Consider the following 56,215-nt stretch of genomic DNA (forward strand, 5'->3'; position numbering starts at 1 on the left):
CGCTTCTATCCATTGTGGTTTGAAGACGTGGATCTCTGTCTGCGGCTGAAGCGGGCAGGTGGAATGATTGTCTATATTCCCGACGTGGTGATCGAACACCAAGGGGGGCATTCGCTCGCATCCGTCGATTTTTCAGAAAAGCAGGTTTACTGGTACCGCAACTTGATTTATTATGTGGGAAAGAATTTGGGCTGGCGGGCTAGTTGCTTGGTTCGGGCCGCTCTGCTTTGTGGTTTGGGTTTGAGGATCGCGGCGGAGTTGACTGGGCTGGTGATTGGACCGATAATTGAGTGGATTTCATCAAGACCCCGCACGCAGTCCCGCGTCCGCAACGCGCGCGTAGCGGCCTATTGGCGAGCCGCTCGTGTGGCCTTTGCAAGCCACCCTGCAGTGCGCTTGGCTTAAGGGGCCGTGAGCAATGGAATTGAGCAGCTTACATATCCGACGACACGGCTGGCTACGCCCGGGCTGGGCTGGGCGGTGCCGCTTAGAGGGACTGAAATAACGTATGGGGGATCAATTGACTGGGGTGACGCGCGCACCGCTCGTATCCATTTCCATCGTGACCTACAATAGCGGACCTTTTCTGAAGCGCTGCCTGGATTCCGTGCTGGCGCAGGACTGGCCGCGGCTGGAAGTGATCGTCATTGACAACGCCAGCACCGACGATACGCGGAGCATCCTGGAAAGTTATCAAAAACGGATTAGCGTGATCTGGAACAAGCAGAATCGCGGTTTTTGCGGCGGGCAGAACCAGGGCATTCGTCGCGCTGAAGGCGACTGGGTCCTGGTGCTCAATCCAGATGCCGCGCTGACCCCGGCATTTGTCTCCTCACTCGTCTCGGCCGGTGCCCAGGATCCCAACGCGGGCACGCTTTGCGGCAAGCTGCTGCGCGCCGAGCCGGACCTCTCCATTTCCTGTATACCACAAGTGGACTCCGCCGGAATCTATTTCACGCCCACCTTCCGGCATTTTGATCGCGGCACACATCTTCCCGACGGGCCGGAGTACAGTCAGCCAGCCTATGTATTCGGCGCCACGGGAGCGGCGGCATTTTATCGGCGCGCGATGATCGAAGATGTTTCGGTGGAAGGTGAGTTCTTCGACGAGGACTTTTTCTTTTCCCGCGAGGATGCCGATGTGGCCTGGCGCGCCCAGTTGTTCGGCTGGAAGTGCCTCTATGTTCCCCATGCAATTGGGTATCATGTGCGGCGCGTATTCCCGGGCGTACGGCGCAACCTGCCCTCGCTGATCAATCAACATTCGGTGAAGAACCGTTTCCTGATGCGCATCAAGAACGCCACGTTTGGCCTGTATCTGGTGAATTTGTTTACCGTTACGGTGCGTGATCTGGGCATTCTGGCCTACTGCCTGGTCAGCGAACGCGGATCGCTTGCGGGGCTCGGCTTTGTCCTGCGCAACTGGAGCCGGATCATGGCCAAGCGGCGCATCATTCAGCAGCGTCGGCGCGTTTCGGATGATTACATGAAGGCCTGGTTCCGCTTTCAGCCCGTCACTTTTCCCGCGCCGTTTCTGCTCAAGCCGGAAGAGAACCTGCCGGTTGCCGCCAAGTCCGCGGCGGCGGCCATCGTCAATCTGCGTCCGGCCGGTTCGGGCCCCGAACGTTCTCGCTAACTTTTCGTCTTACCCTTCCGTATACATTTACACTGGCATTTTCAACTTCGCCCGCTATCATGATGATTGATGAAGATCGCCATCTTGGGCACGCGCGGCATTCCGGCAAATTACGGCGGCTTTGAAACCTTCGCGGAGGAGTTGTCCGCGCGATTGGTGGAACGGGGTCACGAAGTTGTCGTCTATGGCCGCACCAACAACATTCAATATCGTGGTGACACCTATCGCGGCGTGCGCCTGAAGCTGCTGCCCACCATCCCGCATAAATATCTCGATACCATTGCCCACACTTTTCTTTCCATCCTGCATGTGCTCCCACGGGATATCGAAGTGATCCTGATCTGCAACGCCGCCAATGCCGTGTTCTCCTTTCTTCCTCGCATGGTGGGAAAGAAGACTGTAAGCAACGTGGACGGCCTGGAGCGTCAACGCAAAAAGTGGAATGCGCTGGGACGCGCCTGGTATCGCATCTCCGAGCGTTTGGCCACGGTGCTGCCGAATGGCATTGTTACCGATGCCGAGGTCATTCGCGCCTACTACGCCAAGCATTACGGGCGTGATTCCTGGTGTATCCCCTATGGCGCGGATGCGGAGAAAGTCGAGACGCGGGTGGCGCTCGATCGCTTGGGGCTTGTGCCGGATGACTACTTCCTTTATGTCTCCAGGCTGGAGCCCGAGAATAATGCGCTGCTGGTGATTCAAGCCTTCGAGCGCGTAGAGACGCGAAAGAAGTTGGTGATTGTTGGCGATGCTCCCTACGCGGACGAATACATTGCGCGGTTGAAGGCAACCCCCAAAGCAAGCAATGCCTCGCGCATCCTGTTTCCTGGAGCCATTTACGGGGCTGGTTACCGGGAGCTGCAATCGCACGCCTTCGCCTACGTTCACGCCACGGAGGTGGGAGGCACGCACCCGGCGCTGATCGAGGCCATGGGCCGGGGCTGCGCCACACTCTATCTGAATACACCGGAGAACGCCGAGGTGGCCGGTGACGCCGCGATCCCCTTCACGCAGGATGCCGAAGTCTGCGCCCACCAAATGTCGCGGTTGATCGGCGATGAGGCTCTTCGCCAGCAATACAAGGTCCTTGCCCGCGCCCGCGTGTTGAGCCGTTACAATTGGGATGTGGTAACTACACAATACGAACAGATGCTCCAGCAGTTGCTCGCCGGCGGACGCAGCCCGAGTAAAGTTCCTCCTCCCCCTATACCTCATTAGGAACACAGCCGGGTGCGATCTCCAATTTTGAGCAAGATGTTTATGCAACTTGACCGATAGCCTTGATAGCATGAATTGTTAAGGTTAGGTGTCGGCGAATGTTTCAGCCGGTAGGGGAGCTTGCAGAAGTGGCTAAAAAAAACAGAGTCAAGGAAAATCCCGCCGGCCCCCCCGCGTTCAAAGCCAATCGTGGCCTCAGAGCCTGAAGTCGAATCGCGTATGGAGTCGCCGTCTCCTCGTCCCGGTGGATTTTTCAAGAAGCTCTCGGGGTTATTTGGCGGGTCGGCCAAATCGGAATCAGCCGGGGAACCAGAAGACCCAACCGGGTCTTTGATAACTCTGTTTACCGGTCGCGCGCCGGCGCGCGCGTTGCCCGCCGAGGATACCAAGCCTGCCAGCAACAAAGAGTCTTCCGCTCCCAAGAAGGCGGAGACGCCCGCAACGGATAACGATGTAACTCTGCAAAAGGTGGGAGAGTTGGACCGGCTGCGCGAAGAAAATGGTGCCCTGAAAAAAAAGCTGGACGAAGAGCGCCAGCTCGCCCGCGTGCAACTGGGACAGATGGAGGTGCAGGGCAACGAACTGCGTTCGACCGCCGACAAAGTCCGCGGGGAGCGAGGGGATATCGAGGCCCGCGCCGCGGTGCTGCGCAAGTCCGTCACCGCGCTGGAGCGCCAGGTGCAGGACGAGCGGGAAAAATTCAACAAAGAGCTGGAGCGAACAGCCACACAGCGGGACACTCTGATGCAGGAAGTAGCTGAGCTAAACGAGTGCATCGTCACGCTGGAGAAGGATCAGGAGGAGACGACTCTTTCCAACACGCGATCGACCACGATGGGACTGTCAACGGAGATCGGTGCCAGCCACGCTCACATTTCAAGGCTGGAGTCGCTGGTGCAGCGTCTTGAGGATGAAGTCGAGAATTCGCAGCGAGAATTTGCCACAGAAAAAGAAAAGTCCCGGCGCACCGCCGATGAGTGGGAAGCAAAACTCAAGCAAAGTGAACGCGCCGTCAGCCAGGCGCACGCCGAGCGCCAACGCATTGAAGGCAGCGCTAGCATGGTGCAGATGGCTGTCGAAGCCCTCGAACAGCAGGTACGTGAGCAGCGTGAGGCGATGGAGTGTCAGGCCAAGCTGATGGACTCCGAGCGCAGCCAGGCTCGCGCCCGTTCGGGTGAGCAGGAGCAGAAGATTCTGTCGCTGCAAGCCCAACTGGAAGCCGCCAGCATGGTAGGCTCCATCGATGACAATAGCGATACGACGGTCACTGCGTTGGATACCGCGCTGACCGAGACGCTCACCCACTCCGCGCTGGCCGAATCCCGCATCCTCCTATTGGATGGCGAGCTGGAGGCGACACGTAATCAGGTGTTGAAGGAGGCTGAATCCTCCGCCGAACGCATCAAGAAGTTCGAGGCGCGTTGGGAAGAAGTTCAGCAGCAGCTTTTGCCGAAGGATCAGGAACTGACCGAGTTGCGTCCGCTGGTGAATCAATTGAAGGCGCAGGTGAAGACGCTCAAAGCCGCGTTGGCCAAGGGGCAAGCTCAGGCGCAGGCTGGCGTTGCTGGCGCGGCATCCGGGACAGAGAACCAGCCGTTTGGTTTCAATGATCCCACCTTCGCGCAGACCGGAGTGCGGCTGCCCGCTGACATTGCGGAACCGTTCTATCATCAGACCATGGCGCCGATCACGGTGATGCTGGCTTGCGCGGACATCCTCAACATGAGCAAGAAAGTCGACCCCAGCCTGAAGAGCACCGTGGCGGAGTTCAAGACGCAGACGCAGACGCTCCTCGACCTGATCAAGCGCTATACTCTCCCGCCCGATTCAAAAGCCAGTTAAATGCCGAACTGTCGCGGCACGGTTCGCAACTCTGTTCACAGCATCGGCAATTAACTGGCCAGGTACATCCCACCGTTAACGTGGATCACCTGCCCGGTGATGTAGGAAGCTTCCTCGGAGGCGAGGTAGCCCACGGCGTGAGCCACGTCGGCGGGTAGGCCCAGCCGACCGAGCGGGATACGCGCGAAGAGTTTTTCCTTTTGCTCGGGAGTGATGACTTCCGTCATGGCCGTCTCGATGAAGCCCGGTGCCACGGCGTTTACCGTCACCTTGCGCGAGGCCACTTCCAGCGCCAGCGCGCGGGTCAGTCCATTGATGCCCGCCTTGGACGCGACGTAGTTGGCTTGGCCGGGATTGCCCAACTGCGAGACCACCGACGTAATGTTGATGATGCGGCCCTGCCGCCGGCGAATCATTCCCGGCAGTACCTGCTGGATGCACAGGAACATCGAAGTTAGATTGGTGTTGAGAACCGCGTCCCAGTCTGTCCGCTTCATGCGCAGCATGAGGCCGTCGCGAGTGATGCCGGCATTGTTGATCAAAATGTCGATCGGCCCGCAGCGCTCTTCAGCCTGATCGAAGCACTTCTTGATGCTCTCTTCGCTGGCCACATCCAACTCGAACGCCGCTGCGGCGTCCTCGGCATGGCGCGTCTGGCGAATCTCCGCGGCCAGGTCTTCGAGTTTTGCAAGATTGCGCGAAGCCACCGCCACCTTCGCTCCCGCTGCCGCCAACAACAGGGCGCAGGCTCGTCCGATACCTTGCGAAGCTCCCGTTACCAGCGCGATTTTTCCTTCGAGCGACATCGCTTGCCTCCGATTTTGCTTTGGTAGCCACGGTGAGCGTTGTTCTGGCCGTGGTCGTTTGGTCGCAACCATGGGTCCACGGCGAGAAAAATGCTCACCGTGGCTACCAAAGACTAGCTCACCTGGATTGCGCTGAGCGCTTTTTCCAGACTCTTCACATCTTCCACGTTGACGCACGCAGCCGCGCGGTCGATCTGGCGGAGCAAGCCGCTGAGGACGCGGCCCGGCCCGACTTCCACAAACAGTTCCACTCCCGCCGCCAGCAACTTGCGCATACTCTGCTCCCACAACACGGGCGAGGGAATCTGGTCAATCACGCCCTGCCGCGCCGCGCTGCCGCCGCGAACTTCCTCGGCGCGCACATTGTTGATTAATGGAAATTCAAGATCGCTAAACACCGTCGCGTTCAGCTCTGGCGCGAGACGTTCCTGCGCCGGGCGCATTAGGGCGCAATGGAATGGCGCGCTCACTGGCAGAGGTACGGCGCGCTTCGCTCCGGCTGCGGTTGCCAATGCCATTACGCGCTCAATGGCGGCCTTGTGTCCCGCGACGACGATCTGCTCGGCTGAATTGATATTGGCAGGACTGCAAATCTCTCCCTGCGCGGCTTCAGCGCACAGCTCGGTCACTTTGGCGATGCCGATACCCAGCAGCGCCGCCATCGCTCCGGTGCCAACGGGTACGGCCTGCTGCATGTATTCGCCGCGATGGCGCACAATGCGCAGCGCGTCAGAGAAATTCAGCGCGCCGGCCGCCACCAGCGCGGAGTACTCGCCCAGACTGTGCCCGGCGACCGAGACGGGCCGAATACCTTTTTCCTGAAGGACACGGTAGGCGGCTACGGAAGTAGCCAGAATGGCCGGCTGCGTGTTGGCGGTTAGTTGAAGCTGCTCAGCGGGACCGTCATAGCACATCTGCGAGAGCGGGAATCCCAGCGCCTGATCCGCTTCGTCAAATGCGGCGTGCGCGGCGGGAAAAGCCTCGGCCAGCTCACGGCCCATGCCGGGCGATTGCGATCCCTGACCGGGGAATAGAAATGCGATGGTCTTCATGGCGTGGAGATCATCTCCGGCGGATAGTCTTACTAGATCAAAATCGCCGGGTCGTCATCCGCCACACTGTGCGGAGGACTCCGGCGACTGGATCAGATCCGTACAAAAACTATTTCGCAGTTGCCACTTTAATGACAGGGCGGCCTTTGTAATAACCACAACTCTTGCAGGCCGAATGCGCCAGACGCTTCTCATGGCATTTGGGGCAGTCCACCGTTTGGGTGGGGACCAAAAAATCATGAGCGCGGCGCGTGCCTTGGCGGGCATGTGAGTGGCGTCGTTTTGGATTGGGCATTCTTTCCTCCGCGGAACATTTACGAACTACTGTTTCTTGAAACTTTCGAGTCCGGCCAACCGGACGTCGATTTTTTCAGTCTTGCATGAGCACACGGTAAGATTGCGGTTCTGGCCACACTGCGGGCAAAGTCCCGCGCAATCTTCCCGGCAAACATTCTTCATGGGCAGGGTGAGCAGCACCTGCTCCTTCAGCACTTCATCGAGTTCGAGGCCGTGCCCCTCGTAAAACCCGATCTCCAGTTCCGCCGGCTTTACTTCGATCTCTTCCTCGCGCGCGATGGACTTCATCGGCCGGTAAAACAGATCATACTCAATATCAATGGGCCGCCGCGTCGGTTCCAGACACCGGTCGCAAATCGTCTCGACCACCGTGCGCAGCGAGCCAGACAGATGAATCTCCTGGCCCAGCAACTCGGCCACGCCCGTCGTCGTGAGCGGCTCAAGCTGCTTGATCTCGCTGCCAAAGCCTATACGGCCCGGCTGAAGAGTCTGCTGAAACTCCAAGGCATCTTTTTCAAGTTCATGTATGTCGATGAACATGGCCCTGTGTCCTATCTACCGCAAAGCCGCATTGATCATTATACGTTAGATGTGAGGCGCGGGGGAAGCACTTCCGTCAAAAGTGAATCCAGCCAACGGCAAGCCAACCAGTTGTCATGTGGTAATTAGGTAAGTACATAAACGACTTGTGGAGGGACGTGGATAATTTTCCACAACAACCGGCAAACTATTGTTGAGATGAAATTGACTCAACTATCCGAACTTCTGTTAAGCGAACTGGCGACAAAAGTCGACGCCATCATGGCTTCAATGCCGGAAGCTGAACAACAGGAAAGAATAAAGCAGCTCAAGAAACATTCTTCTTCGCTGCGGCAAACGCCGCAAGCCAAAGTGCGTGAAACTCGGCAATCCTCGGGTCGACGCTCTGTATCCCGCAAATCCGCATAATCTTCCCAAATCTTGTGGCCTATTGGCCGTCAGCGCGTCTTTGTATGCTTTGAAGATAGCATTGCGCCGATCCATCTACTTCTCATCCCTGGCTCCAGTTGATCTACGCTTTACCATCTGAAAAGTTCCTCAATGCAATAATTTCGCGAGTAGCCGATCAGGCGCGCGGGCCTGATCCGGCGTTCACCGGGCCGAACTGTTCCAGCGCGAGGCGGAGAACGTAGGGGTCGGTCATGCCCGCGATGTAGTCGCAGACCACGCGATGCAGCGGTGCCCCCCCTGCTGATTGCCGTGCCTGCTCGGCGTACCCGCGCGGCATCTTGTCGGGGTGATCGAGATAGAGTTGGAACAATCGATCCATGGCCAGCAGGCCCGCTTCGCGTTCGGGAGCCAGCGCGGGATGCGCGTAGAGATGCTTATAGAGATACTTCTTCAGGATGTTCTTGTGCTCTGCCGCTTCCTTGCTGAACGCGATGATCCGTCGCGGGCAGGCTCGCACGTCGGCGACGGACTTGATCCCGAGCCGCGCGATCTCGGCCAACGAGTTTTCCATCAGATCGGTAGCCAGGAAGTTCAGGATCATCTTGATGACTTCATTGAACTGCATCTTGGCGGCTGCGGCGGGATAGCACGCCACTACCTGCTGGAAGTATTCATCGAAGATGGGCAGGTCGGCGCGCAGCGAGTCGATGGTTAGCAGCTTGGCCTCCATGCCGTCGTCGAGGTCCGCCGTGTTGTAGGCGACCTCGTCGGCCAGGTCGATCAACTGGGCCTCCAGCGGCGGGCGCTGGTCCAGCGCGTATTCACTTAGCTCGGGATGATGCTCGGGGGAGTAGTCGCGCGAGTGCTTGATGATTCCTTCGCGCACTTCAAATGTCAGATTCAGCCCGGCAAACTCGGCGTAGCGCTGCTCAAATGATTCGACGATGCGCAGGGCGTGCAGGTTGTGATCAAAGCGCTCGCCGAACTGCTGCATGATGCGGTCGAGAGTGTGTTCGCCGGCATGGCCAAAGGGCGGGTGGCCGATGTCATGGACCAGTGCGAGGGCCTCCACCAAATCTTCGTTCAGTCCAATCACGCCGGCGATGGTGCGCGAGATCTGGGCGACTTCAATCGTGTGCGTGAGCCGGTTGCGGAAGTGGTCGGAAAAGCGCGTGGTGAAGACCTGCGTCTTATTTTCCAGACGCCGGAAGGCGCGCGAATGCACAATGCGGTCGCGGTCGCGCTGATAATCATTGCGATAGCGGTGTGGTGGCTCCGAGTGCCGGCGTCCCCTGGTGTCAGCGGTTTTTAGAGCGTATTCGCGCATAGCTGGAGGTGGCCTGATCGAATTCCGGCTCAGACACGAGCGCTCATGCTTTACTGGGCGGGAAGTTCCAGGATGCGCGCCGAAGCCATCTCGGCCAGCGAGGACTCGGGGAATTCTTTCTCAATTTCCTGATAAATAGTCCTGGCCTGGCCGGGGTTGCTGGTGCGATAAATATCGGCGAGCGCCAACTGCGCGGTTACCTTGGGCACTGTGCGCGTGGGGTTCTGCTCCAGTTCTTTGAGAATCTTTTCAGCGTCAGCGGCCTTGGACTGCTTCTGCAATGTGCCCGCCAGCGCCATCTTGGTTACCGAGCGAAAGTCCGCATCGCCTTCACCGGATAGTTCCTGTAATTGCTTTTCCGCCTCGGCATATTTCGCCAACCCCACCTGCGAAAGCGCGACGTAGTATTTCGCCCAGCGCGCCGCGGTGGTCCCGCTATGCTCATTGGAGACGGTAGTGAAATCCTTGATGGCAGCCTCGTAGCGCTCTGGCTCGGTGGCGAACCATTTGCCTGTATTCTCCGGCGCTTTCGTTGGGGTGACGGTCGCATGGTACGTATCGAGCGCCTTGCCGAAGGCCTCGGAAGCATTTTGATTGCGGCTGCGCAGGAACAACATCACGGCCAGGGCTAACACCACAACCCCGCCGCCGATGCCAATCCACTTAAGCAGCGGTCGACGGTGGTGCATGAAGTAATTCAGCCCGACGCCAAGTTGCGCGACCAGTTCATCCTTCTTCAGTTCCTGCTTTGTAAGCCTAGCCAAGTCCGGCTCCTTCCAATTGTCCACAAGAAAATTAATTGCGGCGACTGTTTCCCTCAATAGCAAGTTAACAATTACGCCAACTGATAATTATCGCCGATTTTTGAGCGCAGGCAAGCCTGCATTTCATCTACACCTCATTTTGTACACCTCATTTTGAAGTTTCGAGAGTGGCATGGAAGGCATGGCTGGGAGCGTGGCGGGAGCACCTCTCATCCGTCCCTGGCGTCCCTGGCGGCCATGGCCAAACCGGCAAGACGGCGGTCGTGCTATTCTGAGCGAGCTGGAGTGCGCTCAGAATGGCTAAACGAAATCCAGAATCTACCAGACCCTTGGCCGTAGTCGAAGGGTTGCCAGCCAACCCGCCTGGAGTGCTCTATCTGCTGGGCACTCCGATCGGTAACCTGGAAGATATCACGCTGCGCGCCTTGCGCGTGCTACGCGAGGTCGATTGCGTCGCCTGCGAGGATACCCGGCAGACGCAGAAGCTGCTCACTCACTTTGCGATTCAGACGCGCACCGTCAGCTACCACGAGCATAACGAGATGACCCGCGCGCCGGAGCTGGTCTTGCAGCTTGAGCAAGGCGCGCGCATTGCGCTGGTAACGGATGCGGGCATGCCCTGCATCTCCGATCCGGGATACCGTTTGGTGCAGTTGTGCGCTCGTCATCGCATAACGGTGGTGCCTGTCCCGGGAGCCTCCGCGGTGCTGGCCGCGCTGTCCGCCTCGGGATTGCCGACGCACTCGTTTCACTTCGCTGGATTCCTGCCTCCACGCGACACCGCGCGCCGCAAAGCATTGTCCGGCCTGAGCGAAATTTCCGGCACGATGGTGTTGTTCGAATCTCCACACCGGGTAGTGGACTTGCTCGTTGCCGTGCGCGATACGCTTGGCGAACGGCCCGTGGTGGTGGCGCGCGAGTTGACCAAGATTCATGAAGAGCTACTGCGTGGAAGATGCTCGGAGGTGTTAAGCGTTCTGCAGGGCAGGGAGAAAGTTCTGGGCGAGATCACCGTGCTGATCGGCGCGGCCGATGAGCACTCCGTCGCAGCACCGCAGGCAGATACTGGGAACGTGCCCATCGCCGACCGTGTGTTGCAATTGATGAATGAACACGGTGTCTCACGCATGGAGGCATTGAAGCGCGCCGCCCGCGAGCGCGGCATCTCCAAGAGTCAGGCGTGGCGCGAGTTGGAATCCTCGCAGAAGCGCTGAGATCAAGTGTTTACAACTCGGTACTGACGCCCGCCAGTTTATCTGCGCTACAATTTCAATTGCATCGTCGCCGTATCGTTCTGCATGAATGGCACATGGCAAGACCGCGACAATGCAAAGCCATCCGCGTTATACTCGGGGTTTATGCCGGAAGACCAATTCTGAACTATGCGCTATCTGATCCTCAGCGACATCCACGCTAACTACGAAGCGCTGCGCGCCGTGCTGATCTCGGCCAAGGGCGACTACGAAGACATTGTGTGTTGCGGCGACCTCGTCGGCTATGGCCCCGACCCAGACTCGGTGACTGACTGGGTGCGCCAGAACGTCAAGCGCGTGGTGCGCGGCAATCACGACCGCGCCTGCTCCGGCGTCAGCGACGCTCTTGAGTTCAACGAAGCCGCGCGCCTGGCCGCCTATTGGACTCGCTCGCACATGAAGCCGGAGAACATTGAGTATCTGCAGCAATTGCCCGCGGGGCCGCTGGTGATCGACGATATCTTCAGCATCTTCCACGGCAGCCCGCGCGACGAGGACGAGTACGTAACCGTCTCCACTGAAGCCGCTGATTGCTTCGCGCTGATGACCCACCCGCTGGCCTTCTTCGGCCACACGCACTTGCAGGGAGGGTTCCTCAAGACTATCCGCGAGAACGTGCTGGTGCTGCCCAGCGGCGTGGCCCGCGAGAGCGCCTTCCGCCTGCTGGAGATCCGCGAGGGCGAGGGCTACTACATCAATCCCGGCTCGGTCGGCCAGCCCCGCGACCGCGACCCGCGCGCCGCCTTCGCCATCTATGACACCAAGGGCTACATCGAGTACCGCCGCGTCCCCTATGACATCGAGACCACCGTCCGCAAAATGGTGGATGCCGACCTGCCCGAATTCCTCTCCTACCGCCTGACCGTAGGCCGCTAGGCGTCCGCCAGGAATCGCTCCGCCACGTGTCAATAAATTCCCGGCAAACCCACTCTGATATTCGCCGGAAAGCCGCCTGTTTCGCCCACCACGCACGCCCGCCAAATTGCATAAAGAATCCACCCTGCCCAAAGTGCACACTTTCACGGAATTGCCCACTCTGACCAGATTGCCCAGTCCGTGCCAGATACTGAATGAGTGGATAGGGATTCGGGAAATCGGGGAAAGCCCCCGGGCATTTTCCCCTGCGCTCCTGCCGCCGTTCGCCGACAAATAACCAAAATTTTCCATTCTGACAAAATTCGCGGTTCTGCCGGCCTTCTCCCCGATTCCCGAGTTCCCACTCCACGACCGTGGTATATTCTCAGGCGTCGTTGCTTTGCTGAGTGCCGAGATGCTTCTTCCTAAACCTTCGTTGGTGGCGAGAGTGTTGGGCCGGTCGGCCCGGCAAATGACTCTTTCCCAGAGTGAGTCGCTGGATATTCATGCCATCAGAAAAATGATGGAGCCGTTTCGCAAGACGCTGCGCGCGGTGAAGGATGACATCTCCGCTGGTCTCACTCGGCCCCTTGCGCCTGACATGCCCGCCTTGCCCGCTAGTCCTGCCGGGGAATTTGCGTGGTACCCGTATGAATCGTTGATGAACTTTTATCCGCTGGAGCAGTTGCTCCGCGACGAGGACCGCTACTTCCTAAGCATGGCGGGGGGCGAGCCGGTGCTTGATCTTGGCTGCGGCGACGGGGACGTTTCCCTCTTTCTGGAATCGCTGGGTTCCCAGGTTCACGCGGTGGATTTTCCCCCGACAAACTTCAATAACATGCGCGGCGTCCGTGCGCTGAAGGACGCGCTGCAATCATCGCTGGAAATATTCGAGGCTGATCTGGACGACCGCTTCACGCTGCCCGCGCCGCGCTATGGGCTGGCGTTTTTCTGCGGCATCCTCTATCACCTGAAGAATCCTTACTACGCGCTGGAGACGCTGGCCCGCCACGCCCGCTACTGCGTGTTGAGCACGCGCGCTCGACCGCCGACCACGCCGTGCGCTTCCAGCATCACCCCATGGCCTATCTGCTCGACGCCGGCGAAGCCAACGGCGACTCGACCAACTATTGGATATTTTCCGAGGCGGGCCTGAAGCGGATCGTAAACCGCTGCGGCTGGGACCTGCGCGCATACACCACCACGGGTGACACACAAAACTCCAATCCCAGCTCCGCAGATGCCGACGAACGCGCCTTCTGTTTTCTGGAGAGCCGCCAGTTGCCCGCCGCCGCAGCGCAAGGCACGCCGTAATTCAACACTGAGCACATGAATGTCTCTGTTGCCCTCGCAGTTATTCTATAATCACGCCGTGGTTGCACCGTTGTTGTGTTCGCGTAGTGTTGTGCTCGCATAGTATCGTGACTTCCTGTACGAAACTTCCTGTAAGAAACTGGCTGTAAGGAAGTGGATGGAAACGAAAATGGGGCAAGTGCCAATGCCAACTAATTCGGCAACCGCCGCTAACGCGCGGGATGCTCACGAGGTGCGGCAGTCCTCCTGTTGCGTTGTGGGGGGCGGGCCGGGTGGGGTGCTGCTGGCGCTGCTGCTGGCGCGTCGCGGCATTGATGTAACACTGCTCGAGGCGCATCAGGATTTCGACCGCGAGTTTCGCGGAGACACCATTCATCCCTCGGTGCTGGAGTATCTCGATCAGCTTGGATTGTCCGATGCTCTGCATCAGCTTCGCCATGCCAAAATTTATGGACCGACGATTCAAACCGCCGACGGGCCGTTTCAGCCGTTCGATTTTCGCCTGCTCAAGACGCGCTTCCCTTACATCATGGTGATGCCGCAGACTCGGTTTCTCGAGTTCCTGACGAGGGGAGCTTCCCAGTACCCGAACTTTCATCTGGTGATGGGGGCCAATGTCCATCGCTTGATCGAAGAAGACGGGCGCGTTTGCGGAGTGCAATACATGAGCAAGGACTCCGTGCTGCACGAAGTCCGCGCGCCGCTCACGGTGGGAGCCGATGGGCGTTTCTCCAGGGTTCGTCAACTGGCGGGCCTGCAGGCGGTGAAGACTTCGCCTCCGATGGATGTGCTCTGGTTCCGATTGCCGCGATTAGCGAGCGACATGGAGGAGTCCACAGGCCTGTTGGGTCGATTTGCGAATGGGTACGTTCTTGCCATCATCGCTCGTGAAGACTGTTGGCAGCTTGGTTTGGTATTTCGCAAGGGACTTTATCACGAGCTGCGCGACGCGGGAATCGAGGCGCTGCGGCGAACGGTTGTCGATTTGGAGCCGCGCTTTGGGCCCCATGTGGAACACTTAAAGGATTGGCAAGAGTTGTCGTTGCTGTCCGTGGAGTCCTCGCGCTGCCCGCGCTGGTATCGCGAGGGCCTGCTGCTGATTGGCGACGCGGCGCACGTCATGTCACCCGTGGGCGGCGTGGGCATCAACTACGCCATACAAGATGCCGTGGCAGCGGCGAATATTCTCAAGCAGTCACTCCTCGCTGGTTCCGTGACCACGGAACACCTCGCGGAAGTTCAGCGTACCCGCGAGTTTCCCACGCTGGTGATCCAGCAAATTCAGAGCTTCATGCAGGAGCGTGTGCTGCTGAATGTACTCAACTCCGACAAGTTAATCCGCATCCCAGCTTGGGTCCGTATGCTGCTGCGAGTGCCGGCGATCAGCAAAATACCCGCCTGGCTGCTGGCCTTCGGAGTCAACCGCCCGCGCGTGGAGGACCTCTCGCAAACTGCCGATGTTCATCTTGTAAACTAACCTATGCTAGGCTCAGGTGTTCGGGACGCGAAGTCGCGGGCGCGGGTGTGGCTGAGAATCGAGTGAGGAGACGCTGCGATGCAATTTGATATTCGCTCGGCGGAGTTTTGGGACGAGGCGGCCATGCATCAGGAGATGGTGCGCGTCTTCGACGTCTGCCATTCCTGCCGCGTCTGCTATACGCTGTGCCCTTCGTTCGTGAAATTCTTCGAGGTTACCGACGACATCGCGGGCATCTTCGGCAATGTCGAGGAGCTGGACACCGAGCAAATTCATCTGGTAACCGACCTGTGCAATCAGTGCAAAATTTGCGATCCCATCTGCCCGTACACGCCGCCGCACGCGCTTGATCTGGATTTTCCGCGCACGCTGGTGCGCTATAACTTTCTGCGCAAGAAGCGCGAGGGCGTCTCGTTGCGCGACCGCATGTTTGGGCACGTTGATCTGGTCGGCACCATGTCGAGCTGGTTCGCGCCGCTGGTGAACTGGGCCAACAATCATCCGCTGATCCGCGAGCAGATGCAGGAATATCTTGGCATCCACAAGGATCGCCATCTGCCGAAGTTCCACTTCAAGACGTTCTGGGACTGGGCCAAATGCCACGCCAAGCGTCAGGGGACAGGAAAAGATAAAGTCCTTCTTTATTACACCTGCACGGTCAACTACAACGAGCCGGACATCGCCAAGGCCGCCGTTGCGGTGCTCGAAAAAAACGGCGTCGAATGCTGGATACCGAAGCAGCAATGCTGCGGGCTGCCCTTCGTGGATTCCGGCATGCCCGATCATTTCATGAAGCAGGTGAAGGCCAACGTCGAACTACTCGTCGGCGCGGTACGCCAGGGCTATAAGATTGTCGTCCCCAGCGCGAGTTGCAGCTACATGCTCAAGCACGACTATCCCGACTACTGGCCCGGCGAGGAAGCCAAGCTCATCGCGCAGAATACTTACGACCTCTCCGAGTATCTGGTGATGCTGCACGAGCAGGGCAAGCTGAACACCGAGTTCTCGCAGAGCGCGGGGAAGATTCGCTATCACCAGCCCTGCCATTTGATGGCGCAGGAACACGGCATGAAGCCCAAGGACCTGCTGCAACTGATCCCCGGCACGGAAGTGAATCCGCTGCAATGCTGCAGCGGGCATGACGGCGCGTGGAGCGTGAAGACGGAATACTTTGAGGAGTCGATGAAGATGGGCGCGCCGTTGTTCAAGTTCATGGCGGCGGATGAGTCGGCCTGCTGTGCCAGCGACTGCCCACTCTCGGCGCTGCAGATCGAGCAGGCCACCGGACGCAAGGTGATCCACCCGATAGAAATAATGGCCAACGCCTACGGTGTGGAGTACAAAAAGTAGGGAGCGCGCTGATGGACTCGGTCACTCAGAAATTTCACGGGGCGTGGCGCTTTGTCTCCTCTATCCAGACGCTGGCCGACGGCACGACGCGCCCCAATCCCGGCTACGGGCTGCATGGCGTGGGCAATATTATCTACACGCCGCAGGGCCGCATGATGGTGTTCATCATGGACCCCAGCCGCGCGCCGTGGGCCTTTGACGCGCATCCCACCGAGCCAGAACTGCGCGCCGCCACCAAGGGCTTCCTCGCCTATGGCGGCCGCTACGAAGTGCACGCGGGAGAAAATGCCGCGGAGGGCTACGTCCTGCACCACGTCGATCTGGAGCCGTCGCCCAACCGCGTGGGGAAGACGCTGCAACGTTTTTATACGTTTGCCGAATCAGAAAACGGCACACGCCTGATCCTGCGCGCCGCCCCGCCGCTGCCCGCCGGCGTCGTCGAGTACGCCATCACCTGGGAGCGCCTCCCGGACCTAGCCACATGCGTTGAGCGGTCTTGTGATACCGTGCCGCGCGCAGCACCGTAACGCCCAACAGTCCGCGGCGCGATTTCGCTTGACAGCCTGCCTAACGTTCGTTAGACTTCATGTATGGTACGCATCAGACGGATGGCTCAGACAGGTTTACGCGTCGTGGCGGTGATGAAGTCCCCCCACTGCGTGGTAGTGAAGGCGGCGTCAACGGAACCGAGTCGCCCGGTGGTGAATGCGGCGAAGAAGTCGCTCACGCTGGACATGCCGGAGCTGCTCGGCGGCAATGATCGTGGCGTGATGCCTCTCGAAGCGCTGATGGCGGCTTATGCCGGGTCGCTGAACGTTACCGGAAATTTTGTGGCGCACACCTCCGAGTTTGATCTCAAGAGTTGGCAGTTCACGGTGTGGGCCGAGTTTGATCCGAGCGGCATTTGGGGGCTGAACAAGGTTACCAAGCCCATTCACGTGGTGCATGTCGAAGCGACCGTGGTTACCAGCGAATCGGAGAAGCGATTGCGCGAGTTGCGCGCGACCACCGAGCAGCGCGATCCCCTGCACCAGTTGCTCAAGAAGGCTGGCGTGAAGTTCCAGCAGAAGTGGACACGCGTGAAGCCAGGTGGGCGCGCGTAAAGCCAAAATAAGTTTTGGTTGTGCGCCGGATTTGCGTTACCTGGATTTACGTTAGGGCACGACTTTAGTCGTGCCGATGAAATTTGACGGCGCGAAGGGCTTCACCCCCTGAGGTACGTCCCTCAGCGGTTAAAACCGCTGGCAACATTCGCAGTTCAGGCACGGTTGAAACCTTGCCCTGACGACGGCAATTTGCAGACGAGTTGCAATTTGAGTTCGACCAATTTAAGTTTGACCGAATCAAGTTAGAAACAAGAAAGAGAGGCTACACATGGCAGGATTTACCGATAAGTTTGCATCACCCGCGGAGTTCCAGAAAGCTCCGCAGGAGTACAAGGACCTGTTCCTGAAGGTCATGACCATCCAGTCCGATTCCGAACTGGGCGGCCCGCACCTTTACGTCGAGAAGTGGATACTGGCCGCGCCCACCGCGGAAGACCAGATGATGCTGGCCAAGACGGCGGCGGAGGAGTTCGACCATCATCGCAAGTTCGTGAAGATCATGGCCGATCTGAACGTGGACTTGAACTATCAGATTCGCAATGGCCGCGAGAAGCGCATGCTGGAGATTTTCCGCCTGCCGCTGGAAACCTGGGCCGACATGGGCGTTTTCGGCGCCTTCATCGACCGTGTGGGCGGCTATCATCTGAGCGATTTCGCCGAGTGCTCGTATCTCCCCTTGGCCAAAATCATTCCGCAGATTCTTAAAGAAGAGGCGCAGCACATCGCGCACGGCCTGCGCATTCTCGATACGCTGTGCCAGAGCGACGAGGGCCGCGCGGAAGTGCAGCAGTCGGTCGATCGCATGTATCCCCGCGCGCTGGACATGTTCGGCGTTACCGGCTCCAAGACCAGCGAGAAGTATCTTAACTGGGGCATCAAGCGCCGCTCCAATGAGCAGTCGCGCACCGAGTACCGCGAAGAGATGGTCAAGGTGATCGACCAGTTTGGCCTGAAGGAACCCGATCCGCTGAAGGGCCGGCACTATCTCTAAACCGGGCTGTAATTAACCACACCGAAGCCGTCGGTTAGGGAACCAGCAATGCAGAATGATACTGAGGGAGGGCTGGCATTTCGGGCAGGCACGCTGCTGCCCGCCACCCTCCCTCGTCCCCATGCAGCCAAGCTGGTGATCCGCGCCGATGCGCCGCGTCTCGATCAGATTCGCGCCGTCGGTTGCGATCTCCTTTTTCAATACGGCTATTCGGGCATGACCATGCGGCAGATCGCCGCGCGCCTCGCGATCAAAGCCGCCAGCATCTATTACCACTTCCCCAGCAAACAAGACATCCTGTTCGATCTGATGCGGCGCACCGCCACGGATCTGCTCGAAGGCCTGCGCCGGATCACGCAATCCGGCAAAGGCCCGGCCGCGCAGTTCGAGGACGCTGTGCGCTGGCACGTCCTGTTCCACACCCAGAAGCGCGAAGAGGCTTTTGTCAGCCACTCGGAACTGCGCTCGCTCGAACCCGATAATCTCGAGGCGATTCTCAAGCTGCGCGAAGAATACGACCGCATGTTCGACTCCATCTTGAAGGAAGGGCACCGCCAGGGAATTTTCCAGGCGCAGCCGAACGGCGTCGTGCGCAACGCCATCCTCACCATGTGTACGGCCACGGCGGGCTGGTTTTCGCCCGAGGGCCGCCTCTCCGCTTCTGAAGTCGCCGACCAGATGTGGAGCTTGATCGCCGCCGCGCTGCTCCCGCCCGCCGCAATATAATTGCATTCCGCTATGCGGCGATTTTTTTTCTCGATGTCATTCTGAGCGAAGCGAAGAACCTGCTGTTGCCTGCCGTTGGGAGAAAATCATATCTTTCGCTGCGCTCAGGATGACATCGCCTGAATCGTTAGGCGAAGTAACCCGCATGGGTATCAGAAGGCTGAGGGCATGTCTGCTGGATTAACTGCGCTGTCCAGTCTGAACAATAAGCATGCGCGCGACGTGCCGGTCGCGGAGATGCCGGGGCGCATCTCCATCATCATTCCCGCGCTGAATGAGTCCGCCACGCTGCGCGATTGTCTGCCGGGCCGCCTGCCCCCGGAAGTCTGTGAAGTGATTCTTGCCGATGGCGGCAGCACCGATGCGACCGTCGCCATCGCCCGTGAACGCGGCTGGAAGATTGTGGCATCACCACCCGGACGCGCCACGCAAATGAACGCGGGCGCGGCATTCGCCACGGGTGAAATTCTGCTCTTCCTCCATGCCGACACGGAACTACCCGAGCGCTACGCCTCCGAAATTCGGCGCGTGCTGGCGCTGCCGAAAATGCTCGCGGGCGCGTTTCGACTGGGGATTCGCTCCCCACGTCTCTCGCTGCGCATCATCGCCTGGCTGGCCAATTTCCGTTCAGCCACGCGGCAGCTTCCCTTTGGCGATCAGGCGATCTTCATCTCCGCGGATCAGTTTCGCGACGTCGGCGGATATCCCGATCTGCCGATCATGGAGGACTACGAACTCATGCGCCGCCTGCGCCGCCGCGGCCGCGTCGGCCTCGCTCGCGGCAGCGTGCTCACCTCGGCGCGCCGCTGGCAGCGGCTCGGCGTTTTCCAAACTACGCTCATCAATCAGTCGTGCCAACTGGCGTATCGCTGTGGCGTCTCGCCGAATCGGATTCACCGTTGGTATTATGGATCGCGCTCGGAATGACAACAATGGAGCGGTCGGTATCGTGAGGCGCAAGGTAATGGACCAGCAACCGATTAACCAATCCACAGCGCACGGCCAATGGTGGCGGCCCGTTCTTTTGGCCGCGGCGATACTGGCCGTACTCGCGCTGGCGCATCTGCTGGGCGTGCGGGAGCGGCTCGGCGGGCTGCGCGAATGGATTGCCACGCTGGGCGCGTGGGGGCCGGTGGTCTTTGTGCTGCTCTACACGGCGGCGGTGGTGGCGGCGCTGCCGGGTTCGCTGCTGACGCTGGCCGGCGGCGCGCTGTTCGGTGTGGTGAACGGCGTGGCGCTGGTGAGCATCGCTTCCACGCTGGGTGCCTCCATCGACTTCCTCATTGCACGCTACTTCGCGCGCGCAGCCGTTTCGCGCTGGCTGTCCCGCAGCGAAAAATTCCAGATGCTCGATAAACTGGCTGGCGATCGCGGCGCCATCATCGTCGCGCTGACCCGGCTGGTCCCGCTCTTTCCATTCAACCTGCTCAACTACGGATTCGGCCTCACCGCCGTGCCCTTTCGTACCTACGTTTTTTGGTCCTGGCTGTGCATGCTGCCGGGCACGGTGCTCTATGTGGCCGGCTCGGATGCGCTGTTCAGCGGCCTGTCGCAGGGCCGCGTACCATGGAATATCGTAGCCGTGATCGCGCTGATGGCCGCGCTGCTCGCCGTACTGATCCCCGTCGCTAGGCGCAGGCTCAACGCGCCGGTGCCGGAAGCCTCTCGAAAGGGAAAAGCATGAGTCCGCTGCCGGAAAAATTCTTCGAGCTGGAACCGATGGATGCGCACAACAGCGCTTTGCTCGCTAATGTGCATCCCGCCGATTGGCAGAATCCGCAGCCGCGCGCGCGTTACAACCTGGTAGTGATTGGCGCGGGTACGGCAGGTCTGGTAGCGGCGGCGGGCGCGGCGGGACTTGGCGCAAAGGTCGCTCTCGTCGAGCGCGCCCTGCTCGGTGGGGATTGTCTGAACACGGGCTGCGTGCCCTCGAAGGCGCTCATCCGCGCCGCGCGCGCTGCGGCAGAAATGAACTTCGTGCGTGCGCTCGGCGGCTCGGCGGAGCGCGCGCCTGACTTTCCCACCGTCATGGAGCGGCTGCGCGCGCTGCGCGCCCGCATGAGCCGCCATGATTCGGCAGCTCGCTTTTCTTCGCTCGGCGTGGATGTGTTCATCGGCAGCGCGCAGTTCGCATCACCGCAAGCAGTGAAGGTGAGTGCCCAGTCTGGTGTTCATCGGCTGAACTTTTCGCGCGCTGTAATCGCCACGGGCGCCCGCGCCGTCATCCCGCCGATCCCGGGGCTGGCCGAAGCCGGGTACTACACGAATGAAACCATTTTCAATCTTACCGAGCTGCCGCGGCGCCTGATAGTCATCGGCAGCGGGCCGATCGGCTGCGAGCTGGCGCAGGCCTTCGCGCGGCTGGGCGCGACCGTGACGCTGGTGGAGAAGTCCGCGCAATTTCTCCCGCGCGAGGATGCCGCTGCCGCCGCCGTGCTGCTCGATGCGTTGCACCACGACGGCGTGGATGTTCGGCTGCGCACATCCGTCGAGCGCGTTACCGTGGAGGGCGGCGAGAAGCGGGTGCAGGTCGCCAGCCATGGCGTCGTGGATGTGTTGGCAGCCGACGCGATTCTCGTGGGAGTGGGGCGCGCTCCCAACGTGGACGGGCTGGGGCTCAATGCCGCCGGAGTGAAGTATGACCGTGCCAACGGCATTGCCGTGGACGACGCGTTACGCACGTCGAACGCGCGCATCTACGCGGCGGGCGATGTCTGCCTGTTGCATAAGTTCACGCACACCGCCGACGCCGCGGCGCGCATGGTGATTCAGAATGCGCTGTTCACTGTTGGTCCGCTGGGGCGCAGGAAGTGGAGCGACGTTATCATCCCCTGGTGCACTTACACGGATCCGGAGATTGCGCGCGTGGGTCTCGATGAGAAGCAGGCCGCCGCGCGCGGCGTGGCCATCGACACCTTCAAGGTGGCCATGAGCGACGTGGATCGCGCCGTACTAGATGCCGACGCGGCTTCTGCAAGCAACCGCCCCGCCGGCTTCCTGAAAATTAATGTGCGCCGCGGCACGGACGAGATTCTGGGCGCGACGCTGGTGTCGAGCCACGCCGGAGAGAGCATCAGCGAGATCACTTTGGCCATTACGCAGCGCATTGGGCTGGGCCGCCTGAGCGGCGTGATTCACCCTTATCCCACACAGGCCGAAGCGATCCGCAAATGCGCCGACGCCTATCGCCGCACGCGGTTGACGCCCGGCGTGAAGGCGCTGTTCGAACGCTGGCTGCGCTGGCGGCGGTGATTTCCACACTTTTTTCGTCGTCATTCCGAGCGCAGCGAGGAACCTGCTTTTCTGCCGTGCCGCGTCTCAAAGCCGCGCGCGTCAGCAAGCCGACACGCTGGCGCGATCAGAAAACAGCAAAAGCATATTCCTCGCTTCCCGATAAATCGGGACAGGCCGTGAGGAATGACGACAAAAAGTAACGCGAATAGTTTTCCAGCAACCTCTAAAGTCTCTCGCCTTTTTACCACCGGTTGTGGGATTCTAGAGGCATGGGAAATAAAGATGCCAAGAAGCGTGAAGTCCGTAAGCCCAAGAAGAAGCCGGTAGTGGTAGCCCCGGCGCCGCAGCGATAACGTAGCGCGGATTCCTGGACCGGACGCCGAGCGAGCCTCTACTGGGCTTGCCGCCGCGCCGTCTTCAAATCAGGATCGAATTCATTCATTGGTCTGAATAAATTTTCAATGGAACGTCATTCGCACGTATTGATAGAGGGGGATTCATGGCAGCATCAAATGTTACGGTTCGCAACAACGGGCCGCTGGTGGTGGAAGGTGATTTTCAAATCTGCGATCAGGATGGCGGCGTGTTCGGACTGGCCGGGCGCACCAAGATCAGCCTGTGTCGCTGCGGCTTGTCAGAGAACAAGCCGTTCTGCGATGGTTCGCACGCTCGGCAAGGTTTCCAGAATATGCAGAAGGCCCGCGAGTTGCCTCCTCCCGCGCCGAAGCCGTAGTTTGGCAAGGAATAGGTATTAGGCAATAGGGAACGCGGCACTGTGACGCAACGAAAAAAGCCCGTGCTACGATGCACGGGCTTTTTAATTTTCATGTGATGGCAGGCTAGGCGGTTGCTGTCGCGGTCTTCGCAGTGAGTGTGCGCGCGGCCATCGCATGCAGGCCGAACAGCACTCCCGTGTACAGCGCATCGCCCGCCAGCGTGGTGCCGAAGAACGGCAGCGCGGCGGCGTAGCATGTCAGCAGGCCCGCCAGCGTGTGCGGATACATCACCATGCCCGCTCCGCTATCCGGCGCGAGCCACACCGCGAAATTGGTCAGCAGGAAAAACTGCGTGCTGCACAGCAGCGTCGCGCCGCCGAGCCGCGCCACGGAAAATTTCTTCAGCATCGCGCGCCCGATCAGGACGTTGATCAGGAACGCCGCGTAGATGAACGGCGTGTTGAAGCGGAACATGTGGAAGCCTTGCGCGGCATATCCGTTGACGTAATAGAGCAGCACGTCGGTGATGGCCATCAACGTCAGCGGCATCGCGAATGCGCGCCAGCCGGAGAGTTTCGCGCCGCCGTAGAGGCTCATGCCGCCCACCGGCGTGAAGTTCGGCGGATGCGGGATCAGCCGCGCCAGCGCCGCCGCCACCGTCAGACCAGACGCCAACAACGACGAGTGCCGCGCTTGAAGCTTGTTGGTTTCCGCGTGATTCAAATTCATCTAGCGCTCCTTGTGCCTGTTCACGATCCGTTTCAAACTAATGCACCATTCTATTGCATGTAATGCGCGCTGTATAGCAGTTAGTGCGCGCGGCACTGTGACGCGACACGGGCGCACAATCATTTCATCGCTACGATGTCGGCGCGGTTGGTGAAAGCGATGTAGTCGGCGAGCTTCTTCTTGGCGGCGCCAGAGTCAATCGTCTGCGCGGCCAGCGCGATGCCTGCATTGATGTCCGGCGCGCGGCCCGCCACGGCCAGCGCGGCTCCGGCGTTCAGCAGCACGATGTCTCGCTTGGGGCCTTTCTCGCCATCGAGCCCAGGATTCAAAATGGCGTGGATGATGGCCACGTTCTCGCCGATCTCGCCGCCGAGCAGGTCGCTCATCTTGGTGCGCGCGATGCCGTAGTCCTCGGGCTTGAGCCGCCACTCCTTCACTTCCTTGCCGTTGACTTCGCCGATCTGCGTCTCGGCGGTGGTGGTGATCTCGTCGAGGCCATCGAGGCCATGCACCACAAACGCACGGCGCGTGCCCAGCTCGGCCAGCACGCGGGCGTGCATTCCGGTCATGCGCGGCTCGTATACTCCGCTCAGTTGCGACGCTGCGCCCGCCGGGTTGCACAGCGGCCCCAGCATGTTGAACACGGTGCGAATCTTGATGTCGCGGCGCACCGGCTGCGCGTACTTCCACGCCGCGTGCAGCGACGGCGCGATCAGGAACGAGATGCCCACTTCGTCAATCGCGGCCGACATCGCGGCGGGCGAGAGGCCAACATTAATGCCGATTGCTTCGATTACATCAACGCTCCCGCATTTTGACGAGATTGACCGGTTCGAGTGCTTGGCAATGCGCACGCCCGCGGCGGCCACCACGAAGGCCACCACGGTCGAAATGTTGAACGTACCGCTGACATCGCCGCCAGTGCCGCAGGTGTCCAGCATGTCGTTGTTCCAAGGCTCGGCGAGCGACTCGCGTCCTGTGTCCGACATATCCTGGGTGACCTTCACGTGTGCCCGTACCGGCGCGGCGTGGGCGCGGACAGCCTGCACGAAGCCGATCAGCTCCTCGGTCACTTCGCCCTTCATGCGCAGCGCGGTTACGAACATGGCAATCTGCATGCCGCTGGCCTTGCCGGCGAAAATTTCTTCCATGATGTCGCGCGCCTGCTCGCGCGTCAGATCCTTCCGCGCAAACAGGGTGGGCATAGCCTCAAAGAGGCGGTCCGGATTAAGCGCCGGCGGCGTGGGTGTAGTTGTGCTCATGCGGTTGAGGTCAATTCCATACTCAATCCTATGGTTGGTAACAAGCTATTTTTAAATCGCAACCACGACACGCTGAAACCAGATAATGAGAAATACCAGGCCAATTATTCCCATGTACCTGAGGTAAGTTGGATACCAGGGTTTCAGAACCATACTTGCGAATGGCCATTTTTGAAGGATTCTACCGCTTCTTAGAAATTTCTTTCGGTAGTAGGCTGCTACCCTTTCCGGCCTGAAGGCGCACAGTGCAAGAATCGCGGCCATGAGGATTGTACCGACAAGCAAGAAAAGCATTGGTGGATTCATTCATGCCGCTCATTCTCCCCTCGGTCCTCGCTTTCCCAAAGGGCAACATTAACTTGAAACTTCCTACAATCTGAATCCGCAGGCAGGTTGCAAAGTACGCAGCCTTTCTCTTAAACTAGAATACTTTGCGAGTTGCATCAGACGGCGCTATGTCGCCGCGCCGCAAAGTCCATTCTAACGATAGCACGCCTGTTGGGGGAAGGAAGCATAGGAGGCAGAGGAAGCATAAGACGCATAGGACAAGATTTTTCCTCTGCGTCTTTTGCCTCCTGTGCGTCCTCTGCCTCGGAGTTCAAAACTATGAAGATACACGAGTACCAGGGCAAGGCGATTTTTCGCAAGTATAACGTGCCGGTGCCGGACGGTGAGATCACCGACACGCCCGAGGGCGCTGAGGCCATTGCCCGCAAGATGGGCAAGCCGGTTGTGGTGAAGGCGCAGATTCACGCCGGCGGGCGCGGCAAGGCGGGCGGCGTGAAGATTGCCAAGACGCCGGAAGAGGCCAAGGCCCACGCGGCGACCATTCTCGGCAAGAAGCTGGTTACCATTCAGACCAGTCCCGAGGGACAGATGGTCCGCACGCTGCTGGTGGAAGAGACGCTGCCCATCGCGCGCGAACTCTACCTCGGCATCGTGATGGACCGCGCCTCGTCCGGCGTGGTGTTCATGGTGAGCACCGAGGGCGGCGTGGAGATTGAGAAGGTGGCTCACGAGACGCCGGAGAAGATTGTGAAGGAGCATGTCGTCCCTGGGCTGGGGTTGCAGGCTTATCAGGCGCGCAAGCTGGCTTTCGCGCTGGGCCTTTCCGCCGAGATGATTCCGCAGGCCACCGAGTTCATGATGTCGCTCTACCGCTGCTTCGAGGCCACGGACGCTTCGCTCGCCGAGATCAATCCCTTGGTGGTTACCTCCGATGGCCGTCTGATCGCGCTTGACGCCAAAATCAATTTCGACGACAACGCGCTGTTCCGCCACCCCGACATCCGCGAGATGCGCGACCTGCATGAGGAAGAGCCGCTCGAGGTGGAGGCCAGCAAGTATGCGCTGAACTACATCAAGCTCGACGGCACGGTCGGCTGCATGGTCAACGGCGCGGGCCTGGCCATGGGCACCATGGACATCATTCAATACGCGGGCGGCAGCCCGGCGAACTTCCTGGATGTCGGCGGCGGCGCGTCAGCGGAACAGGTGAAGCACGCCTTCGAGATTCTGCTCTCCGACAAAAACGTGAAGGCCGTCTTGATCAACATCTTCGGCGGCATCATGCGCTGCGACATTGTGGCCACCGGCGTAATCCAGGCGTCGAAGGAATTGGGCGTGAAGATTCCCGTGGTGGTGCGTCTCGAAGGAACCAACGTCGAACAAGGCCAGAAACTTCTGCGGGAGTCGGGCCTAAACTTTACAGTAGCCAATGGCATGAAGGACGCGGCGGAGAAGGTAGTGGCGCTGGCGAAGTAAGCCTCTCCTGATTGTCATTCCGAGCGCAGCGAGGAATCTGCTGTGCTGGAATGACGGAGAAACAGCAGATTCCTCGCTGCGCTTGGAATGACAGCGAGACAGACATTGTGGATTGGGGAAATAGATCATGAGCATTCTGGTTGATGAGAAGACGCGCGTAATCGTTCAGGGCCTCGGCCGCGAAGGAACGTTTCATGCCACGCAGTGCCTGAACTACGGCACGCAGGTGGTGGGTGGAGTGAAGCCCGGCAAGGGCGGCACGACGCAGGAAGTTGGCGACAAGAAGTTGCCCGTGTTCAATACGGTCGAGCAGGCGAAGAAGGAATTGAATGCGCGCGTGTCGCTGATCTTCGTGCCGCCGGCGGGCGCCGCCGACGCCATCATGGAGGCCGCCGCGGCGGACATCCCGCTGATCGTCTGCATCACCGAGGGTATTCCGGTGTTCGACATGGTGAAGGCCTGGGCGTATCTGAAGACGACGCGCTCGCGGCTAATTGGGCCGAACTGTCCCGGCATCATCTCGCCGGGCAAGTGCAAGATCGGCATTATGCCCGCGCACATCCACAAGCCGGGCCGGGTCGGCGTGGTCTCGCGCAGCGGAACGCTGACGTATGAAGCGGTCGGCCAGCTCACCGCGCTGGGCATCGGGCAGTCGAGCTGCATCGGCATTGGCGGCGATCCCATTATCGGGACGACGCACAAGGACGCCATCGAGATGTTCAACGCCGACCCCAACACCGACGCCATCGTCATGATCGGCGAGATCGGCGGCACGGCCGAGGAAGAGGCCGCGGCCTACATCAAGGAATTTGTGACGAAGCCTGTAGTTGGATTCATCGCCGGACAGACCGCGCCTCCCGGCCGCCGCATGGGCCACGCCGGCGCCATCATCAGCGGCGGCAAAGGCACGGCGGCGGAGAAGATGTCGGTCATGCGCGACGCGGGAATCACCGTGGTCGATAGCCCCGCGCAGATCGGCCAGGCCGTAGCGGATTGTTTGGGCGTGAAGAAGTAAATCTGAAACTAAGGAAGCAGAGGAAGCAGAGGAACGGAAATCGATATTTGGCATCGGATGTGCACCAATGTTTTGCTTCCTTTGCATCCTATGCCTCCTCTGCTTCAACCAATCGGGCGAAATCTCAACTGTGCAACTGAGCATTAGCCCATCAGAAAAGTTTGGAGGAAACAGCTTGGCAGCAATGAGAACACTTGCGATTATCAAACCGGATGGCGTGCGTCAGAATAATATCGGCGACATCATCAAGATGTTTGAAGAAAACAAATTCAAGATTGTCGGCATGAAGATGCTGCATCTATCGAAGAAGCAGGCCGAAGGTTTTTACGCGGTGCATAGCGCGCGGCCGTTCTTCGACAGCCTTACCACTTTTATGAGTTCCGGGCCGGTGGTGGTGATGGTGCTCGAAGGCGACGACGCCATCGCGCGTCTGCGCACGGTGATGGGCGCGACCAATCCCGCCAACGCCGCCGAGGGCACCATCCGCAAGCGCTTTGCCACGACCATCGAGTACAACGTGATCCACGGCTCGGATGCGCCGGAGACGGCGGCGGTCGAGATCGCGTATTACTTCAACCAGCTTGTGCTGGTTGGCTAGCGTATCCTCGTAATTGAATGAAAGCGATTACGCATTGGTAGCCACGGTCGGCGTTTTTCTGGCCGTGGGTTTTCCAAGTGAGACACAAACCCCACGGCGAGAAAAGCGCTCACCGTGGCTACCACTAGCGCTTTCGCCAGAGCCTCGCTCCATGGAACCCAGTCAATTCCAACTCAGCTTCGCGGCGCCCGAGCGGCGCATCTTCAAGGTCAGCGAGCTGAGCAAGCGCGTGCGCGAGCGGCTGGAGACGGAGTTCGCCGACATCTGGGTCGAGGGCGAAATCTCCAACTACCGCCCCGCGCCCTCGGGGCACCTCTATTTCACATTGAAAGATGAATCGGCGCAGTTGCGCTGCGTCTGCTTCAAGACCAGCGCGCGCCTGCTGAAGTTCCGTCCCGAGGACGGCTTGCAGGTCACCGCGCGCGGGCGCATCAGCGTGTATGAGGCGCGCGGCGAGTATCAGCTTTACGTCGAGTTGCTGGAGCCGCGCGGCGTGGGCGCGCTGCAATTGGCCTTCGAGCAATTGAAAAAGCAGCTCGCGTTCGAGGGCCTGTTCGCGGTGGAGCGCAAGAAGCCGTTGCCGCGTTTTCCACGCCGGATCGGCATCATTACTTCGCCGCGCGGCGCGGTGGTGCAGGACATGATCCGCATCCTCGAGAGGCGGCACAAGAATCTGCATCTGCTGGTCTATCCCGTGCGCGTGCAGGGCGAGGGCGCGGCGGAGGAGATCATCAATGGCCTGCGCCACTTTCACACGGCGCCGCCCAAGGGCACGGCTGTCGATGTGATCATCATCGCGCGCGGCGGCGGGTCGCTCGAAGACCTGTGGGCATTCAACGAAGAGAAGCTCGCGCGCGCGATCTCCAAATGCACCATTCCCATCATCTCGGCAGTGGGCCACGAGACGGATTTCACCATCGCCGACTTTGTCGCCGACCTGCGCGCGCCCACGCCCTCGGCGGCGGCGGAGCTGGTCATCGAGACCGCGGAGCAGATCGAGCAGCGTCTTGCCGCGTATGAGTCCAACATGCGCCGAGCCATCCAGTTTCAACTGTTGCAGCGCCGTCAGGAATTGACCGAGTGGATGGCAGGCCGCGGATTCCAGACGCTGCGCGCCGTGGTGGAGCAAGCCGCGCAGCGGGCTGACGAGGCCACCGCGCAACTGACCGAGGCCGCGCTGCTGGCGCTACGCAACGCCCGGCGGCGCTGGGAGCGCCATGATGCCGTGCTCCAGCACATGGACCTGCGCGGTCGGCAACAGCGCGCGCGGCTGCAACTCGGACAGTTATCCGGCGAGATGGGCCAGCACATGCGCATGCTGTTGGGTGCGCGGCGTCGCTCGCTCGGACCTCTGCTCGCCCAACTGGATTCACTGAGCCCGCGTCGTATTTTGGAACGCGGCTACGCGATTGCCTTCGATGCGAATGGGAAAATTCTGAAGGATGCCGCGCAGTCCGGCGAGGGCCAGCCCATCACCGTGCAGTTAGCGCGCGGGCGGCTGGCGGTGAACGTCAACAAGATAATTCCGTGACAGTGGGTTGGTGTTCCCTTACAATGCTCCGAGGAAATTTTCGATGGTGAGTCCGGCTTTGGCGATGAGGCTGCGCAGCGTTCCCCTCGCAACCGTTGCATGTTAAGGAATCGAGAGCGTGGCGATACTTCCCTGCCTGGTCATGATCACGTGACTGCCGCGTTGCCGCGCGACCTACCACCCAAACTGATGGAACACGCGAACCACTTCCTGTGGCGTCAAGATGGGAACCGGCGGCATCAGACCGCGACTTCCACTTCCCGCACGGCCACCGTCAGCGGCAGGCCACTTTCGGCGCGAACCTCCAGACAGTCTTTGATGGCCTCACGGATGTTGCTCTCCGCCTCCGCTTCCGTCTCTCCCTGGCTCACGCAGCCGGGTATCGACGGGCATTCAGCGACAAACATCCCGTCTTCGTCTCTGGTAATGGCAACCAAGAACGTCATAGCTCAAGCCTCCAAAGATCTGAAATTTCCTGCATTCTCATTCTATCCCCGTTCCCTGTTGAGATCCTTCTCAATAGCACGGGTGGCGGCTCCCACGTCGGCAGCTACTTGGCGGCAGCGGTTTTCTGCTTGAGCGTCTGCGTGATCTGATCGATGAGGGTTTGACTCTCGCGGTCCAGGTCGGCTGACGTGCCTTGCGATGTAGCCACCTGACGGAGATGTTGGAGCGCGGCTTCGAGGTTGCCGGTCTGGCGGTAGAGATCGCCCAGCTCGAAGTGAATGCGCGCGGCGGGCGCGCGGTCGAAGCCCGGCGCGGCGTCGCTGATGCGCTCGAGCACCTGTTCGTAGTGCAGGATGGCTTGCGGCAACTCGCCTTGGCCGCGATGCAGGGAAGCAATCTCCAGCGGGAAAATGTAGTTGCGCGGGAAGGCCGCGCCCAGAGCCTCCATGGCGCGTCGCGCGTCGGCGTGGCGCTTCTCGCGACGGTACATTACGGTGAGCAGAATGCGCGCGTCGTGCCGCGCGCTGTCGCCCGACTCGACCACCTTCTCCACCTTCTGAATGCCGCGCTGCTTGTCGCCAGTCATGCCCACAAAAAAGAAAAGTACTTTCGCGGCGCGTGGCAGGCTGCCCAGCAAAAAATCGTAGAGGCCGGGGACCAGATAGCCATCGAAGTAGCGCGGGGTCGAGCGAATGAGACGGTTATGAAAGTCGTTGGCGCGGCGCGCGCTGCCGAGCGAATCGAGCAGGGCGCGATCGATCAAGCCTTGATAAGTGGCGCGCGCCGCGTAGGCCACGCCGCAGGAGTAGAGCGCGGCCTCGTCGTTCTTCACCTTCTTCAGCCGCAGCTCGCAGAGCTGAACCGCCTCGTCGTTCGACTGATGGAAGCGGTTGGCCAGCGCCGCGTCCGGAGTGATTTTCCTGGTGCGGAAGAAACGGTTCGACGCGCCGAATAAGTCGCCCTGCAAAGCGCCAGCGCGATACAGGAGTTCATAGAAATAGGACATGGCCACATGGTTGTGCCACGCGGCGTTCTGCGGATCGGCATCGCGCAGTTGCTCAAACAGCGGGATGGCCTGGCTATATTCGAGACTATAGAAATGGTCGAGCGCCTCGACGCGCAGCGCGGAGGTTTCCTCTGGCGTCAACGCCGCGGCGGGAGCGGGGACGAGCAGCGCGGAGAAAAGGAATCCCGCGAGAATTGTTGGGAGAAGAGCCGCGCGGCGCGGAGTTGAACCCAAGAATCTCTCCCTGAAAGTGACTCGTCCTGCGCAGTGATATGGCACGTCCCATGATACGACAGTCGATCTAGCCCATTTTTACAATTAATGTATCAGAGCCCCGACCGTCAGGGAGGGGGCACGTTGGCCGGTTACCACAGACCGTTGCACGTGCCCCTCCCTGGCGGTCGGGGCTCTGATTGCTCTGCACCAAAAGTAAAAATGATCTAGCCGGGCGGCCATGCCATGCCTCGCCCGCCGAGCAGATGCAGGTGAGCGTGGAAAACGGTTTGCCCGGCATCGCTGCCGGTGTTCATCACTACGCGGTGGCCGCCGGTGAGATTCATCTGCGCAGCGAGTTGTGCGGCGACGCGATGCAGATGGCCCAGCACGGTCTCGTCGCTTGACGAAGCTTCGCCCGCCGAGGCGAAATGTTTGCGGGGGATCAGCAGAATATGCACCGGGGCTTGCGGGTTAAGGTCATGGAAGCCGATGCAGGAGTCGTCTGCGTAGGCGATCTTCGCGGGGATCTGTCCGGCGACGATTTTGCAGAACAGGCACGATGGGTTGGCGGAGGCTGGATTGGTTTCAGTCATATTGAATTCTCGTCAGTTTCGAACGGGGGAATCCACGCGCACGATCAACGCTGGAAAAGTTTCTTCCTTCAGACTGGCGGCCAATTGAGCGGCCTCGGCCAGCGACGGCTTGGGCCCCACGCGCACGCGGTACATCATTCCATTGTTAGTGCGAACATTTTCAACGTATGCCGCGCCATATCGCACGGTCATGCGGCGCTGCAACTGCTCGGCGGTAGCGGCGTCGCTGAACGCGCCGATCTGCACCGCGTAGCGATCGAGTCCCACGGCGGATTTTGTCGATAGTACTTCGATGCTCACCTTCGCCGTGCCGGGACCAATCATGGCAATCTGCTGCGCGGCGGCCTCCGACAGATCAATAATGCGCCCGCCGACGAACGGCCCTCGATCATTGATGCGTACCTGCACTTCGCGCTGATTGTCCAGATTGCGCACGTTCACCATGGTATCAAAGGGCAAAGTGCGATGAGCGGCGGTGAGCTTGCGCATGTCATAGACTTCGCCGTTGGCCGCGCGGCGTCCGTGATAGGGATGGCCGTACCAACTGGCCATACCCACTTCCGACGTGCCCGGTTTTACCGCGCTGCCGCCGGGGCGCGCGGGAATACTGCGCGGAGCGGAAGCCTGCGTGCGTTTTTTTCCACACGCTGAGGTCAGCAGTGCGGTCAGGCAAACGCAGAGTATCCAGTAACGAATGGACCGAGAGTCTGGGCGCGACATAATTACTGCCTCATCCCGATTATAGAGACACCCGCCCACCGCAGAGGTGCGAAACGGCGAGTCGGTCGCGCCGGGTATATAATTCGTTAATAGGCAAATGAAAGCGTGAGGCGCAATGCAGATACCGCCGCGATGGCAATGGAAGATCAACCGCGCCCGCCAGCAATGGGCGGATCGCTGGGATCGCACGCGCACGATGGCCGGTGTGGTGAAGAATCAGCAGCGCATGTGTCCGTCCTGCCGCGCGTTGGTTGGTCGCGGAGAAAACACTTGCCCCATGTGCGGCATGGCTATGCATGAGGTGGCCCGAGGCGCCGTGGGCCGCTCGATGGAGCTCGCGCTTCCCAAGCAAGGCCGCGTGTCCTTCACCCTGCTCTTCGTCAATTCTCTGCTGTTCCTGCTCACGCTGATGGCCGCCATGCGGGTGATGGAGGGCGAGTTTAGCCTAGGGTCGCTGTTCGGCGGGATTGATGGACTGACGCTGGTGCAATATGGCGCGAAGTTTGGCCCGCTCATCGCGGACGGTGAATGGTGGCGGCTGGTGACGCCGATTTTCCTGCACGGTGGCGCCATCCATTTGGCGATGAACAGTTGGGTGCTGTACGATCTCGGTCCCAGCGTGGAGGGATTGTACGGGCGACAGAAATTTCTGGTGATGTACGTGCTGTGCGGCATCGGTGGCGCGCTGGGGAGTTTTCTGTGGAGTCCCTTGTCGGTGAGCATCGGGGCTTCCGGCGCGATCTTCGGCTTGATCGGCGTGATGATCGGTCGCAGTTATCAATATCGCGGCAGCGGCGGCTCCCTCGACCGCAGCATATTTGTTCGCTGGGCGGTATACATGCTGCTGTTCGGGATAATCATCCCCGGCATTGATAACGCAGCGCACGTTGGCGGACTGGTCGTCGGGCTGGCGCTGGGCTACGTGGTTGCAGATATGCCGCCCGCCGAGAGCCCGTCGCTGCTGTTGTGGAAGGCGTTGCAAGCAGCCACGATCCTGCTGGTGGCGGCTTCGTTCGTGTTGGTCAGACTCTATCCATATTCTCCTGTGTAGCCAGCAACTCTTCATACACCGCCCAGGTTTCACGCGCGCATTTCTCCCAGGAAAACAGGGCGGCGCGGCGCAGGCCTTGTTGGCGCAGGCTGGCGGCGAGCGATTGGTCGGATATTACGCGCTGCATGGCCGCGCTAAGTTGCTCAACATTGTGTGGGTCAATCAGCAATGCGGCGTCTCCGGCGACTTCCGGCATCGCCGCGACGTTGGAAGTAATCACCGGACAACCACAGCGCATGGCTTCCAGAATGGGCATACCGAAAGCCTCTTCGAGCGAAGGGAAGACCAACGCCGTGGCGCTCGCATAGAGTACGTTTAACTCCTCTGGCTGCATGTGTCCCGCGAACTGAACGCGGCCAGACAGATTCTCCCGCTGGACAAATTCTCTGATCTCCGGCGCTCCAAACCCGTCTGCGCCAACCACCACCAACCGAATATCCTTGAGCGGCTTCAAGGCCATAATCAGATTCTTGAGGTTCTTGCGAATCTGCACGGCGCCGACATTCAAGAAAAATGGTTCGCCGGGCGCGATACAGAGGCGGTGCGACAGGATCGCCGTCCTCTCCGCGTCCGTTACCTTCTCCGCGACAGCGACGCCGTGATGGACCACTCGAATTTTCTTGGCCAGCCGTGGGCGGTGCTCGGCGAGATGATCCTGCACCGCGCGGGAAACCGCGATGATGCGATCCGCCCTGGTGAGCGCGCTCTCAATGCGCCCGCCCATGTGGGAACGGAACGCGGTGGTGGAGTATTCGTCGGAGACGGACGGGTATCGCTCGTGCAGAGTAACCACGGTCCGCGCATAACTTCGCTCCGGAAGGCGCTGATTGAGGCCGTGGAAGAGATCGGCGCGGGGGAGTGTAATCCACTGGTCCATCAGCGGGGCGATGCGAAATTCCGGTGGCCAATTCTGCCGCCATGCGTGGCGCACAAATGGGCCCGGTCGGAAGCCGAGCACCACGCGATGAGCGTTCCGCTCCTGTGATCGAATCATGGCGCCGAGGGCGGCGATCAGTTGCGCCGAGTAGATGCCGATGCCGGTCGGCTGTGGGTCGGCGGCATAGGTGGCGTCAAGCGCGATGGTGGGGTTTGGAGGAGTCAATCGAACTAATATTATACGGCTGCGCCGTACTGGCGCAACTTGCGATAGAGCGTAGTCTTGCCGATGCCGAGCATGCGCGCGGCGAGTATCTTGTCGCCATCCGCCTCGGTGAGCGCGCGCAGAATGGCGCTCTTCTCCAGTTGCTCCAGCGGAACTACCCGACCAGAATCATCCGCCAGGCCCAGGCCCAAGCCTAGGGGCGAGCGGACATTGGCAGGCAAGTCCGCGAGATCAATCATCGGGCCAGAGCCGAGCGTCATGGCGCGTTCCAGGACGTTCTCAAGTTCCCGAACATTGCCCGGCCAGCTATAGGCCAGCAAACGGTCGAGCGCGGCAGAAGAAAGACTCCACGGAGAACGAGCGGGTTGGGCGCCGGGCCGTGAAGAAAGTTTTTGAATCATCTGCTCGCACAGCAGCGGGATATCGCCTTTGCGCTCGCGCAGTGGCGGCAGCGCGATGGTGACCACATTCAGCCGGAAATAAAGATCCTTGCGAAACGCTCCGCTGCGGACGGCAGCTTCGATGTCGCGGTTGGTGGCGGCTATGATGCGCGCGTCAAAGGGGAAGCGGCGCGTGCCGCCGATGGGACGGAACTCCTTCTCCTGAATCACGCGCAGCAGGCGCGTCTGCAACTCGATGGGCAGTTCGCCGATTTCGTCGAGAAAAAGCGTGCCGTCGCGCGCCGCCTCCAGCAGTCCGGGCTTGTTGGTGTTGGCGCCGGTGAAGGCTCCCCGCACGTATCCAAACAGTTCGCTCTCGATCAGCGTAGGGACCAGTGCTCCGCAATCGACCGGCGTGAACGGCTTGTTGGGCGCCGGGCCGGCATCATGGATCGAGCGGGCGACCAGCTCCTTGCCCGTGCCGCTCTCGCCGAGGATCAGGACGGAGGCGTGGCTCGGCGCGGCTCGCTGAATCATTTTGAATATCTGCTGCATGGGCTGCGATTGGCCGATGAGTTTGCCCAAGGCGTGCTGGCTGCGCAATTGTTCCCGCAACGAAAGATTCTCATCGCCTAGTTGCTGTTTTTCAGAGAGTTTGCGCAGCAATTGCCCCAGCTCCTCGGAGCCAAAGGGCTTGACGATGTAATCGGCGGCGCCCAGCTTCATGGCCTGCACGGCCGAGGACACGCTGGAGTAGCCGGTCATGATGACCACTTCAATGCGCGGATTACGCCGCTTGAGGACCTCCAGCAATTCGATGCCGCTCATGCCCGGCAGCTTCAGATCGGCGAGCACAATATCCACCGTCTGCCGCTCGATCACGTCGAGCGCCGCTCCCGCTGTGCCTGCCTGCGGCGCGCTGAAACCAAGCGACTCGACCACTCGCTGACAGTGTTTGCGCACCAACTCTTGATCATCGACAATCAGCACGCTAATGGGCGCGGTAGGGAAGCCGGGGCGGGGATTCTGGGAATTCGCCGCGGGAATCTGGGAGTGCTGGACAATGGTCATCCGCGAGCTGCCTCCGGGGGGACGGACAGTACGAACAGAGCGTACCAGTGTGGAGTGTCGGGTGTGGACCCCAAAACTTAAATGGCTTGTAACGCTGGTTCACACGCAATCTGTTCCGGCCAACTAGTCTAGCTGATTTTGCCCGCGCGCGACAGAACGTCCGGCGAGCGGCGTGATCGCGGCGGAACTAGCGTCCTGCTGGCCGGTACTCGCCGGCGCGGCAGCCGGCGATGGCTCCGGTGTGCGCAGACGTTCCGCGGTCCGCCAGGCATATTGGAGCCCGGAGACGATGGTAAGTAGCGCGGTGATGTAAATGCCCATATGCTGTGCGATGGGCAAAAAGTCCGTCGTAACGATGTGCTCGATCAGTGTCAATAGCACAGTGACGACGGTCGCTACGGTGGTGGCCTTTCCGCTCAGCGAAGGTGGAATGATGCCGCGCGTGGTGGCCAGAATCAGCACCAGCGATGTCATCAGGATGATTACGTCGCGGCTGAAAAACATGATGGTCAGCCACAGCGGAATTTCTCCGATGACCGTCAGAGCGATTAGGCAGGAGTTCAGCAGCAGCTTGTCGGCTATGGGGTCGAGATAGCGCCCGAGAGTGCTTTGCTGTCCCAGCCGCCGCGCCAATACGCCGTCTATACCGTCGGTGAGACCAGCAGCCAGCACCAGATAAAATGCGGCGTCAAATCTTCCGTAGAGAATGGCCAGAATCACAAAAGGGATCAGTACCAGACGCAACATGGTGATCTGGTTCGAGAGGTACAGAATTTGCGTGAGCAGTGACATCGGTTCCTATATTAGAACGGGGCAACACTATTATAATCCAGCCACGGCATTTTCCAGCGTGTCAATTGCAATTACAACCAGATGGTGCAAATACAACCAGACAGATTGCCAATTAGAATTATTGGCACAACCCCAACGCCGATTAGCCGGCCTCTCCGTTCGGCTGAGGGGAGCGCAGCACTTGCCAGGCCTGCCAGGGATGCTGGGCAAGCCGGTGGCGGGCCAGCGCGGCCCACTTGCTGTCCGGGTCCAGCCGAAGATAGGCGCGCCAATTTTTCCAGGCCTGCCCGTGGCGGCCCAGCTTTTCATACACCAACGCCAGATTATAGCGTGGGTCGGGATATCGCGGGTCAATGGCGATGGCCTGCTCGTAGTGCTCAATGGCCTGCTTTGGCTGGCCAGTTTCGTCGGAGAGATTGCCCATATTGAAATGGGCCAGCGCGGACTGAGGATTCACTTTCAGCGCGTCGCGGTAGCACTGCTCAGCCTCAGGCAGCCGTTCGAGATTGTAATAGAGCGTGCCTAGGTTCAGCAGTGCGCCCAGGGCCTGCGGATTCAGCTCGATCGCGCGGCGGTACGCGCGGATCGCTTTGGGCCGGCCGTCGAGTGTCTGCTCCTCGCGCAACCCGGAGAGGAAAAAACGCTCCGCCCGTTGGACATTGGCCTCCAGTGATTTTCGCTCAGATGACATACCTGGCCTGGCGGCACTCCCGCGAACTGCCAGAGCCACCGGCGCGGAACTCTGTGTCCCTGTGTAATCGAGCAGCAACTGGCCCGTGAGCGGCTCCATGCGCGTGCCCCGGAAGGTTACCAGAACGCGTTGGTCCTGTTCGCTGAGTCGCATCTCGCTGAATGGCCGGCGAATGCCCAGTGCGCCGAACCGCTGTTTCAGCGCGACGTGAATGACGCGCAGTTTGCGCATGGGCACTCCTCCCTTGCGCAGACGCAGTAACGTCTTTAGGGCCAGCAAGTCCGCGGCGGAGTAGCCATCCTTGTTCCTGGACGCCCCCGTGGCGGCTCCAATGGAAGATTGTCTGGCCACATTTTTCGACCGCGGCCGCAACGCTGATGACGCGGTGGGCGGGCGCGGCGCATCAATCAAGCCGGCTCGCTGCCAGGCGCGTAACTGACTCGCGCTCACGGCCAACATGCGCTGCAGATGGTCGATCGAGAAGCGGATTTCTTCCGTGGGAGGAATTGATTTCAGGCCCATTGATTGATCGCCCGCCACTTAAATTCGCGGTGGCGCATGAAGCTCCCTGTGAACAGATGCTGTGAATGCAATCTTCCATGCTAAACCAAAGCGATCAGCCCTGCCACTCAGAGGCTCTTCCTGTGCCACGAAATTCGCCGGACGCGGCTACCGATGCGCCGGGAAGATGCGCGGCTTTGGCTCGGCTGTAGTGCATGTCAGGAAATTGGAGGTTGACAGAGGTTTTTGCGGGCCGGGATAATGCACTTGTACGGAAGGCGCGGCAAAGGGCCGACCGCCGGCGGATTTTCACTGGCTTTCCAGCGGTTTTCCAACGGCAGAGACGCGGCGACGTCTGCGCATGGCATTTTATTTCTGGCGGTTTACGCCGAGTGGCGAGAGGAGCATGGAAGAATTATGATGTTTTCAATGGGGGAGTTCCCAATGAGTATCAAGATGACTATGATGCTGGGCGGCATGGTGCTGACGCTGGCCGGTATCCTGTCCACGCCGGGGCTGGCGCAGACCAAGCGCGCTCCGGGCACCTACGCGAAAATCGAAACCAATCACGGCGTCATCGTTATGGAGTTGTTCGAGAAGACCGCGCCCATCACCGTGGCCAACTTCACCGAGCTGGCCGAGGCCAAGAAGGAGTGGACGCATCCCAAGACCGGCGAGAAGAAGAAGTCCCGGTACTTCGACGGACTGATTTTCCATCGCGTGATTCCAAACTTCATGATCCAGGGCGGCGATCCGCTGGGCGAGGGCTACGGCGGGCCGGGCTATAAATTCGTGAACGAGTTCTCGCCCACGGTGACGTTCGACAAGCCGGGACGGCTGGCCATGGCCAACTCCGGCAAGAACACCAACGGCAGCCAGTTCTTCATCACCGACGTGGTCGTTCCGCTCAAGGCCGAAGACTACACCATCTTCGGACAAGTGGTCGAGGGTCTGGACGTGGTGAAGAAGATCGCGCTGGTGAAACGCAACCCCAGCGACAAGCCGCTCGAGCCGGTGGTCATGACCAAGGTGACCATCGAACGCGTCGCCGCCGAAGCCGCGAAGTAGCGGATGTTAACCGCAGAGGACGCAGAGGAACGCAGGGTAAGAAAAAAAACTGAGGGTACATGGAGGCATCCATGTTCGGTATTTTCGCTTTAGGGTTTTACCCTGCGGACCTCAGCGTCCTCTGCGGTTAAATTACTGGAATTTGACTATGGACATTTATCAGGAAATATCGCGGTTACGCAAGGCGGGCGTCAAGTGCGCGCTGGCCACCATCGTCAACGTGCGCGGCTCCATCCCCAGCTATGAGTCGGCCAAGCTGCTGGTGCGCGAGGATGGCTCCATCTTCGGCACCGTGGGTGGCGGCTGCGTCGAGGCCGAGGTGTGGTCGGTGGCGCGTGAAGTGATGGAAGAAGAGAAGCCGCGCAAGCTTACATTCAATCTGAACAACGATCCGGCCTACGATACGGGACTGCTCTGCGGCGGCACGCTGGAGGTGTTTGTGGAACCGATTCTGCCCACGCCCACCGTGTACATCTTCGGCGCGGGCCATGTTTCGATCAGCCTGTCGAAGGTGGCGACGATGGCCGGCTTCGAGACGGTCATCATTGATGATCGCGAGAACTACGCCAATCGCGAGCGCTTCCCCGAGGCGCGCGAAGTTCACGCGGGTGACTTCGATGAGGTCTGCGCCAAGCTGGAGCCGAACAGTTCGTCCTACCTGATCGCCGTTACGCGCGGGCACAAGGACGACATGCGCGTGCTGCGCTGGGCCGCAGGCACCGAGGCGCGCTACATCGGCATGATCGGCAGCAAGCGCAAAGTGCATGAGATTGTCCACTTCCTCGAAGAGAAGGAAGGCATCCCGGTTGAGAAGCTGGCGCGCGTGCATGCGCCCATCGGCCTCGAGATCGGCGCCATCTCGCCGGAGGAGATCGCCATCAGCATTGTTGCCGAGATGATCGCCGTGCGCCGCAACGCGCTGGGCAATCGTTCAGACCAGTCGCCGGTAAAGACCAAATCCATCCTGGCCGTGTCGTAAAGGGTATCCCCGCCCGCTTCTTAAAATGTCGTCATTCCGAGGACCGGCGCACTTGGCCGGGCTGAGGAACCTGCTTTATATTTGTTAAGGCAAAACAAAAACAGGTTCCTCGCTGCGCTCGGAATGACGACAAGCGCGAGGGGCGATGAGCTGCGGAGGATTCGACTATTCCCACTTCATCCAGCGCACCCAGAGCAGCCTCTGCAGCGGTGCATCAGCTTCCAGTGGCCGGCATCATTCTCGCCGCCGGCGAGTCGTCGCGCATGGGCCGCGACAAGGCGCTACTGTCTCTGGGCCCGCAGACCTTTGTCGAGCGGTTGCTGGGCGTGCTGGCTGGCGCCCCGAATTCCAGGAAGTCGCCCATCGTTGTCGTGCTGGGCCATCATGCGGATGAAATTGAGCGTGCCATTGAACCCGTACTGAAGCGGATTCCGCAGGCGCGTGCCGTGCGCAATCCCGATTACAAGCTGGGCCAGTTGAGTTCACTGCAAGCTGCGCTGCGCTCGCTCGCGAAGGACGAAGTATCCGGCGCGGTGGTGTGCCTAGTGGATCATCCCGCCGTGACGCGACGTGTGCTCGATCAGATGCTCGCGCGATTTGCCGAGACCAACGCCCCCGTGATTATCCCGACATTTCAAGGACGCCGCGGCCATCCCGTCCTGTTCGCGGCGCGCTTGTTTTCCGAGTTGCTGGCCGCTCCGGTTGATGAAGGCGCGCGCGTTGTGGTGCGACAGCACGCCGAGGAGTTGCAGTTAGTGGAGACGGACGAAGAGGACATCCTGTGGGACATTGACCGCCCCGAAGATTACGAAATGCTGGTAAGGCGCTGGCGAGCCGAGCCCCAATGAAACAACACGACTTGTCGTGGGTCGCAAGCGAGCACCCCTTGTTTGTCATCCTGAGCGCAGCGAAGGATATGCTTTCCGTCAGAGTGAAAAGCATATCCTTCGCTGCGCTCAGGATGACAGCCAGGGGTGTTTTTGGATTTCTACAAAACCGGGGTGGGCTGGACTTTGGCGGGATCCACTTTCACTGCCGCCTTTAATGCGGCTTTTAACGCGTCCACGGCGAGCACGCTGGCGTGGCCGCTCTCCGGCGGCAGGCCGCCCAGCCGCGATGCGACATCAAATGACTTAATGCGCGCGGCATCGGCCAGCGATTTGCCCTGGATCATCTCGGTGAGCAACGAGCCGCAGGCGATGGACGCGACGCAACCCCGCGACTTGAAGCGCACCTCGGTGATGCGCCCATCGTCCACGCGCAGCGCGAGTCGCATGATGTCGCCGCACGCCGGATTGTTCGCCTCAACAATCACTGCCGGCGGCGCCAACTCTCCCACGTTGCGGGGATTCTGGAAATGATCGAGCATGGTTTGCGAATACATAGTTTTCAAAAATGATGAGTGGCGATTCGGATATCATTCTAGCACGCATTGAAGATTCCGGCGTCGATTGGAAGCGGCCACGATGGGAAGCGAACAGATGAGGAGAGTGGTGGTAGCGGGATTAATCTGGCGCGACGGCCGGGTACTGGCCTGCCAGCGCCGCCTGAGTGATCGCTTTCCCGGCAAGTGGGAGTTTCCCGGCGGCAAGCTGGAGCCGGGCGAAACGCTGGAAGCCGCCTTGCGGCGCGAACTGGATGAAGAGCTGGGCATTCACGCCGAGCCGGGCGAGATCATCTGGCGCACCGATCACCAGTATCCTGACTGCGATCCTGTCGAGCTGATCTTCTTTGCAGTTAGAAGTTTCACTGGCGAGCCGAAAAATCTCGCCTTCGCGCAGATGCGCTGGATGCAACCAGCCGATTTGCTCACCTTGGATTTTCTGGAAGCCGACCTGCCGCTGGTGCGGAAGCTGGCTACCACTTAGGGTGTGACTTCCGGTGCGGCATCCAACCCCGCCAACTCCATCTGCGACAGGCTCTCCCTCATCCGCGCGGAGAAGGGTCCGTTGGGAGCAAGTTGCAGATACGCGCGCGCATGAACGGCGGCCCGCACATAATCTTCCCGGACCATAAAAATTTCCGCCAGCAGTGAGTGGACGTGCGGGAGTTTCTCCTCGCCCAGCCGGTTGGCATGCAGCGCGCTGTTCTCAGCGTTGGCCAAGTCGTTCAAGTTGTACGCCGCGATGGCGTGCAAAAAAGCGGCCAGAGGCAGCTTGGGGTCAATGGCGAGCGCGCGTCCAGCGGACTCGGCGGCCTCTTTCCACTGCTTGTCCTGCACCTGCATGGACGCAATATTGATGTAGGGCGAGGTGTATTCCGGATCGGCCGAGACGGCCATGTTGAACGCCTCGCGCGCTTTTTCCCGATCCTTGGTCATCAGGCGGACGCGGCCCATCTCATTCCAGGCTTCGGCGTATTTCGCATAAATCTCCACGGCCTTTTCGAGGCGTGGCAGCGCGGCATTGAGCTGGTTGCTTTCCAGATCCTTCACCGCCCGGTCAAACTCCCGCGCGGCTTCCTTGGGAACCATCAGCGAAGTTATGCTGACTCCGCCACCCGCATTCTCGCCACCGATGCGCGCCAATCGAATGTTGCCCATCTCGACGCGATTCATGTCGGTGTTGGGTGGCACCGTGGCCGTGATCGGCATATAGCCCGCCATGGCGATCCGCAACTCGCATCCCGAAAGCGGATTCGCCGATTGCCCAATGGGACGTGTGCTGGACTGCTGCATGGGCTGAGGGCCCTCGTTACTGGCGCTGAAATCCATGTTGCTCTGGAAGGCGCTGGCCGTGCCGCCCACAGTGAACGTGAAGTATCCGCCGAGGTCGGTGTGGATCACCTGGATGGTCCTCATGCCGCAGGTCAATTCAACCGTTACGGACTCACTGGGCGGGCGATTCAGATCGGTGATAATGCGGCCTGTTACAAAGACGGGCGAGTTGAACTGATTATTGCTCTGCGTCGAGCGCGTCGCGCGCGGTTGCGAACTGCCACTGCTACCACCACCGCCACTCGATCCGCTCCCGCCGGTGCCCTGCGCTGCGGCAATGCCCGCGGCAAGCAGTATCGAGGCGGCGATGCTGACGCCCATCCACCGCAACGACGATTGCCCGTTTCCCATGGCACACCTCTTCTGCTGACACCCTGGAACTCTTGCCTGCAATATACCAGATTCCGCCCCTCACCAGCGTATTTTTGTGGTGCCACGCCAACTGACCCACCGCGCAATCCCGGGTGGTGGGTCCGTTGGAATTTTTCAGAACGTCAGGGCACGACTTCAGTCGTGCCCTGACGTCAAACGGACCCACTACCCATTTCCATGATGTATTGTATTCTTCTCCGCGCGGGCTGATAATGACGGCAGCGGAGGTCGCCTGCGGAGGGACCAGCGGAGGGAATCGTGTTCAGCGTCAGAATACCGAAGAGCTGGGAGTTGCCCGAGCGCATGGCGACGCCGGAGCGCGCCTACTTCAATCGCCGGAAATTTATGGAGCGCATGGGAATGGCCGCCGGCGTCGCGGCAGCCTCGCGTGTGGGACTTGCGTCCGCGTTGCCATCCACTTTGCTTGCGGCGCAGGAAACGCCCAAGCCCGGCGGAGCTTCCCCCTATCCCGCGCCGCGCAACGCGAAATTCACGCTGGACCGGCCCGTCACCGCGGAGAAGGTCGCCACGCGCTACAACAACTTCGCCGAGTTCACTCACCAAAAGGAAGCGGTCTGGCTGCTCGTCGATAAATTCGAGATCGAGCCGTGGACCATCCGCGTGCGCGGCCTGGTCAACAAGCCGCAGACCATCGACGTGCAGAAGTTGATCCGCGCGATGCCGCTCGAAGAGCGTCTCTACCGCCACCGCTGCATCGAGGCCTGGTCGATGGCCGTGCCCTGGACAGGCTTCCCGTTCCGCAAGCTGATCGAGATGGTGGAGCCACGCAGCGACGCGCGCTACGTCAGGATGCTCTCGTTCTATCGCCCCGATCAGGCGCAGGGGCAGCAGCAGTTGAAAAGCTGGCCGTGGCCCGACCGCGAAGCGCTGACCATGGAAGAGGCCATGCACGATCTGGCCTTCATGGTAACGGGCCTCTACGGCAAGCCCGTCCCCAAGCAGAATGGCGCGCCCATCCGCATCGCACTGCCCTGGAAGTACGGCTTCAAGAGCCTGAAGTCCATCGAGGTGATCGAGTTCACCGACCAGCAGCCGCAAACCTTCTGGCACGAGATCGCGCCCACTCATCACGACTTCTACGCCAACGTCGATCCACGTGTCCCGCATCCGCAATGGTCGCAGGAGACCGAGCGCGACATCGAGACCGGCGAGCGCCGCAAGACCATTTTATATAACGGCTACGGCGACCACGTCGCGCACATGTACGCGAAGCGGTAGCCAGTCAACAATTCGCAAACCTATATGTCGTCATCCCGAGCGCAGCGAGGGATCTGCTTTTCCTCACTGGGGAAAATACAAAAGCAGGTCCCTCGCTGCGTTCGGGATGACGACCATTAAGATTGGTTGGATTAGTGAACGTTGGCGCGGATGAACTCGGCGATCGAGTCCATGCGCGAGCCGGGCTGAAATACTTCGGCGACGCCCAGCGCCTTCATCTGCGGAATGTCGGCGTCGGGGATGATGCCGCCGAGCACCACTATCACATCGTCCATCTGTTTTTCTTTCAAGAGCGCCATCAGGCGCGGGACGATGGTCGTGTGCGCGCCGGAGAGGATCGACAGACCGATGACCTGCGCGTCCTCTTGCTCGGCGGCGGCGACGATCATCTCCGGCGTCTGGCGCAGGCCGGTGTAGATGACCTCCATGCCGGCGTCGCGCAGCGCGCGCGCGATCACCTTGGCGCCGCGATCATGCCCGTCGAGGCCGGGCTTGGCCACGATCACGCGGATGTGTCTGCGCGGGGTTAACGCTGGAGTTGTTGATGAGGAGGCCACAGCGCATGATATTCAGGCGCGCCCCGCGAAGTCAAATGTCGCCCATTACAATCCACCAAGATCGTCGTCATCCCGAGCGCCGCAAGGGGCCTGCTGTTACTCAGTTGCGAAGTGCAAAAGCAGGTCCCTCGCGGCGCTCGGGATGACGACGTATTTAGGGTGATGGCTAGTTGGATGGAGATTCCAGCGAGATATTCGCGCGGTCGAGCAGCTTGCCGGTCGAGCGATCAAGCTCCACCCGCGCCTTGGCGTAGTTCACGCGCGCCTGCACCTCGGCGAGTTGCGCATTCAGCACGTCGCGCTGAATGCGAATGACGTTGTAGGAGACAGATGTCCCCGCGCGCAGTTTCTTCTCCTCGGCGTCGAGCGTCTGCGTGGCCAAGCCCACGGCGCGCTCGGCGGCGGTGACCTGCGCTTTGGTCTGCATCAAGCCGATGATGGCGTTCCGTACTTCGAGGCGAATCTGGTTGCGCGTGCGCTCCAACGACGTTTCGGCCTGCCGGAGATCGAGGCGCGCGCGCATATCGTCGGCCTGCGCCGCTCGATTGTGAGTCGAGAAGGAAAGAGAAAATCCGAAGGCGTACTCAGGGAAATCATATCGCGCATTCTGCGCCAGCGCCGAACCGAGCGAACTCTCGCGTCCGCCGTTGGAGAGCACGCCGAAGACGTTCAGCGCGGGCTTCAGCCGGCGGCGCGTAAACCCCGTGGCCACCTGCTGATTCAGGATGTTGCCTTCGCCCTGCGCCAGCTCCGGACGGCTGGACATGGCCGCGGCCACGGCATCTTCCAGCGCGGGAATATCGGAATCCTGCGGCTCGGGCAGGGGATCGAGCAACGTGATCCGCGCCGCGTTGACCGCATCATTCTCATCCGTCATCGACTTGCCGAACAAATTTTTCAGCCGCAGTTCGGCCACTTGCTGACTGGTTTGGGTGATGATCAAATCGCGCCGTCGCGCGGCCACTTCGGATTCGGCGGCAACCACGTCCAGCGGCGGCAGCGTGCCGATCTCGGCCTGGCGGCGATTGTCGTTCAATAAACGCTCGGCGACCACCAGCGCCTGGCCCGCCGACTCGACGCGCTTGCGCGATGCCGCGAGATCCCAATACTGATTCTCCGCCTGCGCCATGCCGGTCATCAGTTGCTGACGGAAAACCTCGCGCGCGATGCTGCGATTGCGTTCGGCGACATGCTCGAAACGCCGATTGATGGCGAAGCCCCAGCCCGCCAGCAGTTGCTGATTCATCTGGAAATTCAATCCCGAAGTAACCGAAGGATTGAACAGCAAAAATTGCTGCGTCGATTTTTGTCGCTGCGCATTGTAGCTGAGCGTGAAGCTGGTGCCGGACGTAAACGCCTGGACGTAGCGCGCCGAGAACGCCGTCGTCGATGTGGTAACGGTGGGCACGCCGGAGATGCGCGTCGAGTTCAGAGGACTGGTGGTCCGGTCCTGACTGAAGTTCACAGTGAATGACGGGTCGTAACTGCCGCGCGGCCCAACGTTCACCGCGCGCGCGTTGCCGCTGATTCCCCCGCCGCCTCCGCCACCACCACCACCTCCGCTGCCACCGAGTCCCGCGCCGATCGCTCCCGCGAAAAGTCCGCTGGGGACGCGCGCGCCGTCGGTGCCGCGCGGAGCCTGGCCAGCCTTGGCGCGCAGCAGGTCGGTCTCAGACATCTCCAGGTTGTAGCGCGCGGCGGCAAAATCCAGGTTGTTCTCCAATAAGAGTTGGAACAAACCATCCAGTGAAAGCTCCAGCGTTCCGTTGCGCAGGTTTTCGCTTAGTCTAGCGGAGTTGGCGGCAGCGGGAGCGGGCAACGTCTTCGCGCGAAACGGTTCGAGCGAGCGCGGAAACCATGCGTGATCATCCGCGTTGATTAAGCTGGATGCCGGCTTTGGAGTTGGCTCGGGCGACTGCGCCACGGCGCTGCCCGCGGAAAATGCGAACGCCAGCGTCATCCCCACCGTAGCGAGCAAGCGAGTCCACGGAATTGCGAGTGGCAGCGCGCCAGTCGTGCAGCGGTCCTTATGGCATGTGGGAACGGGACTCATCAGCGAGCCACCGCCGGAGTCAGGGACTTTGAGACGCTGCCGCTGAGCGCGTCCTGCAACTCGATGCCGTTGCGCGTCAGCGTTGCGCCCATGGCGCGGTCCATCTCCACCAATGCTTTCGAGTACCCGGCCACGGTCTGCACTTCGGCCTGTTGAGCGGCCACGTAGTCGCGCTCGCGCAAGATGAGTTGATAAGGAGTGGAAACGCCGGCGTCGAGTTTCTTCTGCTCGGCGTCGAGCGTCTGGCGAGCGAGGCGAGCTGCTTCCCGCGCTGCCTCCACCTGAGCTTTACCTTGCAGCAGTCCAATGATGGCTTGGCGCACTTCGAGCGAAACCTGATTCTGCGAGCGTAGCAGCGCGACCTGTTGCTGGCTGTTCTCCAGTTGCGCGCGGAGATTATCCGCCTGCGCCGCGCGATTGCGCACCGAGAACGAGAGACTCATGCCGCCGGCGGTCTCCGGGAAGTCATAGCTGAACGCCTGCCCCAGCGCGCCGCCCATGCCGCCCGTGGTCGGTGGCGTTGTGTTGGGGCTGTTGCCCTCCAGGCCCGAACCGGAAAGCAAAGCGAAGGCCGCGAGTTCGGGCAGCAGACTTTGTTTGGTGAAGCCAAGCGAAAGCGTCTGGTTTTCGAGATTCCCCTCGGCCTGCCGCAGATCAGGGCGATTCTCCAGCGCCGATTTCAGCGCGGCCTGCAACTCCGGGATATCCGCATCGCGCGGCGCGGGCATGGGAGCGGTGACCACAATGCTCGCCGTGTCCAGCGCCGGATCGTGCCGTCGCGTGAGCATGTTTTTCAGACGCGTCTCCTGCAACTGCATATTCGTCTCGGCAACGATCAAGTCGCGTTCGCGCGCGGCCACTTCCGAGTCGGCGGCCACCACGTCGAGCGGGGCCATGGTGCCGATCTCGGCCTGGCGGCGATTGTCCTCGCGCAGCTTGCGCGCCACGGTCAGCGACTGCGTGGCCACCTTCACGATTTCCTGAAAGGCCGCCAGGTCCCAGTAAGCGTTCTCGACCGCGACCAGAGCGGTGATCACCTGCTGGCGAAATACTTCTTCGGTGATGCGCCGGTTGTTGCGCGCCACGGTTACGAAGCGAAGGTTGGAGAGTTTGCCGCGCCCGTTCAGCAGCGGCTGGTTGATGCCGACGCTAAATCGTGTGGAGACGGCCGGGTTGAACAGGCGATTCTCGGTGGTGCTCTGGCGCAGTCCGCTTAAGGATACGAAGTAGCTGGTGCCGGTGGGAAACAGTTGCGCGTAGGAGCCGGAGTAGGATGTCGCGGTGCTGGTGGAAGTCGGCGTGCCGGAGATGACGATGGAGTTCAGCGGCGAGCTGACGCGGTCCCAACTGAAGCCGAAACTGACGGCCGGATCGAAGCTGCCCACCTGGCCGATGTTGACCGCGCCGCCGCCGCCGGTGATGCCGCCGGCCGAGCCGGTTCCGCCGCCGCCGGTGTCGCCGGTGACCCCCGCGCCGAGCGCGCCGGAGCTTAATCCGCTGGGGACCGACGCGCCCTGCACGCCGCGCGCGGCCTGGCCGGACTGGGTGCGCAGCACGTCCACATCGGCCATCGGCTTCAGATAACGCTGCACGGCGATGTCGAGGTTGTTCTCGAGCGCGAGCGCGAGCGCGTCAGAAAGTGAGAGTTCCAGTCGCCCATCGCGAATGAGATCGCGCAGGCGCGGGCCGTTCTCCAGTTGCAGCGCGGGCACGCCCTGCTGACGATAGGGCGCGGTCGAGCGCGGGAACCAATCAGTGCCGAGTGAAAAGTCGCGCAGGAATTCGTTGCCTGCCGGAGCATGGTTTTGCGCAGGCGCAGGCGAGTCTTGCGCGTGGGCCGCAGCGGCGGCCAGCAGAAATCCCAGGGCCAGCACGCGCGTGCTGGCCCGCCTGAATTTATGGAAGTGCATGGGGAACCCCCGAAGCGTCATAGCGAAGGGCATCTTCAAGATGCTGGGTAAAAAGGTGGTGCTAATCGTCCAATGTATCACATCCAAATCGCGTTGGCGGATCGGCCACCGAGGCACTCAGACACAGAGCGAACGCAAGAATGTTAGATTCACGAACCACTAAAAGGGTTTCTCTGTGCACCTTTGCGTCCTCCGCGGTTAATGCTCTTTCTTTCTTCGGAAGCGGAAGACCAGCACACCGTAGATGAATACGCAGAGCCAGAAGTCGATCAACAGGCCCAGGTCAATCTGATTGCGGCGGTGCCGCGCGTGCGGCGGCAGCCAGCGGTAGAGCAACGCGAAGTAAATGAAGTTGCCGCCGAGCACGGCGACAAAAGTCTTCCATTGGCGGCGCAGCAGGTCGCGCAGGCGCAAAGGGGGTGAGGGCGGACGAGTCGGCGTCGGCGTAGTCGGTGGCATAGTCGGTGGCATCAATTGAGGATACAATGGAGTTTCGCCGCGTGGTATTCCTTCTCTATGCAGATTCGTGTGCTATTCTTCGGGATTCTCAAGGACGTTATTGGCTGCGCCGAGCAGCACGTCCAACTCGACGCGGGTGCAGACCTGGCGCAGCTTTACGCTGCAATGGAAGCGAAATATCCAGGCCTCGCGCGGCATCGCTCCAGCCTGAAGTTCTCGCGCAACCGTGAGTTTGTGGACGCGCGGCAGCGGCTGGAAGACGGCGATGAAGTGGCGCTATTGCCGCCGGTGAGCGGCGGGGTCGAAGGCCGGAATTTAACCACAGAGGGCGCGGAGGAAAGGCGCTGGGTCGTTCGCATCACGCGCGAGCCGATTGACGTGCGCGCGCTGGAGGCTGAGGTGGCGCGCCCCACTGACGGCGCAGTCGTAACCTTCGCGGGCATCGTGCGCAACAACTCGAAGATGCCGCTGCCGCCTCCGAATGAAGCCACGCGCGTGGAGCGCGAGACGCTGTATATGGAATACGAAGGCTACGAGCCGATGGCGCTCGAAAAGATGCGCGAGATTTGCGCCGCGCTCGTCGCCGAGCATCCCATTGGGCGCATCGGCATGGTGCATCGGCTGGGGCGGCTGGAGATTGGCGAGGCCAGCGTGGTGATCGTGGTCGCCGCGCCGCATCGCCCGGCGGCGTTCACGGCCTGCCGCGCCGCCATTGACCAATTGAAGAAGATCGTGCCGATCTGGAAGAAGGAATACTTCCGCGACGGCGCCGTGTGGGTGGAGGGTGAGCGGCTGGGCGCGCCCGCCTCCTAACAGCTTGCTGAAAATTTTGTGCTGGTTGTCATTCCGAGCGGAGCGAAGAATCTGCTGTTAACCTTTGCAGTGAAAGCTAAAGCAGATTCCTCGCTCCGCTCGGAATGACAACTCACTGGTATTTTTGGATAGATTCTCGAAAGAGGAAATCATGTTTAACGAACGACGACCACCGATGTCTTCGATGCCCCGGGGGGGGGGGGGGCTCGCGCGGCCCGCGCCGTCCCAGTTCGCAGGGCGAAGGAGCGCAGGGGACTGGCCGGCCTCGGCCTGCCCAGCACAGCCCGGCAGCGCCTTCACAAAGCCAATTCGGCCCGGACCCGCGCGCTCCGGGCGCGCATCGTCAATCATCGGGCGGCCCGCGAGGACCTGGTGGTCCGCAGCACGGCGGTCCGCGGCGTCCCGGCACAGGCAGGCCGAGTCCGCGTCGCAGTGGCCCTGGACGCGGTGGCCTTGGGCGCGGCGGTCCGGAGCGTGGCGGTCCCAGCAGGCCGCGGCGCAACTTCGATGCCGAGGAGCCGGAAATCGACGAAACGCTCAGCGGCCCCATCGAGGCCGATTACCTGAAGACGCTGGTGGAGGCGCGCGCGTCCATCGAGGTGCATCTGCGCAACGGCGAGACGCACTCCGGCACTATCGAATACTATGACCAGCGCTTCATCCGCCTGACGCCGCAAGGCGCGTCCAACAAATTTATTTTCAAGCATGACATCAAGTACATGCTGGAGAAGTAACGCGGTGTACGACAGCGCGCAGGCTACCACGGCACGATTTGGGTGCCGTGGGTGTTTCGCTCCGGCGTATACCAACGCGAATGCCCACGGCAGCAGCGCAAATGTTTGCGGAACTAATGCGAATGCCCACGGCAAACCGTACCGATCCCCGCTGGGGATCCATAGGACAGCCGGGGGCACCGCCCCCGGACTTGATGCCTCCAAAGCGCGACGACCCTGAAAGGGTCGTACAGATCGAGCGGCAACGGAGGACGCACAGTTTGTACGACCCCTTCAGGGTCGGTGGATTATTGGAACGTGGTCACCGGGGGCGAATGCCCCCGGCTACACTCTGCATCCCCTGCGGGGATGTACGGGGTTGAGAGGATGTGATGGTTGCGGAGATGGGCGCGGTGACATTCTCAATCTAAAAATTCTAACGGAACGGATTATTAATCATCCATGAGCGAAATGCTGAGTACTACCTGCGACATTGCCCGCGCGGCGGGCGCGATACTGATGGAGTTCTTCGAGCGGCGCGTGCGCGTCGAGTACAAGGGCGACGTGGACATTGTCACCGAGGCCGACCGCACGTCGGAGAAGTACATCATCTCGCAACTGCGCGAGAAGTTTCCCGAGCACTCCGTGATCGCCGAGGAAGGCGGCGGCTATGAACGGGCCTCGGGTTACGCGGCGGGCTACACCTGGTACATTGATCCGCTGGACGGCACCACCAACTTCGCGCACAGCTTTCCGGTCTTCGCCGTGTCGATGGGTCTCAAGAAGGACGACGAGATGGTGCTGGGCGTCGTCTACGATCCCACGCGCAATGAAATGTTCGCCGCCGAGAAGGGGCAGGGCGCTACGCTGAACGGCAAGCCCATGCGCGTGTCGTCCATCGCGCGGCTCGCAGAGGCGCTGGTGGCCACGGGCTTCCCCAGTCAGCGGCGGCACCAGAATCCCAACATCCATTTCTATCACCAGTTCAACATGAACTCGCACGGCGTGCGCCGCCCCGGCTCGGCGGCAACGGACCTGGCCTACGTCGCCGCAGGCCGCCTCGATGCGTTCTGGGAGTTCAACCTGCACCCCTGGGACGTGGCCGCGGGCAAGCTGCTGGTCGCGGAAGCGGGCGGCCGCGTGTCCGACTCGACCGGCGCGCCGCACACCATGCAGAGCAACGCCGTGATGGCCTCGAACGGCCTGCTGCACGATCAAATGCTGAAAGAGTTCAACAACCTCTTCGCCGGCAAGTACGCCGCCGCGCTGCCCCCGCTGGTAAGGCCGGCGTAGTGTTTTCACTCAAACCAGAAACGGCTTGTAGAATTTGGTGGTGAAGCGCGGGCGCGCCAGCTTGCTGGGGATTTTTACGTCGCCGGGCTGGAGCCATTGGGTTTGAATGGGCGAGGCGTTTCCGCCCAGCGTGTGAATCGCCACCTGGTTATACTCTTGAGCGAATTGGTGCCATAGCGGGTCCGTCGGGTTCGAGCAGCAAGGATCAAACGAAAACGACACGCCCGGTCCGCTCGAATAAATTCCGAAAGTCTTCCGCGCCTTCTCGGGGCGGTGAACAAAATAGGCCGCCCAGCCCTTGGGCGCGAATCCCGTGCGTTCCTAAAACGCCTTGGTGAGTTTGTAGCTTTCCACGATGACGCGGGTGAGTTGCCCGAGGTCGTGTTCGTAATACTGAAAATCAAGACGACGCTCCCCGGGCGACGGCCGCCAGTATTCATTCACGAAATCATGGCGCGAATAGACCAGCCCCTTGGGCTGCGGCGGCAACGGGACGCCGTCCATGCCGTGCTGGATGACCAGGCGCTTGGCGAGTCGATATTCATCGCACACCGGCTGCGACGCGGCGGGAGTGGCGGCGCCAGGCCCCGCCTTGAAGCGCTGATCGCAGAAACTCAGCAGGTGTTGCAGAATCACGATGGCGAAGAAAGCGTCGCACTCCTCGCGCATGCGCAGCAGAGCGGCGGCAAGATTCTCCGGCGAGTCCGCGGGCACCAGCGAGATGTCCGAGCGGCAGAGTGTGGCCGGACGCACCTCAAGCTGGCACTCGACCACAATGCCGGAAAGTCCGAACGAGCATTTGAACTCATGGAATGCCGCGCCGTCTTTATGGTCAGACAGCGTGCGCAGGTCGCCGTGCTCATCGACATAGGTCAGGGCGACGACATGCGCGGAGAAGTAGCCGGGGGCATCCAGCGACGATTCCTTGGTATCGCCGACGGCGACGGAGCCCACGGTGGCTTCTCCGATCTCCGCCTGAAACGCGATTTCCACGCCACGCGCCTGGAGCCACAGGTTCAGCTTCTTGAGCCGACACCCCGCCTGCACGCGGACCACCTGACGCCCCGTGGCATCGTGCTCGAGGCCCAGGACTTCATCCAGCTTGCGCGTACACAGCATGGTTCCTTCATCATTGACGAAAGTGGAGGTAACCGAGAGCAGCGCGCCCACCGGATTCACCGGCGATGGAAACCGCTCCGCATCACGCACCACGGCCTGCACGTCAGCGTAGCTTAAAGGCTCCGCATAGACGGCCGGCTTCGTCGCGTAGCTCAATCCCCAATTGCTGTATTCGCGGCCTTCAGTTTCGAGCAACCCCTGGAAGGGTTGCGCCTCACCCGCTTGGCCCTGGTCTGCGTTAGCATTCATGGTTTTTAGTGAGTCATTTCACTCGGCATATTGCGCGAACGCAGGCCATTATTCCTTGCTCACACCCTGTTGTAAAGGGAAAGAAGCAACTTCTCCGAGCCGCGACAGTGATGGAGTGGCCATGATGCTCGCTGGAGTGGCCATGATGCTCGCTGGCACGGCCACGTCCCGGCCGCACGAACCGTCCCGGTCAGTGGTTTGGGTTTTTCATTCCATCACCGAATCGCGTTCATCAATATGGTGGCCGCTCCATCACTGTCGCGGCTCGGAGAAGATCCGCAATCAACGCCGCTTCTTCTGCTCGTTCTCCGCGATGCGTGCCTTCACCAGCTTCTTCACCAGAGCGGCGGGCAGGGGCTTGTCCAGCGGGAAGTGGATCGTGCCGCCTTTGGATGTGGGATAGTCCTTCAGTTCTTTTGCGAGCGTCCTCATGATTGTCGTGCTCATCCCGAATAAACTGCAATGGTTGGTGAACGCGGCGAACGCCACCAATATCCCTTTATATTTGTACAACGGTATGCGGTAGCTGATGCCCTCGGTCGTCTCCTACGGCGCCACGGACTTGATCGCCGCGCGAATCTTCTGCAACGTGCCGCGCGCGGGCTCCGGCACGCCAGCGAGATATTCGTCCACCGTCATCGCAACGAGATTGCGTTTCGCGTCCGATGAGCGATCGCCAGCGGTCGATTTTTTCATGATCTCAATCCCCTAATGGAATTTCATTCCGGTCTAACGGTAGAGTCTAGCACCCGGCTGGGCGATGCCAAACACGTGAATGAGAGCCGTTCCGCCTGTTCCCGAATTACCAGACGCAACCCGGGTTGAGATGGAGTATGATCGCGCTGAAGAACCATTGTGAGGGAGGTAGCTTATGTTGCGCATTGCGACGTTTAACTTGGAGAACCTGTTCACACGTCCGACGGCAATGAATGAAAATAGCGACGCGGTTGGCCGTCAGGCCATCGAAGATCATGCGGTGCTGAACGGCATTGTTGCCAAGGAAGTCTATACGGCGAATGACAATGCGCGGCTGATTACACTGTCGAATCGTTACAAGTTTCATGTGCTCAGTCCACCAGTCAATGCCTTCGTCCAGTTGCAGAAAATTCGCGGGAAACTATTCCGCAAGCCACAGAATGGCCCGCTGGAGGTCGTCGCCAATGGCCGAGGCGATTGGACAGGATGGTTTGAGCTGAGGCGGGACGATGTCAGGTGGGAAGCAACTTACAACACGGGACGCGTGATCTCCGAAGCGCATGCCGATATTCTCATCCTCGTTGAAGTGGAAAATCGCCCGACGCTGAAGCGATTTTGCAAACAGGTGCTCGATGTTGAATTTCAAAGCGCATACCCGCACTTCATGGTGATTGACGGCAACGATGATCGCGGAATTGATGTGGGAATCGCCAGCCGCTTTCCCATTGTCCAGATGCGCTCGCATGTGGATGATGCCACACCGGCTGGAGGGGAGGTGTTCTCACGCGACTGTCCCGAATACGATATTGATCTTCCGGGCGGCAAGCGCATGGTGATTCTGCCGAATCACTTTAAGTCAAAACGGAATGGAGACAATCAGGCCTCCATCAATCGCAGGAAAGCTCAGGCTGAGCGGGCTCACGCCATCGCTGTTGTGGCGCTCTCGCGCTCTGATCTGGTCGTGGTGGGCGGAGACCTCAATGACGTTCCCGATAGCGTCCCCTTGGCCGCGCTGTTTACGGACGGCTTTGCCGATGTAATCAACCATCCGAACTATCCAACGGATCGGCCAGGAACCTATGGGACCGGCCTTAAGACACAGAAGCTGGACTACCTGATTCTGTCGCCCAAGCTGCAAGCCAAGTTGCAGGATGTCGGGATTGAGCGGCGGGGGGCGTATCACCCAAACTTGTGGGAATCATTCGATACCGTAAAGAAATCGGCTGACGAAGCCTCGGATCATCATCTGGTGTGGGCGGATTTCAATCTTTAAGGCTGGCGGCGCTACATACAACTACGCAAAATTGAAAAGATTTTTCGAGTTTTTCAAATTTTATTGAAACAGAAATGCGCGTACCGAGATTCTTTGGAAAATTTGGGTGATTTGGATTTTCTGGAAAATTTTGGGCTTGGCAACGAGTCGGTGGGGTTTCACCGAGGATCACCCTATATCCATACTAAGGCGCGAAATTTTCCAAAGATGCGCAATTTGCGGAATTTTTCGGAGCGCAGGGTGGGGAGGCCGGGTAGTAAGCCGGTAGTAAGTATGTGCGGCGGGGCGAAGCTCCGGCGAACACGAGTGGTGACGGCGGCGGAATTTGGGAAACGACAGGTTG

Annotated in this window: 55 protein-coding genes and 2 pseudogenes; 32 read left to right on the forward strand and 25 right to left on the reverse strand. The window is 60.4% G+C overall.

The features are described 5' to 3' along the window. Positions 1 to 508: 508 nt before the first annotated feature. The 3 genes from EXQ56_05335 (at position 509) to EXQ56_05345 (ending at position 4,696) form a co-directional block, all read left to right on the forward strand. Complete coding sequence (locus EXQ56_05335; protein ID MSO19878.1) at positions 509 to 1,636, forward strand: glycosyltransferase family 2 protein; 1,128 nt, start codon at positions 509 to 511, stop codon at positions 1,634 to 1,636. Positions 1,637 to 1,705: 69 nt separating this feature from the next. Beyond that, complete coding sequence (locus tag EXQ56_05340) at positions 1,706 to 2,854, forward strand: DUF1972 domain-containing protein (protein ID MSO19879.1); 1,149 nt, start codon at positions 1,706 to 1,708, stop codon at positions 2,852 to 2,854. Between the two features lie 330 nt (positions 2,855 to 3,184). Then, complete coding sequence (locus tag EXQ56_05345; GenBank protein ID MSO19880.1) at positions 3,185 to 4,696, forward strand: hypothetical protein; 1,512 nt, start codon at positions 3,185 to 3,187, stop codon at positions 4,694 to 4,696. A gap of 50 nt (positions 4,697 to 4,746) precedes the next feature. Here EXQ56_05345 and fabG read toward each other — a convergent pair whose 3' ends face one another. From fabG to EXQ56_05365, 4 genes are all read right to left on the reverse strand, one after another. Then, positions 4,747 to 5,502, reverse strand: a complete 756-nt coding sequence (fabG, locus tag EXQ56_05350; GenBank protein MSO19881.1) for a 3-oxoacyl-[acyl-carrier-protein] reductase — start codon at positions 5,500 to 5,502, stop codon at positions 4,747 to 4,749. 113 nt (positions 5,503 to 5,615) lie between these two features. Then, entirely contained in the window at positions 5,616 to 6,554 is a 939-nt protein-coding gene (fabD, locus tag EXQ56_05355; GenBank protein MSO19882.1) for a [acyl-carrier-protein] S-malonyltransferase, read from the reverse strand. A 109-nt stretch (positions 6,555 to 6,663) separates the two neighbouring features. Then, on the reverse strand, positions 6,664 to 6,849 hold the full coding sequence (locus EXQ56_05360) for a 50S ribosomal protein L32 (GenBank protein MSO19883.1): 186 nt from the start codon (positions 6,847 to 6,849) through the stop codon (positions 6,664 to 6,666). A gap of 26 nt (positions 6,850 to 6,875) precedes the next feature. Next, positions 6,876 to 7,391 carry a DUF177 domain-containing protein gene (locus tag EXQ56_05365; protein ID MSO19884.1) on the reverse strand — a complete coding sequence of 172 codons (516 nt, stop codon included), beginning with the start codon at positions 7,389 to 7,391 and terminating at the stop codon, positions 6,876 to 6,878. A 204-nt stretch (positions 7,392 to 7,595) separates the two neighbouring features. Here EXQ56_05365 and EXQ56_05370 point away from each other — a divergent pair, with 204 nt between their 5' ends. Continuing rightward, the gene (locus tag EXQ56_05370; GenBank protein ID MSO19885.1) at positions 7,596 to 7,799 is read left to right on the forward strand and encodes a hypothetical protein; all 204 of its coding nucleotides are present in this window, start codon (positions 7,596 to 7,598) and stop codon (positions 7,797 to 7,799) included. Between the two features lie 157 nt (positions 7,800 to 7,956). On the opposite strand, the gene EXQ56_05375 is transcribed toward EXQ56_05370, so the two are convergent. After that, positions 7,957 to 9,108, reverse strand: coding sequence for a deoxyguanosinetriphosphate triphosphohydrolase (locus EXQ56_05375; protein MSO19886.1), 1,152 nt, complete (start codon positions 9,106 to 9,108; stop codon positions 7,957 to 7,959). A gap of 50 nt (positions 9,109 to 9,158) precedes the next feature. After that, a complete protein-coding gene (locus EXQ56_05380; protein MSO19887.1) occupies positions 9,159 to 9,872 on the reverse strand; it encodes a tetratricopeptide repeat protein in 714 nt (237 codons plus the stop codon). 296 nt (positions 9,873 to 10,168) lie between these two features. Here EXQ56_05380 and rsmI point away from each other — a divergent pair, with 296 nt between their 5' ends. From rsmI to EXQ56_05450, 14 genes are all read left to right on the forward strand, one after another. Beyond that, positions 10,169 to 11,086 carry a 16S rRNA (cytidine(1402)-2'-O)-methyltransferase gene (rsmI, locus tag EXQ56_05385; GenBank protein ID MSO19888.1) on the forward strand — a complete coding sequence of 306 codons (918 nt, stop codon included), beginning with the start codon at positions 10,169 to 10,171 and terminating at the stop codon, positions 11,084 to 11,086. Between the two features lie 168 nt (positions 11,087 to 11,254). After that, positions 11,255 to 12,001, forward strand: coding sequence for a metallophosphoesterase (locus EXQ56_05390; GenBank protein MSO19889.1), 747 nt, complete (start codon positions 11,255 to 11,257; stop codon positions 11,999 to 12,001). 394 nt (positions 12,002 to 12,395) lie between these two features. Further along, a complete protein-coding gene (locus tag EXQ56_05395) occupies positions 12,396 to 13,136 on the forward strand; it encodes a class I SAM-dependent methyltransferase (GenBank protein ID MSO19890.1) in 741 nt (246 codons plus the stop codon). Next, the gene (locus tag EXQ56_05400; GenBank protein ID MSO19891.1) at positions 13,061 to 13,294 is read left to right on the forward strand and encodes a hypothetical protein; all 234 of its coding nucleotides are present in this window, start codon (positions 13,061 to 13,063) and stop codon (positions 13,292 to 13,294) included. Before EXQ56_05395 ends, EXQ56_05400 begins: the two co-directional genes overlap by 76 nt. Positions 13,295 to 13,463: 169 nt before the next feature. Beyond that, complete coding sequence (locus EXQ56_05405; protein ID MSO19892.1) at positions 13,464 to 14,771, forward strand: FAD-dependent oxidoreductase; 1,308 nt, start codon at positions 13,464 to 13,466, stop codon at positions 14,769 to 14,771. 78 nt (positions 14,772 to 14,849) lie between these two features. Continuing rightward, complete coding sequence (locus tag EXQ56_05410) at positions 14,850 to 16,121, forward strand: anaerobic glycerol-3-phosphate dehydrogenase subunit C (GenBank protein ID MSO19893.1); 1,272 nt, start codon at positions 14,850 to 14,852, stop codon at positions 16,119 to 16,121. 11 nt (positions 16,122 to 16,132) lie between these two features. Next, on the forward strand, positions 16,133 to 16,648 hold the full coding sequence (locus EXQ56_05415) for a hypothetical protein (protein ID MSO19894.1): 516 nt from the start codon (positions 16,133 to 16,135) through the stop codon (positions 16,646 to 16,648). 63 nt (positions 16,649 to 16,711) lie between these two features. Further along, positions 16,712 to 17,224, forward strand: coding sequence for an OsmC family peroxiredoxin (locus EXQ56_05420; GenBank protein MSO19895.1), 513 nt, complete (start codon positions 16,712 to 16,714; stop codon positions 17,222 to 17,224). A 271-nt stretch (positions 17,225 to 17,495) separates the two neighbouring features. Then, positions 17,496 to 18,218 carry a hypothetical protein gene (locus EXQ56_05425; protein MSO19896.1) on the forward strand — a complete coding sequence of 241 codons (723 nt, stop codon included), beginning with the start codon at positions 17,496 to 17,498 and terminating at the stop codon, positions 18,216 to 18,218. A 48-nt stretch (positions 18,219 to 18,266) separates the two neighbouring features. Beyond that, a complete protein-coding gene (locus tag EXQ56_05430; GenBank protein MSO19897.1) occupies positions 18,267 to 18,944 on the forward strand; it encodes a TetR/AcrR family transcriptional regulator in 678 nt (225 codons plus the stop codon). Positions 18,945 to 19,112: 168 nt separating this feature from the next. Then, positions 19,113 to 19,871 (forward strand): glycosyltransferase, encoded by a 759-nt coding sequence (locus tag EXQ56_05435; GenBank protein MSO19898.1) that lies wholly within the window; start codon positions 19,113 to 19,115, stop codon positions 19,869 to 19,871. After that, positions 19,852 to 20,628, forward strand: coding sequence for a TVP38/TMEM64 family protein (locus EXQ56_05440; protein ID MSO19899.1), 777 nt, complete (start codon positions 19,852 to 19,854; stop codon positions 20,626 to 20,628). The genes EXQ56_05435 and EXQ56_05440 overlap by 20 nt, the downstream gene beginning before the upstream one ends. A 35-nt stretch (positions 20,629 to 20,663) precedes the next feature. Continuing rightward, positions 20,664 to 22,196 carry a mercuric reductase gene (locus tag EXQ56_05445; GenBank protein MSO19900.1) on the forward strand — a complete coding sequence of 511 codons (1,533 nt, stop codon included), beginning with the start codon at positions 20,664 to 20,666 and terminating at the stop codon, positions 22,194 to 22,196. 481 nt (positions 22,197 to 22,677) lie between these two features. Further along, a complete protein-coding gene (locus EXQ56_05450; GenBank protein ID MSO19901.1) occupies positions 22,678 to 22,911 on the forward strand; it encodes a CDGSH iron-sulfur domain-containing protein in 234 nt (77 codons plus the stop codon). 106 nt (positions 22,912 to 23,017) lie between these two features. Here EXQ56_05450 and EXQ56_05455 read toward each other — a convergent pair whose 3' ends face one another. Then, a complete protein-coding gene (locus tag EXQ56_05455) occupies positions 23,018 to 23,623 on the reverse strand; it encodes a hypothetical protein (GenBank protein MSO19902.1) in 606 nt (201 codons plus the stop codon). A gap of 119 nt (positions 23,624 to 23,742) precedes the next feature. Further along, positions 23,743 to 24,828 (reverse strand): anthranilate phosphoribosyltransferase, encoded by a 1,086-nt coding sequence (trpD, locus tag EXQ56_05460; GenBank protein ID MSO19903.1) that lies wholly within the window; start codon positions 24,826 to 24,828, stop codon positions 23,743 to 23,745. Positions 24,829 to 25,491: 663 nt separating this feature from the next. On the opposite strand from trpD, the gene EXQ56_05465 reads away from it, so the two are divergent. From EXQ56_05465 to EXQ56_05480, 4 genes are all read left to right on the forward strand, one after another. Continuing rightward, positions 25,492 to 26,649: an ADP-forming succinate--CoA ligase subunit beta gene (locus EXQ56_05465; GenBank protein MSO19904.1), complete on the forward strand. Its 1,158-nt coding sequence runs from the start codon at positions 25,492 to 25,494 to the stop codon at positions 26,647 to 26,649. A 127-nt stretch (positions 26,650 to 26,776) separates the two neighbouring features. After that, positions 26,777 to 27,664, forward strand: coding sequence for a succinate--CoA ligase subunit alpha (gene sucD, locus EXQ56_05470; protein MSO19905.1), 888 nt, complete (start codon positions 26,777 to 26,779; stop codon positions 27,662 to 27,664). Between the two features lie 184 nt (positions 27,665 to 27,848). Continuing rightward, positions 27,849 to 28,262, forward strand: coding sequence for a nucleoside-diphosphate kinase (locus EXQ56_05475; GenBank protein ID MSO19906.1), 414 nt, complete (start codon positions 27,849 to 27,851; stop codon positions 28,260 to 28,262). Between the two features lie 151 nt (positions 28,263 to 28,413). Continuing rightward, positions 28,414 to 29,793, forward strand: a complete 1,380-nt coding sequence (locus EXQ56_05480; protein ID MSO19907.1) for an exodeoxyribonuclease VII large subunit — start codon at positions 28,414 to 28,416, stop codon at positions 29,791 to 29,793. A gap of 18 nt (positions 29,794 to 29,811) precedes the next feature. Here the strand turns inward: EXQ56_05480 and EXQ56_05485 are convergent. The 5 genes and pseudogenes from EXQ56_05485 to EXQ56_05505 form a co-directional block, all read right to left on the reverse strand. Beyond that, positions 29,812 to 30,036: pseudogene (locus EXQ56_05485) on the reverse strand (type II toxin-antitoxin system HicA family toxin). Next, positions 30,033 to 30,239: a type II toxin-antitoxin system HicB family antitoxin gene (locus EXQ56_05490; protein ID MSO19908.1), complete on the reverse strand. Its 207-nt coding sequence runs from the start codon at positions 30,237 to 30,239 to the stop codon at positions 30,033 to 30,035. Before EXQ56_05490 ends, EXQ56_05485 begins: the two are co-directional and overlap by 4 nt. A 104-nt stretch (positions 30,240 to 30,343) precedes the next feature. Further along, the gene (locus EXQ56_05495; protein MSO19909.1) at positions 30,344 to 31,525 is read right to left on the reverse strand and encodes a tetratricopeptide repeat protein; all 1,182 of its coding nucleotides are present in this window, start codon (positions 31,523 to 31,525) and stop codon (positions 30,344 to 30,346) included. Positions 31,526 to 31,686: 161 nt separating this feature from the next. Beyond that, a complete protein-coding gene (locus EXQ56_05500; protein MSO19910.1) occupies positions 31,687 to 32,055 on the reverse strand; it encodes a histidine triad nucleotide-binding protein in 369 nt (122 codons plus the stop codon). Between the two features lie 12 nt (positions 32,056 to 32,067). Then, positions 32,068 to 32,751 carry a septal ring lytic transglycosylase RlpA family protein gene (locus EXQ56_05505; protein MSO19911.1) on the reverse strand — a complete coding sequence of 228 codons (684 nt, stop codon included), beginning with the start codon at positions 32,749 to 32,751 and terminating at the stop codon, positions 32,068 to 32,070. 139 nt (positions 32,752 to 32,890) lie between these two features. Here EXQ56_05505 and EXQ56_05510 point away from each other — a divergent pair, with 139 nt between their 5' ends. Further along, entirely contained in the window at positions 32,891 to 33,826 is a 936-nt protein-coding gene (locus tag EXQ56_05510; GenBank protein ID MSO19912.1) for a rhomboid family intramembrane serine protease, read from the forward strand. Here the strand turns inward: EXQ56_05510 and EXQ56_05515 are convergent. From EXQ56_05515 to EXQ56_05530, 4 genes are all read right to left on the reverse strand, one after another. Next, positions 33,798 to 34,928: a glycosyltransferase family 1 protein gene (locus tag EXQ56_05515; protein ID MSO19913.1), complete on the reverse strand. Its 1,131-nt coding sequence runs from the start codon at positions 34,926 to 34,928 to the stop codon at positions 33,798 to 33,800. The two genes, EXQ56_05510 and EXQ56_05515, sit on opposite strands and share 29 nt — an antisense overlap. 11 nt (positions 34,929 to 34,939) lie before the next feature. Next, positions 34,940 to 36,379 (reverse strand): sigma-54-dependent Fis family transcriptional regulator, encoded by a 1,440-nt coding sequence (locus EXQ56_05520; GenBank protein MSO19914.1) that lies wholly within the window; start codon positions 36,377 to 36,379, stop codon positions 34,940 to 34,942. 123 nt (positions 36,380 to 36,502) lie between these two features. Beyond that, positions 36,503 to 37,171 (reverse strand): CDP-alcohol phosphatidyltransferase family protein, encoded by a 669-nt coding sequence (locus tag EXQ56_05525; protein MSO19915.1) that lies wholly within the window; start codon positions 37,169 to 37,171, stop codon positions 36,503 to 36,505. A gap of 142 nt (positions 37,172 to 37,313) precedes the next feature. Further along, entirely contained in the window at positions 37,314 to 38,384 is a 1,071-nt protein-coding gene (locus EXQ56_05530; GenBank protein ID MSO19916.1) for a tetratricopeptide repeat protein, read from the reverse strand. Positions 38,385 to 38,840: 456 nt separating this feature from the next. On the opposite strand from EXQ56_05530, the gene EXQ56_05535 reads away from it, so the two are divergent. The 3 genes from EXQ56_05535 (at position 38,841) to EXQ56_05545 (ending at position 41,258) form a co-directional block, all read left to right on the forward strand. Beyond that, positions 38,841 to 39,431 (forward strand): peptidylprolyl isomerase, encoded by a 591-nt coding sequence (locus EXQ56_05535; protein ID MSO19917.1) that lies wholly within the window; start codon positions 38,841 to 38,843, stop codon positions 39,429 to 39,431. A gap of 148 nt (positions 39,432 to 39,579) precedes the next feature. Further along, complete coding sequence (locus EXQ56_05540) at positions 39,580 to 40,410, forward strand: xanthine dehydrogenase (GenBank protein MSO19918.1); 831 nt, start codon at positions 39,580 to 39,582, stop codon at positions 40,408 to 40,410. A 209-nt stretch (positions 40,411 to 40,619) separates the two neighbouring features. Next, a complete protein-coding gene (locus EXQ56_05545) occupies positions 40,620 to 41,258 on the forward strand; it encodes a nucleotidyltransferase family protein (GenBank protein ID MSO19919.1) in 639 nt (212 codons plus the stop codon). A 140-nt stretch (positions 41,259 to 41,398) separates the two neighbouring features. On the opposite strand, the gene EXQ56_05550 is transcribed toward EXQ56_05545, so the two are convergent. Then, a complete protein-coding gene (locus EXQ56_05550) occupies positions 41,399 to 41,794 on the reverse strand; it encodes an iron-sulfur cluster assembly scaffold protein (GenBank protein ID MSO19920.1) in 396 nt (131 codons plus the stop codon). Positions 41,795 to 41,891: 97 nt separating this feature from the next. Here EXQ56_05550 and EXQ56_05555 point away from each other — a divergent pair, with 97 nt between their 5' ends. After that, the gene (locus tag EXQ56_05555) at positions 41,892 to 42,278 is read left to right on the forward strand and encodes a (deoxy)nucleoside triphosphate pyrophosphohydrolase (GenBank protein MSO19921.1); all 387 of its coding nucleotides are present in this window, start codon (positions 41,892 to 41,894) and stop codon (positions 42,276 to 42,278) included. Here the strand turns inward: EXQ56_05555 and EXQ56_05560 are convergent. Next, positions 42,275 to 43,477, reverse strand: coding sequence for a tetratricopeptide repeat protein (locus EXQ56_05560; protein ID MSO19922.1), 1,203 nt, complete (start codon positions 43,475 to 43,477; stop codon positions 42,275 to 42,277). The two genes, EXQ56_05555 and EXQ56_05560, sit on opposite strands and share 4 nt — an antisense overlap. Positions 43,478 to 43,801: 324 nt before the next feature. Between EXQ56_05560 and msrP the strand changes: the two genes are divergently transcribed. Then, positions 43,802 to 44,737, forward strand: a complete 936-nt coding sequence (gene msrP / locus EXQ56_05565; GenBank protein MSO19923.1) for a protein-methionine-sulfoxide reductase catalytic subunit MsrP — start codon at positions 43,802 to 43,804, stop codon at positions 44,735 to 44,737. 131 nt (positions 44,738 to 44,868) lie between these two features. Here the strand turns inward: msrP and EXQ56_05570 are convergent, their stop codons facing one another. From EXQ56_05570 to EXQ56_05585, 4 genes are all read right to left on the reverse strand, one after another. Next, the gene (locus EXQ56_05570) at positions 44,869 to 45,249 is read right to left on the reverse strand and encodes a cobalamin B12-binding domain-containing protein (GenBank protein MSO19924.1); all 381 of its coding nucleotides are present in this window, start codon (positions 45,247 to 45,249) and stop codon (positions 44,869 to 44,871) included. 211 nt (positions 45,250 to 45,460) lie between these two features. Then, positions 45,461 to 47,347 carry a TolC family protein gene (locus EXQ56_05575; protein ID MSO19925.1) on the reverse strand — a complete coding sequence of 629 codons (1,887 nt, stop codon included), beginning with the start codon at positions 47,345 to 47,347 and terminating at the stop codon, positions 45,461 to 45,463. After that, positions 47,347 to 49,290 (reverse strand): TolC family protein, encoded by a 1,944-nt coding sequence (locus EXQ56_05580; protein ID MSO19926.1) that lies wholly within the window; start codon positions 49,288 to 49,290, stop codon positions 47,347 to 47,349. Before EXQ56_05580 ends, EXQ56_05575 begins: the two co-directional genes overlap by 1 nt. A gap of 165 nt (positions 49,291 to 49,455) precedes the next feature. Next, positions 49,456 to 49,716: a hypothetical protein gene (locus EXQ56_05585; GenBank protein ID MSO19927.1), complete on the reverse strand. Its 261-nt coding sequence runs from the start codon at positions 49,714 to 49,716 to the stop codon at positions 49,456 to 49,458. Between the two features lie 57 nt (positions 49,717 to 49,773). On the opposite strand from EXQ56_05585, the gene EXQ56_05590 reads away from it, so the two are divergent. From EXQ56_05590 to EXQ56_05600, 3 genes are all read left to right on the forward strand, one after another. Then, positions 49,774 to 50,529 (forward strand): hypothetical protein, encoded by a 756-nt coding sequence (locus EXQ56_05590; protein ID MSO19928.1) that lies wholly within the window; start codon positions 49,774 to 49,776, stop codon positions 50,527 to 50,529. A gap of 104 nt (positions 50,530 to 50,633) precedes the next feature. Then, entirely contained in the window at positions 50,634 to 51,263 is a 630-nt protein-coding gene (locus EXQ56_05595; GenBank protein ID MSO19929.1) for a hypothetical protein, read from the forward strand. A gap of 441 nt (positions 51,264 to 51,704) precedes the next feature. After that, positions 51,705 to 52,535, forward strand: a complete 831-nt coding sequence (locus tag EXQ56_05600; GenBank protein ID MSO19930.1) for an inositol monophosphatase — start codon at positions 51,705 to 51,707, stop codon at positions 52,533 to 52,535. Between the two features lie 321 nt (positions 52,536 to 52,856). Here the strand turns inward: EXQ56_05600 and EXQ56_05605 are convergent, their stop codons facing one another. Both EXQ56_05605 and EXQ56_05610 read right to left on the reverse strand, forming a co-directional pair. Then, positions 52,857 to 53,903: an FAD-binding oxidoreductase gene (locus EXQ56_05605; GenBank protein MSO19931.1), complete on the reverse strand. Its 1,047-nt coding sequence runs from the start codon at positions 53,901 to 53,903 to the stop codon at positions 52,857 to 52,859. 282 nt (positions 53,904 to 54,185) lie between these two features. After that, positions 54,186 to 54,542: pseudogene (locus EXQ56_05610) on the reverse strand (DUF1801 domain-containing protein). A 232-nt stretch (positions 54,543 to 54,774) separates the two neighbouring features. On the opposite strand from EXQ56_05610, the gene EXQ56_05615 reads away from it, so the two are divergent. After that, positions 54,775 to 55,872, forward strand: a complete 1,098-nt coding sequence (locus EXQ56_05615; GenBank protein ID MSO19932.1) for an endonuclease/exonuclease/phosphatase family protein — start codon at positions 54,775 to 54,777, stop codon at positions 55,870 to 55,872. Positions 55,873 to 56,215: the final 343 nt, after the last annotated feature.

The sequence above is a fragment of the Acidobacteriota bacterium genome, from assembly GCA_009691245.1.
Taxonomy (GTDB): domain Bacteria; phylum Acidobacteriota; class Terriglobia; order 2-12-FULL-54-10; family 2-12-FULL-54-10; genus SHUM01.

Coding starts and splice junctions, on each gene's coding strand:
- EXQ56_05335 (MSO19878.1), top strand. CDS start 509: ATGGGGGATCAATTGACTGGGGTGACGCGCGCACCGCTCGTATCCATT.
- EXQ56_05340 (MSO19879.1), top strand. CDS start 1,706: ATGAAGATCGCCATCTTGGGCACGCGCGGCATTCCGGCAAATTACGGC.
- fabG (MSO19881.1), bottom strand. CDS start 5,502: ATGTCGCTCGAAGGAAAAATCGCGCTGGTAACGGGAGCTTCGCAAGGT.
- fabD (MSO19882.1), bottom strand. CDS start 6,554: ATGAAGACCATCGCATTTCTATTCCCCGGTCAGGGATCGCAATCGCCC.
- EXQ56_05360 (MSO19883.1), bottom strand. CDS start 6,849: ATGCCCAATCCAAAACGACGCCACTCACATGCCCGCCAAGGCACGCGC.
- EXQ56_05365 (MSO19884.1), bottom strand. CDS start 7,391: ATGTTCATCGACATACATGAACTTGAAAAAGATGCCTTGGAGTTTCAG.
- EXQ56_05375 (MSO19886.1), bottom strand. CDS start 9,108: ATGCGCGAATACGCTCTAAAAACCGCTGACACCAGGGGACGCCGGCAC.
- rsmI (MSO19888.1), top strand. CDS start 10,169: ATGGCTAAACGAAATCCAGAATCTACCAGACCCTTGGCCGTAGTCGAA.
- EXQ56_05390 (MSO19889.1), top strand. CDS start 11,255: ATGCGCTATCTGATCCTCAGCGACATCCACGCTAACTACGAAGCGCTG.
- EXQ56_05395 (MSO19890.1), top strand. CDS start 12,396: ATGCTTCTTCCTAAACCTTCGTTGGTGGCGAGAGTGTTGGGCCGGTCG.
- EXQ56_05400 (MSO19891.1), top strand. CDS start 13,061: ATGGCCTATCTGCTCGACGCCGGCGAAGCCAACGGCGACTCGACCAAC.
- EXQ56_05405 (MSO19892.1), top strand. CDS start 13,464: ATGGGGCAAGTGCCAATGCCAACTAATTCGGCAACCGCCGCTAACGCG.
- EXQ56_05410 (MSO19893.1), top strand. CDS start 14,850: ATGCAATTTGATATTCGCTCGGCGGAGTTTTGGGACGAGGCGGCCATG.
- EXQ56_05415 (MSO19894.1), top strand. CDS start 16,133: ATGGACTCGGTCACTCAGAAATTTCACGGGGCGTGGCGCTTTGTCTCC.
- EXQ56_05420 (MSO19895.1), top strand. CDS start 16,712: ATGGTACGCATCAGACGGATGGCTCAGACAGGTTTACGCGTCGTGGCG.
- EXQ56_05425 (MSO19896.1), top strand. CDS start 17,496: ATGGCAGGATTTACCGATAAGTTTGCATCACCCGCGGAGTTCCAGAAA.
- EXQ56_05430 (MSO19897.1), top strand. CDS start 18,267: ATGCAGAATGATACTGAGGGAGGGCTGGCATTTCGGGCAGGCACGCTG.
- EXQ56_05435 (MSO19898.1), top strand. CDS start 19,113: ATGTCTGCTGGATTAACTGCGCTGTCCAGTCTGAACAATAAGCATGCG.
- EXQ56_05440 (MSO19899.1), top strand. CDS start 19,852: ATGGATCGCGCTCGGAATGACAACAATGGAGCGGTCGGTATCGTGAGG.
- EXQ56_05445 (MSO19900.1), top strand. CDS start 20,664: ATGGATGCGCACAACAGCGCTTTGCTCGCTAATGTGCATCCCGCCGAT.
- EXQ56_05450 (MSO19901.1), top strand. CDS start 22,678: ATGGCAGCATCAAATGTTACGGTTCGCAACAACGGGCCGCTGGTGGTG.
- EXQ56_05455 (MSO19902.1), bottom strand. CDS start 23,623: ATGAATTTGAATCACGCGGAAACCAACAAGCTTCAAGCGCGGCACTCG.
- trpD (MSO19903.1), bottom strand. CDS start 24,828: ATGCCCACCCTGTTTGCGCGGAAGGATCTGACGCGCGAGCAGGCGCGC.
- EXQ56_05465 (MSO19904.1), top strand. CDS start 25,492: ATGAAGATACACGAGTACCAGGGCAAGGCGATTTTTCGCAAGTATAAC.
- sucD (MSO19905.1), top strand. CDS start 26,777: ATGAGCATTCTGGTTGATGAGAAGACGCGCGTAATCGTTCAGGGCCTC.
- EXQ56_05475 (MSO19906.1), top strand. CDS start 27,849: ATGAGAACACTTGCGATTATCAAACCGGATGGCGTGCGTCAGAATAAT.
- EXQ56_05480 (MSO19907.1), top strand. CDS start 28,414: ATGGAACCCAGTCAATTCCAACTCAGCTTCGCGGCGCCCGAGCGGCGC.
- EXQ56_05490 (MSO19908.1), bottom strand. CDS start 30,239: ATGACGTTCTTGGTTGCCATTACCAGAGACGAAGACGGGATGTTTGTC.
- EXQ56_05500 (MSO19910.1), bottom strand. CDS start 32,055: ATGACTGAAACCAATCCAGCCTCCGCCAACCCATCGTGCCTGTTCTGC.
- EXQ56_05510 (MSO19912.1), top strand. CDS start 32,891: ATGCAGATACCGCCGCGATGGCAATGGAAGATCAACCGCGCCCGCCAG.
- EXQ56_05520 (MSO19914.1), bottom strand. CDS start 36,379: ATGACCATTGTCCAGCACTCCCAGATTCCCGCGGCGAATTCCCAGAAT.
- EXQ56_05525 (MSO19915.1), bottom strand. CDS start 37,171: ATGTCACTGCTCACGCAAATTCTGTACCTCTCGAACCAGATCACCATG.
- EXQ56_05530 (MSO19916.1), bottom strand. CDS start 38,384: ATGGGCCTGAAATCAATTCCTCCCACGGAAGAAATCCGCTTCTCGATC.
- EXQ56_05535 (MSO19917.1), top strand. CDS start 38,841: ATGGTGCTGACGCTGGCCGGTATCCTGTCCACGCCGGGGCTGGCGCAG.
- EXQ56_05540 (MSO19918.1), top strand. CDS start 39,580: ATGGACATTTATCAGGAAATATCGCGGTTACGCAAGGCGGGCGTCAAG.
- EXQ56_05550 (MSO19920.1), bottom strand. CDS start 41,794: ATGTATTCGCAAACCATGCTCGATCATTTCCAGAATCCCCGCAACGTG.
- EXQ56_05555 (MSO19921.1), top strand. CDS start 41,892: ATGAGGAGAGTGGTGGTAGCGGGATTAATCTGGCGCGACGGCCGGGTA.
- EXQ56_05560 (MSO19922.1), bottom strand. CDS start 43,477: ATGGGAAACGGGCAATCGTCGTTGCGGTGGATGGGCGTCAGCATCGCC.
- msrP (MSO19923.1), top strand. CDS start 43,802: ATGGCGACGCCGGAGCGCGCCTACTTCAATCGCCGGAAATTTATGGAG.
- EXQ56_05575 (MSO19925.1), bottom strand. CDS start 47,347: ATGAGTCCCGTTCCCACATGCCATAAGGACCGCTGCACGACTGGCGCG.
- EXQ56_05580 (MSO19926.1), bottom strand. CDS start 49,290: ATGCCCTTCGCTATGACGCTTCGGGGGTTCCCCATGCACTTCCATAAA.
- EXQ56_05585 (MSO19927.1), bottom strand. CDS start 49,716: ATGCCACCGACTACGCCGACGCCGACTCGTCCGCCCTCACCCCCTTTG.
- EXQ56_05590 (MSO19928.1), top strand. CDS start 49,774: ATGCAGATTCGTGTGCTATTCTTCGGGATTCTCAAGGACGTTATTGGC.
- EXQ56_05595 (MSO19929.1), top strand. CDS start 50,634: ATGACAACTCACTGGTATTTTTGGATAGATTCTCGAAAGAGGAAATCA.
- EXQ56_05600 (MSO19930.1), top strand. CDS start 51,705: ATGAGCGAAATGCTGAGTACTACCTGCGACATTGCCCGCGCGGCGGGC.
- EXQ56_05605 (MSO19931.1), bottom strand. CDS start 53,903: ATGAATGCTAACGCAGACCAGGGCCAAGCGGGTGAGGCGCAACCCTTC.
- EXQ56_05615 (MSO19932.1), top strand. CDS start 54,775: ATGTTGCGCATTGCGACGTTTAACTTGGAGAACCTGTTCACACGTCCG.